This is a genomic window from Mitsuokella jalaludinii DSM 13811, assembly GCF_000702905.1.
In the GTDB taxonomy this organism is placed as follows: domain Bacteria; phylum Bacillota; class Negativicutes; order Selenomonadales; family Selenomonadaceae; genus Mitsuokella; species Mitsuokella jalaludinii.
Map to the genome: position 1 here is coordinate 1 of NZ_JNKR01000004.1, position 57,671 is coordinate 57,671.

Sequence of the window (57,671 nt, forward strand, 5' to 3'; positions counted from 1 at the left end):
CGCTGCTTGTAGAGCGCTTGCGCGGTCAACGGGCAGTACGACATAGGCTGGTCCGCAGGGGCCGCATTGCGGAGAAGCTCACGCGAGATGGTCGACTTGCTCCGGTTCAGCAGATGGGCAATCTCCGTGATGGATTTGCCCTCAGCAAGAAAAAAGAGTATCTTTTCTCGCTCAAATGGTGTAAGATGTGTGTAGTGGCACATAGGCTCTCCTTTTGTTATAGGTAGTTCTCTTCAAACACCATTATAGCAAAGAAGTCTATGTGTCATTTTAATTTGGTTGTCTAGGAGCTGTTGCACTTAGATTGTAAATCCATCCATAAAAATGTTAACCATTTTATGGTATACTAAAACAGATATTTGAAGTTGGAGGGGAATATTAATATGAATATCGCAGTTGCGGGTACAGGATATGTGGGCTTGTCAAATGGCATGCTCCTGGCACAGCATAATCAAGTTATAGCTTTGGATATTGTTCCGGAGAAGGTGGAGATGCTCAATAAGGGGGTATCTCCTATTGTTGATGCGGATATCTCTTCTTTCCTGCAGCGTGATGACATCCACTTCAAGGCGACGCTGGATGCCAAGGAAGCCTTCTCGGATGCTGATTTTGTCATCATCTCGACGCCGACGAACTATGATCCGAAGAAGAATTTCTTTGATACTTCGTCGGTGGAGACGGTCATTGAGGAGGTGCTGGCCATCAATCCGCAGGCGGTGATGGTCATCAAGTCGACGGTGCCGGTCGGGTATACGGAGCATGTGAAGGAGAAGTACCATACGGAGCAGATCATGTTCTCACCGGAATTTCTGCGTGAGGGCAAGGCTCTCTACGACAACCTGCATCCGTCGCGCATCGTGGTCGGCGAGAAGTCGGAGCGGGCACATGTCTTTGCCAATCTGTTGGCAGAGGGCGCGGTCAAGAAGGATATCCCGATGATTTTCACGGGCTCGACGGAAGCGGAGGCCATCAAGCTCTTTGCGAATACGTATCTGGCGCTGCGCGTGGCGTACTTCAATGAGCTCGACTCGTATGCTGAGATTCGCGGGCTCAATACAGGCGACATCATCAAGGGTGTCTGCCTTGACCCGCGTATCGGCGATTTCTACAACAATCCTTCCTTTGGCTATGGTGGCTATTGCCTGCCGAAGGATACGAAGCAGCTGCTGGCGAACTACCATGATGTGCCGCAGAATCTGATTTCGGCGATTGTTGAGGCGAACCGCACGCGCAAGGACCACATCTCGGACATGATCATTGAGAAGAACCCGAAGGTCGTCGGTGTCTACCGCCTGACGATGAAGAGCAACTCGGATAACTTCCGCGCCTCTGCCATCCAGGGCATCATGAAGCGCATCAAGGCGAAGGGCATACCCGTTGTGGTCTATGAGCCGACGCTGGATCAGCCGGACTTCTATCGTTCGCGCGTCATCCGCGATTTGGCTGAGTTCAAGCGTGTCAGCGATGTCATCATCACGAATCGTTGGGATGACGTTTTGGCGGATGTCAAGGAAAAGGTCTACACACGCGATCTCTTTGACCGCGACTGAATCTGAAATGCAGAAAGGATGGACGGATATGTCTTATTTACCATTTGATGCGACGAAAAAGGTCTTAATCACCGGTGCTGCGGGATTTATCGGCTTTCATTTGTCGAAGCGGCTGCTGGGGCTTGGGGCGACGGTGATCGGCTTTGATAATGTCAATGACTACTACGATGTCCGCTTGAAGGAGAGCCGGTTGGAGATCCTGCGTCAGTATCCGGCATTCACGTTTATCAAGGGTGACTTGGCGGATGAGGCGGCGGTCACGGCGCTGTTCGAGAAGTATCAGCCGGACATTGTCGTCAATCTCGCGGCGCAGGCTGGCGTGCGGTACAGCATCGACCATCCGCGCTCGTATATCGACTCGAACATCATCGGCTTCTTCAACATTCTCGAGGCGTGCCGCCATCATGAGGTGGAGCATCTGCTCTTTGCTTCGAGCTCGTCGGTCTACGGCAACCAGCAGAAGACGCCGTTCTCGACGACGGACAATGTCGACCATCCGATCAGCCTCTATGCGGCGACGAAGAAGTCGGATGAGCTCATGGCGTACACCTACAGCCATCTCTACGGGATTCCGGCGACGGGATTGCGCTTCTTCACGGTTTACGGGCCCTTCGGCCGCCCGGATATGGCGTATTTCAAGTTCACCAACAAGATCCGCAGGGGCGAGGCCATCCAGATCTACAATAACGGCGATATGTACCGCGACTTCACCTATGTCGACGACATCGTCACGGGCATCGAGCACATGCTCTGCAATCCGCCGAAGGCGAATGAGTTCGGCGACCGCTACAAGGTCTACAACATCGGCAACAACAAGCCGGAGAAGCTCATGCACTTCATTGAGGTGCTGGAACAGGCCATCGGTAAGACGGCGAAGAAGGAGTTCCTGCCCATGCAGCCGGGCGATGTCTACCAGACGTATGCCGATGTGAGCGAATTGGAGCGCGACTTTGACTTCAAGCCGGCGACGACGATTGAAGAGGGGTTGGGCAAGTTCGCGGCATGGTATAAGGACTACTATAAGGACTGAGATGCATGACTTGCGCCAATACGGTCTGTCACAGCCATGGATGAAGCTGTTCTCGCGGTAAGAAGAGAGGTGATAGGGATGCCGGATAAAAAGCGCATAGCACTCGTCACGGGTGCTTCGAGCGGGTTGGGACGGGAGTTTGCACGGCTCCTGGCGCATGAGGCGGTCGATGAGCTCTGGCTCGTGGCGCGGCGTGAGGAGCGGCTGCAGGAGCTGGCGGCGGAGGTGGTTTTGCCGTGCCGCGTCTTTGCGCTGGACTTGACGCAGGAATCGTCGCTGGAGGCGCTCTCGGCGGCGCTTTCGGCGGAGCCGCCTGTCGTGCGGTATCTCGTCAATGCGGCTGGCTTTGGCCGCATCGGGATGGCGGCGGACATCGGGGCGGCGACGACGGGGCGCATGATTGCGCTGAACTGCCGCGCGGCGGCGGAGCTCACGGAGCGGGTGCTGCCGTACATGGAGCGGGGCAGCCAGGTGCTCGAGATCGCCTCGTGCGCGGCATTCCAGCCCATCCCGTATCTCGCGGCGTATGCGGCGACGAAAGCCTTCCTCTTGCGCTACAGCCGCGCTCTGGCGGCGGAGGTCGCAGCGCGCGGCATCACGGTCACGGCCATCTGCCCGTACTGGATCCGCGACACGGAGTTCATCCACGAGGCCAAGAAGACGGACCGGCGCGGTCTCTTCCGGGGCTTCCCGCTCGCGACGGATCAGAAGACCGTCGCCCGCCGCTCTCTCTGGGCCGCGGCGCATGGCTTCACCGTCTTTACGTCGGACCTCGTCTCGACCCTGCACCGCATCGTCACGTCCATCCTGCCGCACCGCCTGATGATCGCCCTGAGCAACCTCTGGCGCCATCTGGCGGGCTGAGAAACATGCAAAATAAAAAACGGCTGCCGGAATCTGGGATTCTGGCAGCCGTTGTGTTTCTTATGGAGCGGGCAAGCGGAATCGAACCGCCCTCTAAAGCTTGGGAAGCTTCCATTCTACCGATGAACTATGCCCGCGTCACCGCTGACTCAATTATTTTACCATTATTCGCGGTTTTTTGCAAGTTCGTCTTTGAGCGCGGCGATGGCGGGCAGGATGGCGATGTGGGGATAGCGGGCGAAGGTCTCGGCGCTGGTGGTGCCGGTGGTGATGGCGAGGAAGTCGACTCCGGCATTGCGGGCGGTCTCGGCGTCGATGTAGCTGTCGCCGGTGTAGAGGACGTCGTCTTTGGCCATGTGGAAGTGGTCGATGGCGCGCAGCAGGCCTGTGGGCTCTGGCTTGTGGCTCTTGACGTCGTTGCTGCCGATGATGAGGTCGATGAGCTCGGGCACGTGGTCGACGTCGAATTTCTCCTGGATGCGGCGGTGCGTCTTGTTGGAGATGATGCCGACTTTGGCGCCTGTGGCCTTGATGGCGCGCAGGGTCTCGACGGCACCGGGGAAGAAGGTCGTGCCGGGCGTCATGTAGCGGTCGGCCTCGGGGCGGTAGGCGTCGACGAAGCGCTCGGCCTCGGCGTCGTCCGCGGTGCCGACGATGCGCTTGACGGCCTCGACCATGGGCAGGCCGATGGTCTTCTTGATGCGCTCGTCGGGCACATCGGGATAGCCGAGCTTCTGCAAGGTGATGTGGAAGCACTTGACGATGGCGGGCTCGGAATTGACGAGCGTGTAGTCGAAATCGAAGAGGTAGAGGCGGTAATCCAAGGGTGGCGCTCCTTTCATGAATGGCTTGTAACGGCTTGTGCGGATGCGCATGATGCCCGGATGGACATTTGGCGCGAATCTGCAGTACTATGTTTATGATAGCATATATTTTTGTTGAAGAAAATGTGCAGATACCGTAGAATAGAAAGGTAAGGCTATCTTCGAATGAAGGGAAGTTGAAAATAGATGAAACATGTCGTCGTAGACCTGGAGATGAATCCGGTCAGCCGGGAGTTCCGCGAGGTGCGCCGCAAGCTCAATGAGGAAGTCATCGAGATCGGTGCCGTGCGCCTCGACGAGAATTTCCAGCAGGAAGCGGAGTTTCAGTGTTACGTGAAGCCGGAGTACGGCCCCATCAAGAAGCACATCACGAGTCTGACGGGCATCACGCAGGCGATGGTCGCCGACAAGAAGACGTATGCCGCGTGCTTCCAGGATTTTGTGGACTGGGTTGGCGAGGAAGAGACGAAGATTTACTCGTGGAGCATGTCGGACATCAAGCAGCTGCGCAGCGAGTGCCGCTACAAGCTGCCGGATTTTGACATCGAATGGCTCAACGCGCGCTGGGTCGACCTGCAGCAGGAATTCGATGATCGCCTGGGCCTGCACAACAGCCTCGCGCTCAAGCATGCGCTCGGGGCGATGGACCACAAGTTTGAGGGCACGCAGCACACGGCGCTGGCGGATGCGATCAACACGAGCGCCATCCTGACGCTCATGCAGGACGATGCAAAGTTCAAGGAGACGATGAAGCCGGTGCTCGAGATCCTGCAGCCGAAGGACGATCTCGCAAGCTCTATCGGGGATCTCTGCCCGGAGCTCGCGAAACTCCAGAAGGACCTCTGAGGGAAAGGATGTCGAATATGAAGAAAATGGGCGTTCTTGGCCCTTTGGGAACACACAGCGAAGCTGCCGCACAGTATCTTTCGAGGCTCCTGCCGGAAAGGCCGGAGCTTCTCGTTTATCCGGATATCTTTGCGGTGATCCAGGCCGTGGAGGACGGTGAGGTGGACAGCTGCCTCGTGCCGGTGGAGAACTCGCTCGAGGGCGCGATCAACATCACGCTCGACACGCTCGCGCGCAGCGATGACCTCTTCGTCGCGAGCGAGCTGATCTGGCCGGTACACAACCAGCTCATGGCAAGGCCGGGCACGCAGAAGATCTGCCGCATCTACTCGCACCCGCAGCCGATCTCGCAGTGCCGCGGCTATCTGCAGCAGCACTATCCGGAGGCGGAGCTCATCAAGGTGGCGAGCACGGCGCGGGCAGCAGAGATTGTCGCCAAGGAGCCGCGCGGTATGGGCGCGGCAGCCATCTGCACGGAGCGCGGTGGCGAGCTCAACGGCCTCGTCACGGTTGCGAAGGAGATCCAGGACAACATGGCGAATGCGACGCGCTTCTTCGAGCTCTGCCGTGTGACGGCGGCGCCGCACAAGCCCGTCGGCCCTGCTGAGAAGATGCTCGTCATCTGCGAGATCGACGGCCAGAAGGCCGGCGCGCTCTACGATGTGCTCAAGGAGTTCGCAGACCGCGGCGTCAACATGACGCGCATCGAGTCGCGCCCCGCGCGCACGGAGCTCGGCGCCTACATCTTCTTCTTCGACCTCGAGGTCGCGGACAATGAAGCGGCCCTGCGTGAGGCGGTGGCGGCGGTCGCGAGGAAGAGCAAGTGGCTCAAGGACCTCGGCAGCTTCCCTGTCGTGCGGGCCAACCCCTGAATAGGCTTCACAAGCATGCAAAAAAGGCATCTGTCGATGACAGATGCCTTTTTTATGGTCTTACTTGTCGAGTGCGATGACTTCTGGCTTCTTGCCTTCGTCGATGCAGGCCTTCGTGATGATGACCTTGCGTGGCTCGTCTGACTTCGGGATGTCGTACATGACGTCGAGCATGACGTCCTCGATGATGCCCTTGAGGGAACGGGCGCCGGTCTTGCGCTCGATGGCCTTCTTGGCGACGGCGCGCAGCGCGTCCTCAGCGAACTCGAGCTTGACGTTGTCCATGGCGAGCAGCTTCTCGTACTGCTTGACCGGGGCGTTCTTCGGCTCGGTCAGGATGCGTAGCAGGGCGTCCTCGTCGAGCGTCTCGAGCGTGCAGATGATGGGCAGGCGGCCGATGATCTCGGGGATGATGCCGTACTGCATGAGGTCTTCCGGGCGGACCTGGTGGATGAGCTCGTCGAAAGTCGGCTTCTCGCTTTTGCTCGTGACCTCGGCGCCGAAGCCGATCGACGAGTCGGCTTTCTGGAGGCGCTTGGCGATGACATCGTCGATGCCGACGAAGGCGCCGCCGACGATGAAGAGGATGTTCTTCGTGTCGACCTTGATGGTCGGGGCCTCCGGGTGCTTGCGCTGGCCGCGCGCCGTGAACTCGACGACGTTGCCCTCGAGCATCTTGAGGAGAGCCTGCTGGACGCCCTCGTGGCCCGGGTCGGCCGTGATGGAGTTGTTGGCACCGGACTTGCGGGCGATTTTGTCGAACTCATCGAGGTAGATGATGCCGTGCTCGGCCTTCTGGATGTCCTTGTCGGCCGCGTAGTAGAGGTTGCGGACGGCGACTTCGACATCGGCGCCGACGAAGCCGGCCTCCGTGAGGCTCGAGGCATCCGTGACGGCGAATGGCACGTCGAGGAGCTTCGAGAGGTGGGAGAGCAGCGCCGTCTTGCCGCAGCCGGACGGGCCGAGCATGATGACGTTCGACTTCTCGATTTCCGTGCCGTCGTCGTTCGTGTAGCCGTACTTCATGCGCTTGTAGTGGTTGTAGACGGCGACGGAGAGGATCTTCTTCGCGCGGTCCTGGTTGATGATGTACTCATCGAGGTACTGCTTGATGATGTGCGGCTTGTTTTTCTTGAGGATCTCGTCGAGCTGGGCGGCGAAGTCCGGCGCCTGCTGTTTAGCCGTGTCCTCTTCGTGGAGCTCGATGTAGTGGGCGAGCTCCTTGATGCAGTTCTTGCAGATGCCGAAGCCCGTGGCCGGGTCGTAGATCGGCATGTCAAGTGAGTCGTGAATCTCGACTTCGCGCTTGCAGAAGCTGCAGCGCTGTTTTATGACGTGTTCGTCTTTTTTATCGTTTGCCATGTAGAAACATCCTTTCTGTGTGATGTATGTGCGGCAGATGATTCGTTCTGGATTATCCCTGTAAACAACATTATCCTCTATCGTGCCGTTTTTTTCAAGCAGATTTTGCATAGCTTCCTTGCAAGCGCGGGGGCTCTGTGCTATAATAGACCGGTAATGGACGTATTGACGTCTGTTTCCAAGCCAAAAATTGACTGGCTTTCCCCCGAAGAAGGGGAGCTAGGTCTAAACCAAGTTCGCGCATAGTGAGCTTGTATCCATTCCCAGTTCCTGGGGGGAAAGTGAGGTGTATCGATAATGAAGCAGGGTATTCATCCGAAGTACTACGAAGCTACGGTAACTTGCGGCTGCGGCAACACGTTCAAGACGGGTTCCACGAAGCCGGAACTCCGCGTCGATGTCTGCTCCAAGTGCCATCCGTTCTTCACGGGTCGTCAGCGTGACGTACAGGCAGGCGGCCGCATCGAGAAGTTCAACAAGCGCTACGGCAAGAAATAAGATGCAGCATGATGAAGCAGAGCAGAGCAATCTCGCTCTGCTTTATTTTGTATAGGAAAGGTTCCAGACAAAATACAGCAGACTGCCGTAGGCTATAGTTGCAGAAGGAAATTTTGTCTTACATATAATAGGAGGTCCCATTATGGGCAATCATTTACATTTGATGGTGGGCGGCCAGGCCGTCATCGAGGGTGTCATGATGCGCGGGCCGAAACTCACGGCGACGGCGGTGCGCGATCCGAACGGCCAGATCCAGGTCGAGACGAAGGACGTGCATTCCATCTCAGACCGCTATCCCATCCTCAAGAAGCCGCTGCTGCGCGGCTCGGTATCGCTCGTGGAGTCACTCGTCATCGGCATCCGCTCGCTCTCGTATTCGGCCAAGATGGCCGGTGAAGAAGACGAGCAGCTCACCGACAGGGAGATGGCCGGCACGATTGTCTTCGCGCTCGTACTCGCGAGCATCCTCTTCATCGCCATCCCGACGGGCGCGGCACGTCTCTTCCACTTCATCACGGAAGACCCGTTCTTCCTCAATCTCATGGAAGGCTTCCTGCGCCTCGCGATCTTCCTCGGCTACATCTGGGGCATTTCGCGCATGAAGGATATCCGCCGCGTCTTCCAGTACCACGGGGCGGAGCACAAGACGATCCACTGCTATGAGGCGGGGCTGCCGCTGACGGTCGAGAACGTGCAGAAATTCTCGCGCCTTCACCCGCGCTGCGGCACGAATTTCCTCTTGATCGTCATGCTCGTCTCGATCTTCGTCTTTGCCTTCCTCGGTTGGCCGAGCCTCGGCGAGCGCATCGCCTCGCGCATCGTGCTGCTGCCGGTCGTCGCCGGCATCTCGTATGAGATCATCCGCCTCGCGGGCCGCAGCGAGAACAAGATCATCCAGACGGCCATCAAGCCGGGCCTCTGGCTGCAGTACCTGACGACGCGCCCGCCGGAGGACGATATGGTGGCCGTGGCCATCGAGTCGCTCAAGGCTGTGCTGCCGGAGGAGGAGATTGCCCCGGGGACAGCGGACTACCGCCATGCGGCAGCGCCGCAGCCAAAGCCTGTCGAACTCGTCCCCTGACGCATGCCGCAGGCATGGGATACATTACTGTTGAGAGGTGAAATCTGTGCTGGAGAAGCTCCAAGCCGTCGAAGATAAATACCGGGAGCTCGAGTCGCTGATCAGCGACCCCGAGACCATGGCGGACATGGCGAAGTGGCAGGCGTACACGAAGGAACACGCCGCGCTGACGCCGATCGTCACGAAATTCCGGCGCTATAAAGAGGTCGTCAAGGGCATCGAGGAGGCCAAGTCGATGCTCGGCGAATCGCTTGACCATGAGATGCATGCCTTTGTCGAAGGAGAGCTCGCGGACCTCATGGAGAAGAAGGGGCAGCTCGACAAGGAGCTGCCGATCCTCCTCCTGCCGAAGGACCCGAATGACGAGAAGAATGTCATCGTCGAGATTCGCGGCGGTGTCGGCGGCGAAGAGGCGGCGCTCTTTGCGGGCGATCTCTTCCGCATGTACTCGCGCTATGCGGAGAAGAAGGGCTGGAAGGTCGAGCTCATGGACGCAAATCCGACGGAGATCGGCGGCTTCAAGGAAGTCACCTTCATGGTCACGGGCTCTGGCGCGTATTCGTATCTCAAGTACGAGAGCGGCACGCACCGCGTCCAGCGCGTGCCGGTGACGGAGTCGGGCGGCCGCATCCACACGTCGGCGGCGACTGTCGCCGTGCTGCCGGAGGCTGAGGACGTCGATGTCGCCATCAATCCTGCGGACCTGCGCATCGACACGTACTGCGCGTCTGGTGCGGGCGGCCAGTACGTCAACCGCACGGAGACGGCCATCCGCATCACGCACCTGCCGACGGGCATTGTCGTGCAGTGCCAGGACGAGAAGTCGCAGCTCAAGAACAAGGAAAAGGCCATGAAGGTCCTGCGCGCGCGCATTCTCGACAAGGCTCGCCAGGAGCAGGAGGCGGCTGTCGCAGCCGACCGCCGGAGCCAGGTCGGCTCGGGCGACCGCAGCGAGCGCATCCGCACCTACAATTTCCCACAGGGCCGTGTGACGGACCACCGCATCGGCCTGACGCTGCACAAGATCGACGCCATCCTCGACGGCGATCTCGATGAACTGCTCGCCGCGCTCATAACGGCGGACCAGGCAGAACGACTGAAGAAGGTGGACGCGAAATGAACGACAAGATCTGGACTATCGGCCGCATCCTGAAGTGGACGGAGCAGTACTTCAAGGACAAGGGCATCGAATCGCCGCGCCTCGACGCGGAAGTGCTGCTCGCGCACGTGCTCGAGAAGCAGCGCATCTACCTCTACGTGCACTTTGACGAGCCGCTGCAGCCTGCTGAGCTCGCCGCTTACCGCGAGATGATCAAGCAGCGCGTCCTGCGCGTGCCTGTCGCGCAGATTCTCGGCGAGAAGGAGTTCATGGGGCTGACCTTCAAGGTCACGGCCGACACGCTCGTGCCGCGCCCCGACACCGAGATCCTCGTGCAGGCCGCTGTCGAGCGGCTGAAGGCGATGAAGGGCGAGGCAAAGGCGCCTGAGGATGAAGCTCTTGCAGATGGAGAAGAAGCTTCATCGGCTGCCAATCGAGATGAGGCGGCGGTCGATGTGAGTCAGGAGCCGCTGCGCATTGCCGATATCGGCACGGGCTCGGGCGCCATCTGCCTTTCGGTGCTGCACTATCTGGCGGACACCGTGGCCGACACGGTCGACATCTCGCCTGAGGCGCGCGCCGTCGCAGAGGAGAATGCCGCAAGCCTCGGCCTCGCGGACCGCGTCACATTCCACACGGGGGACCTTTTACAGCCGCTGCGCGGCATGACGTTTGCCGCTATCTTGTCGAATCCGCCCTACATCCCGGAGGCCGACATCGCAGGGCTCGCGCCGGAAGTGCGCCTCAAGGAGCCGCACACAGCACTCTCCGGCGGCAGAGACGGGCTCGACTTCTACCGCCGCTTGGCGAAAGAAGCCCCTGCCATGCTCGTACCCGGCGGCTTCATGGCTTTTGAAGTCGGCATCCATCAGGCCGAGCCCGTCGCCGCGCTCGCCAAAGCCAATCCCCTGATTGCCCGCACCGAGATCCTGCCCGACTACGTCGGCATCGACCGCGTCGTCGTGGCATGGAGAACAAAGGAGTGTCAATGATGCAGACAGAGATTATCACGATAACCGATGTGAAGGCGCAACAGGCAGATCTCGCGCGCGCGGGGAAGGTGCTGCGCAGCGGGGGGCTGGTGGCTTTTCCGACGGAGACGGTCTACGGGCTCGGGGCAAACGGGCTCGATGCGGATGCCTGTGCGCGCATCTACGAGGCGAAGGGGCGTCCGTCGGACAATCCACTGATCCTGCATGTCTCGGACCGCGCGATGGTCGAGATGATTGCGGCGGAGGTCACGCCGATGGCGGAAAAGCTGCTCGCGGCCTTTATGCCGGGGCCCATCACGCTGATCTTGCGCCGCAAGGCCATCGTGCCGGACCGCATCACGGGCGGCCTCGATACCGTCGGCATCCGCATGCCGGAGCACCCCGTGGCCCGCGCGATGATCCGCGCGGCCGGCGTGCCGGTCGCGGCGCCGTCTGCCAACATCTCGGGCCGTCCGAGCCCGACGACGGCGGCCTCTGTCCTGCGCGACATGAAAGGGCGCATCCCCTTGATCCTCGACGGCGGCCCCTGCCGCTTCGGCGTCGAGTCGACCATCGTCGACTGCACGGGCCCTGTGGCCGTCATCCTGCGCCCGGGGGCCATCACGCGCGAGATGCTCACCGAAGTGCTCGGCGGCTGCAAGCTCGACCCCGCGCTCGTCGGCGCGGACACTGTGCCGCGCGCGCCGGGCATGAAATACAAGCACTACGCGCCGAAGGCCCCCTTGACACTGCTCGAGGGCGAGCCTTCGAAGATGGCCGCTGCCTTCCACCGCCAGGTCCGCCGCCTGCAGGGCGAGGGCCGTACGGTCGGCGTGCTCGCCAGCCATGAGGTCTGCGAGGCCCTGCAGGGCCTCGTGCCTGCAGAGCTCCTGAAGGACTACGGCCCGCAGGGCGACCTCTTGGCAATCGCCGCCCATATCTACGAGGAACTCATCGCCTTCAACGACACAGAGGCCGACGCGCTGCTCGGCGAAGGAACGACGGAGAAGGGGCTTGGCCTCGCCATTATGAACCGCCTGCACAAAGCCAGCGCCTTCCACAGCCTCAGGATTTCCTGAGCGGCTGAGCGATGCGGGATTGACCGTAAAAAAATCCCTGTCCGAAACAGATGTTTCAGACAGGGATTCTTCATTTTGTATACGCGAAGAGGGACTGCAGACCTAACGCAGCAATCCCTCTTCAAAGCAGGGGTCCAGGGTGCCGTTCGCTTTAAATGCCTAAAACCTGCGGCTAGCAGGTGGGTGCCTTAAGTCCGGTTTCTGCAGTCGCCGAGGCGGGCATCTGCCGGAATCAAATCAAGCTCCCTAGGAAAAATGTAGGTTAGACACTTCTAAAGCTCACGTACATCCCAGGCTTGTCCTTCTTTACGTGTATCATAGCATAAAAAAAACACGCGTGCAAGTCTTGACAAATCAATAAAGAAGGCAGGTTGTGGAAAAGATAGAAATCCCTTATAATGAAAAGATAGGGGGTACCCTGTAAGTTGAGGAAAAACGATAGATGACCCGCACCGCGCGGGCGCGCAGATTGCGCCGATATCATTCAAAGGGGATAAAAGAATGGCAATTACCTACAGCGTAGCAATCAGTTACAAGAACGACCTCGGCTGGATTGATTATGACGAAGCGGCCAAGACGGCTGTCGTCAACCTGGCCAACGAAGAGGGCAAGAAGAAAGTCGAGGATTACCTCAATACGACGCACGAGATCAACATCCCGCACGAGACGCTCATGGACTTCACGCATGAGACGATCGACCCGCTGGCCGACCTCAAGAGCCTGCAGACTGCTCTGACCCGCCTCTGGGGCGCGACGAACGTCAGCGTTGACTGGAGCCGCCCGGTCGAGTATGTTCGCTTACATCCACACTATTGAGCCGAGCCGTATGGCAAAAGCCGCCAGCTCTGAGCTGGCGGCTTTCTTGTACTGTTTTTTAGGCGCTGTTTACCGCGTGTTTATCTTTGGTGCGTACACTCAGAGGAAGATGCGGACTGCTGTTTCCGTCGGAATGGCGTGGACATTACATAGAGAAAGAGGATTTTTGCATTGAATATCTTAGTGACTGGGGGAGCCGGTTTCATCGGCTCCCACCTTGTGAGGAAACTGCTGGCCGAGGGTGAGCAGGTGACGGTGCTTGACAACTTCAGCACGGGCAGCCGTGAGAACCTGCCGCAGGATGCGGCGGTCAAGTGCGTCGAGATGGATGTCAATGATGCATCGCTCGCAGAGGTCTTTGCTGAAGGCCGTTTCGATGCGGTCGTGCATCTCGCGGGCCAGACGACGGTGCACATCTCGATGGAGTCGCCGGCGCTTGATGGCCGCGAGAACATCATCGGCTCCATCCACGTGCTCGAGCAGGCGCGGCGCACGGGCGTGCAGCGCGTCGTCTTCGCTTCGACGGCGGCGAGCTACGGCGACGTCGCGGAGGAGAGCCTGCCGATCGTCGAGTCGGAGCCTCTCCACCCGATGTCGTTCTACGGCCTGTCAAAGGTCACGGTCGAGCACTACCTGCGCCTCTACCAGCAGTCGTTCGGGCTCGACTTCGTCATCCTGCGCTTCGCCAATGTCTACGGTGAGCGCCAGGGCAATGGCGGTGAGGGCGGCGTCATCAGCATCTTCGCCAAGCGCCTGGCAGAGGGCCGGGCGCTCACGATATACGGCGACGGCGAGCAGACTCGCGACTTCATCTACGCGGGCGACATCGCGGCAGGCATCTGCGCGGCGCTCCACACGGAGCATGTCAATCACGCCTACAACCTCTCGACGCAGACGGAGACGAGCCTCAGGGAACTCGTCGCCATTCTCGCCGATGTCTCCGGCAGGGATATCGAGCCGCGCTGCCTCGAGGCGCGCCCCGGCGATATCTACAAATCCATGCTCGCCAACGGCCGCGCGCGCCGCGCGCTCGGCTGGGCACCTGTCGTCTCCCTGCGCGAGGGCCTCAGGCGCACTTACGCGTACTTCTGCGCGTCAAGCGAGACAAGTGCGAAATGAATACGACAAAAGGGCCCCGGCAGATGCCGGGGCCTTTATGATGGCGTGATTCTCGTGCGGTGATGATTGCGGATGATAGGGATCGATCAATGGAGCTTGTGGCTCGGACGCAGCGAAAAAGCAACTTCTTTGACATGCATGGTGCTCTCTTGCTCGAGCGGTGTGTCGATGATCTCGACTTGTTCCAGCATGTTGCGGACCTGCTCGCGGATGCCGGCGAGGTATTCACGGCGCAGTGCCTGCTGCTCGATGCGCTCATCTTCACTGAGGCCGCTGCTGCGTTTCTTGCGGGAAAGCTCATTGATGCGGGCGATGAGTTCTTTCGTGATCATATCGTGTTGTCCTTCCTTTTCGATATATGAATCCTCTTATCTTTATTATAGTGGAAAGTAATGGAAAAGCAAGTTTTTTTGAATGGGACGTGATTCGTTGACAGCCCTTCTTTCCATTTGCTATACTGGTTCAGTAATCAATATGTAGTGGTTAGAGATAACTTTTCTTGAAATAATCTACTGTATCTAGGAGTAAAAAGATGGATCGTACTGTCAAATCGCCGGTCCTGCAGCATTTGCTGCGGGCTTGTCCTGTGCCGGGCCTCGCTGCCTGCCTGGCCGGTGTGGAACGTGACTTTGGCGAGCATGTGGGGGACTTCCCAGCGCTTGCCGAGAAATATGAGGTGTTCGGCAAGCCCTCGCTTGACCTGGATGAGAAGTTGCAGGCGCTCATCCGCGCGGCGGTGGAACTCGCCTCGGCGGAGGCACCGCACTGGGACAAGATCGCGGCGCGCCTGCGCTATCTTGACTTTGCGCGCCATCTGGCGGAGTCGGAGGCGAAGCGCGGCATCACGAACTTCGTGGCCAAGCTGCGCTACCTGACGGCCAAGGAGCTCTACGGCAGTTACATCCTCGAGAACTACACGGAGCAGGAGCTCCGCACGGCTTCACGCTTCATCGTGGCGGAGCGCAATCACCTCTACTCGTACGCGGGCCTCGACCTCCTGCTCTCGCGCTACGTCATCCACACGCATCACGGCGTGGCGCTCGAGTCCCCGCAGGAGATGTATCTCGGCATCGCACTGCACCTCGCGATGCTCGAGGAGCCTTCGGTGCGCATGGACTGGGTGCGCCGCTTCTACGACATGCTGAGCCTGCAGCAGGTCACGATGGCGACGCCGACACTCGCCAACGCGAGAAAGCCGTATCACCAGCTCTCGAGCTGCTTCATCGACACGGTGCCGGACTCTCTCGACGGCATCTACCGCAGCCTCGACTCGTTTGCCAAGGTCAGCAAGTGGGGCGGTGGCATGGGCCTCTACTTCGGCAAGGTGCGCGCGACAGGCGCGGCCATCCGCGGCTTCGAGGGCGCGGCGGGCGGTGTCATCCGCTGGATCCGCCTCGTCAATGACACGGCTGTGGCCGTCGACCAGCTCGGCGTGCGCCAGGGGGCTTGCGCCGTCTACCTCGACGCCTGGCACAAGGACCTGCCGGAGTTCCTGCAGCTGCGCACCAACAACGGCGACGACCGCATGAAGGCGCACGACATCTTCCCGGCCGTCTGCTACCCGGACCTGTTCTGGAAGCTCGCGAAGGAGGACCTCGACGCGCCGTGGTTCCTCATGGACCCGCACGAGATCGAGATGGTCATGGGCTACGCGCTCGAGGACTTCTGGGGTGAGGAGTGGGAGAAGCGCTACCGCGCCTGTGTCGCCGATCCGCGCATCGACAAGCGTGTGATCTCGGTCAAGGAGATCGTCCGCCTGATCCTGAAGTCCGTCGTCGAGACGGGCACGCCGTTTGCCTTCTACCGCGACACGGTCAACCGCCTCAACCCCAATCCGCAGGCCGGCATGATCTACTGCTCGAACCTCTGCACGGAGATTGCGCAGAACATGTCGGCTGTCGAGTCGGTCCGCACGGAGATCAAGACGGAGGCGGGCGACACGGTCGTGCAGGTCACGACGCGGCCGGGCGACTTTGTCGTCTGCAATCTCGCGAGCCTCAACCTCGGCCGCATCGACGTGACGTCGCAGGAGGAGCTGCGCTCTGTCGTGCGCACGGCGGTGCGCGCGCTCGACAATGTCATCGATCTCAATGAGGCGCCGCTCGCCTACGCGCGCCTGACGAACGGGAAGTACAGGAGCATCGGCCTCGGCGTCTCGGGCTACCACCACATGCTCGCCAAGAACGCCGTCCGCTGGGAGAGCGAGGAACACCTCGCCTTCGTCGATGACGTATTCTCCCGCATCAACTACGCGGCCATCGAGGCGAGCAGCGACCTTGCGGCGGAGAAGGGCTCGTACGGCTGCTTTGCGGGCAGCGACTGGCAGACGGGTGACTACTTCAGGAAGCGCGGCTACGGGTCGGAAGCGTGGCAGGAACTCGCCGCGAAGGTCCGCGCGCAGGGCATGCGCAATGCGTATCTCCTCGCCGTGGCGCCGACGAGTTCGACGTCCATCCTCGTCGGCACGACGGCCGGCGTTGACCCCATCATGAAGCGCTTCTTCCTCGAGGAGAAGAAGGGCGCCATCCTGCCGCGCATCGCGCCGGACCTTTCCATGAAGACGTTCTGGTACTACAAGAGCGCGCATACGGTCGACCAGAACTGGTCGGTGCGCGCGGCCGGCGTGCGCCAGCGCCATATCGACCAGGCGCAGAGCGTCAACCTCTACATCACGAACGACTTCACCTTCCGCCAGGTGCTGGCCCTCTACATCAAGGCCTACGAGGAGGGCGTCAAGACCATCTACTACGTGCGCAGCAAGTCGCTCGAGGTCGAGGAGTGCGAGAGCTGCTCCTCGTGATGGCAACTGCCACAGACTTCTGTCAGACCGCTAGAGCTAGAAAGGATATGCAATATGGCATCACTCAGAAAGCGCCCTCTCTTCAACCCCGAGGGCGACATCGACGTCACGCAGCGCCGCCTCATCGGCGGCAACACGACGAACATGAATGACTTCAACAACCTCAAGTACACGTGGACTTCGGACTGGTACCGCCAGGCGATGAACAACTTCTGGATCCCTGAGGAGATCAACCTCGGCCAGGACGTCAAGGACTACCGGCAGCTGCCGGAGGCGGAGCGCCGCGCCTACGACAAGATCCTCTCGTTCCTCGTCTTCCTCGACTCGGTGCAGAGCGCGAACCTGCCGAACGTCTCGGCCTACATCACGGCCAACGAGGTCGACCTCTGCCTGACGATCCAGTCGTTCCAGGAGTGCGTGCACTCGCAGAGCTACAGCTACATGCTCGACACGATCGCGAGCCCCGACGAGCGCCAGGAGATCATCTTCCAGTGGAAGGATGACGAGCACCTGCTCGCGCGCAACACCTTCATCGGCGACCTCTACAACGAATTCCAGCAGGAGCAGTCGCGCGAGAACTTCCTGCGCGTTCTCGTCGCCAACTACATCCTCGAGGGCATCTACTTCTACTCGGGATTCATGTTCTTCTACAACCTCGGCCGCATCGGCCGCATGCCGGGCTCCGTGCAGGAGATCCGCTACATCAACCGCGACGAGAACACGCACCTCTGGCTGTTCCGCAACATCCTGCGCGACCTGCGCGAGGAGGAGCCCGACCTCTTCACGGCGGAGAGCGAGGAGATGATGCGCGAGATGATCCGCGAGGGCGTGCGCCAGGAGATCGCCTGGGGCAAGTACGCCATCGGCAACGAGGTCGAGGGCCTCAACGAGAAGATGATCGAGGACTACGTGCGCTACCTCGGCAATGCGCGCGCGGAGAGCATCGGCCTCGGCGCGCTCTACGAGGGCTATGAGGAAGAGCCGTCCTCGATGCGCTGGGTCAGTCAGTACGCCAACCCGAACTTCATCAAGACGGACTTCATCGAGGGCCGCAGCACGGCGTACGCCAAGAGTACGGCACTTGTCGACGACCTCTGAGCCCTGTTGGCGAATCCGTTGTCGGACTCTGTTCTGTTTGCGGCGCGATTGCTCGCGTAGTATACTAGGATGTGGAAGGTTTTAAGGATTTCATCTAGTTTGAACAGGAAGGTGTTTCTATGAGCATTCGCATTGGTATCCTTGGTTACGGCAATCTGGGCCGCGGCGTTGAGTGTGCAGTCGAAGAGAATCCGGATATGGAGCTCGTCGCAGTCTTCACGCGCCGCGATCCCTCTTCCGTCAAGATCTGGTCGCAGGGCGTGCCGGTCGTCAATGTCAAGGATGTGGCAGCGTGGCAGGATAAGATCGATGTCATGATCCTCTGCGGCGGCAGCGCGACGGACCTGCCGAAGCAGACGCCGGAGTACGCGAAGTACTTCAACGTCATCGACAGCTTTGACACGCATGCGCGCATCCCGGAGCACTTCGCCGACGTCGACAAGGCGGCGAAGGAGAGCGGCCACCTCGGCATCATCTCGGTCGGCTGGGACCCGGGCCTGTTCTCGCTCGCGCGCGTCTACAGCAATGCGATCCTGCCGGACGGTAAGGACTACACGTTCTGGGGCAAGGGCGTCAGCCAGGGCCACAGCGACGCCATCCGCCGCATCAAGGGCGTCAAGGACGCAAAGCAGTACACTGTGCCGGTTGAGAGTGCTCTCGAGGCCGTCCGTTCGGGCGCAAACCCAGAGCTCACGACGCGGGAGAAGCACACGCGTGAGTGCTTCGTCGTGCTCGAGGACGGCGCTGATGCCGCCTATGTCGAGAACGCCATCAAGACGATGCCGAACTACTTCGATGAGTACGACACGACGGTACACTTCATCAGCGAAGAGGAGCTCCAGCGCAATCACAGCGGCCTCGCACACGGCGGCTTCGTCATCCGCTCGGGCGCTACGGGCCACGAGAAGGAGCATAACCATATCATTGAGTTCTCGCTGAAGCTCGATTCCAATCCGGAATTCACGACGAGTGTCCTCGTTGCTTACGCACGGGCTGCCTATCGTCTGGCAAAGGAAGGCCAGACGGGCTGCCGTACGGTTCTTGATATCGCTCCGGCTTATCTTTGTGAGCAGAGTGGAGAAGAGCTGCGCGCTCATCTGCTCTGAGCCCGATTCACATCGCATCCATCATATAGCAAGAACGCTGCTGCGCCAGATTTTTGTCTGGTACGGCAGCGTTCTTGCTTTGAGCTGGCGGCAGCTTGTCAGGCGGGTGCATCCTGGTAGAGATTGAGGCTGCTCTTGATGAAGCCCTGCATGGCATTGGTGCGGTAGCCCCTGCGCTGCAGGGCGAGAAAGATCTGGCGCTGGGCGTTCGGGTCGTCGAGCTTGTAGTAGACGAGCGCCTCGTTGGGCGCAGACAGGCGCACGAGCGTATCCGTCAGGAAGGTCGCGCCGAGGCCCTGGCGTGCCATGTGGTAGGCTGTCATGAGCTGATTGAGGTAGAGGCGGACGTGCGGCGTCATGCCGTTGTTCTGGAAGAGCTTGCGCGAGCGCCGGAACATGTCGTTCCCCTTGCCGAGGATCAGGAAGTCCGTGTCCTGGAAGGCTGAGAGGGGTACGGTCGGCACGTCGGGGCGCAGGTGGCGGCCGAGCATGATGTCCTGCTGCGTCAGCAGATACGAGGCGAATTCCCTGTTGATGGGCAGGAAGGCCGGCACGGACAGCAGCAGGTGATCCTGGTAGAAAGGGATGGCCTCGTAGAGCGCCGCGTCGTAGATGCCGCTGTCGACGATGATGTCGAGTTCTTCGGTTGCGAGCTTGTTGAAGAGGTCGGCGGAATCGGATTCGGTGACGGAGAGCGCGATGTGCGGATGGCGGCTGCTGAAGGCCTCGATCATCGGCGGCAGGAAGCAGGACGCGAAGAAGTTCGTCCCGCCGAGCCGCAGGGTGCCGCTCTCGAGTCCGGCGAGGTCATCGCAGTAGCTCTTGAGGTCCCGTTTGATGCGGAAGATGCGCTCGGCCGCGTCGATGTAGGCGCGGCCGGCATCTGTCAGCTGCAGCGGCGTGGTGCTGCGGTTGAAGATCGGCAGGCCGAGCTCGCGCTCGACCTTGCGCACGGAGGCCGAGAGGGCGGGCTGCGACACGAAGAGCTTGCGGGCGGCTGCGGAGAAGCTCTTTTCCTGCCAGACTGCGTAGACGTAATCCATTCCTTGCATGTGAATCAAACTCCCTATATACCATAAAATATTTGGATAGATAATATACACTTATATGTATTTGTTTATAGGCTATCACAATGCTATGCTATTCACAAGAAGAAACGTTTAAGACGAGCGGGCGCGAGGGCGCTGCAGCATAGAGGAGTGGTCACGATGAAGAAGACAATCGGTATTATCGGCGGCATGGGCCCGATGGCGACGGTGGATCTCATGAAGAAGGTCATCCTGGCGACGGATGCGCGCGAGGACCAGGAGCACATCCCCATCCTTGTCGACAACAATACGAATATCCCCGATCGCACGGCGGCCATCCTCGGCGAGGGAGAAGATCCTCTGCCGGAGCTTTTGAAGTCGGCAGACCGCCTGACGGCGGGCGGCGCGGACTTCCTGATCATGGGCTGCAATACGGCGCATTACTTCCTGCCGCGCATGATGCCGCACCTCAAGGTTCCGTTCGTCAACATGATCGAGGAGACGGCGGCCTTCTGTGCGCGCGAGGGCTTCAAGAAGGTCGGCCTGCTCGCATCGGCCGGCACCTGCAAGTCGGGCATCTACCAGCGTGCGCTCGCCGAGGCCGGCGTCGAGGCGGTACAGCCCCAGGGCGCGGCCGAAGAGGCCGTCCATGCGATGATCTACGACGGCGTCAAGGCGAGCAATACGGACTTCGACACGACGGCGGTGCGTGAGGCGCTCGCCCAGATGGCGAAGGATGGCTGCGAGGCCTTCGTGCTCGGCTGCACGGAAGTGCCGGTGGCCGTGGAGATGTATCACCTTGAGGGCAATTTCATCGATGCGACGGAAGTGCTCGCCGAGGCTGCTGTGCAGAAGGCCGGCGCCAAGGTCATCTCGCATCTGCCGCACAAGGCGTGACATGAGGGCATGACAAACGGAAAGAGGTTCCTTCGGGAACCTTTTTTTGGTGGCGGAGATTTGTCACGCTTTCCGAAAGCTGATATAATGATACTTTAGAAGAAATCATGAATCACGAAAACCTGCGCCGGGCCGGTCGGTGCCGTCGTTGGAATCATAATGGAGTGTGAGAACATTGTTGGATATCAAATTTGTGCGCGAACATCTCGACGAAGTCCGTCAGATGCTCAAGAACCGCTGCAACCCGCTGAACCTCGATGATTTTGAAGGCCTCGACAAGAAGCGCCGCGATCTCCTGCAGGAGTCTGAGGCGCTCAAGAGCCAGCGCAACACGGTCTCGAAGGAGATCAGTGTCATGAAGAAGAACAAGGAAGATGCCGAGGCGAAGATCCTCGAGATGCGCGCCGTCGGCGCCAAGATCTCGGAGCTCGACAAGGAGCTCAAGGACGTCGAGGCCCAGCTCCGCGACATCATGCTCCACATCCCGAACATGCCGCGCGAAGACGTGCCAATCGGCAAGGACGACACGGAGAACCCGGAGGTCCGCAAGTGGGGGGAGCCGACGAAGTTCGACTTCGAGCCGAAGGCGCACTGGGACCTCGGCACGGAGCTCGACATCCTCGATGCCGACCGCGCTGCCAAGGTCACGGGCGCGCGCTTCACGTTCTACAAGGGACTCGGCGCCCGCCTCGAGCGCGCCTGCATCAACTTCATGATGGACCTGCACGCCAACAAGCACGGCTACACGGAGATGCTCGCACCGTACATCGCCAACAAGGCGAGCATGACGGGTACGGGCCAGCTGCCGAAGTTTGCCGATGACATGTTCAAGCTCGAGGGCCTCGACTACTACCTCGTGCCGACGGCTGAGGTGCCGACGACGAACTACCACCGCGATGAGATCCTCGACGGCAGCAAGCTGCCGGAGTACTACAGCTGCTACACGGCGTGCTTCCGCGCCGAGGCTGGCAGCGCCGGCCGCGACACGCGCGGCCTGATCCGCCAGCACCAGTTCAACAAGGTCGAGCTCATCAAGTTCGTCAAGCCGGAGACGAGCTGGCATGAACTCGACACGATGGTCGACGCTGCTGAGGACGTCCTGCGCCTCCTGGAGCTGCCGTACCACGTCGTCAAGCTCTGCACGGGCGACATGAGCTTCACGTCGGCGACGACGTACGACCTTGAAGTCTGGTTCCCGGCGCAGAACAAGTACCGCGAGATTTCCTCGTGCTCGAACTGCACGGACTACCAGGCGCGCCGCGCGAACATCAAGTTCCGCCGCGATGCCAAGAGCAAGCCGGAATTCGTCCACACGCTCAACGGCTCGGGTCTCGCTGTCGGCCGCACGGTCGCCGCGATCCTCGAGAACTACCAGCAGGAAGACGGCTCCGTCCGCATCCCGAAGGTCCTCGTACCGTACATGGGCGGCGTCGAAGTCATCAAGAAGCCGGAATGAGATAGCAAAATGCTGCACGCGATGCGTGCAGCATTTTTTGGTTCAGCGGTAATGCATGGCCTCGCGCTTGGCGAGCCGGTCGCAGCGCTCGTTGAGCTCGACGCCGACGTGGCCCTTGACCCAGTGGAAGGTCACGTCGTGGCGGCTGTAGAGCGCGTCGAGCTCCTGCCAGAGGTCCTGGTTGAGCACGGGCTGGCCGTCGGCCTTCTTCCAGCCGCGGCGCTTCCAGCCCGCCATCCACTTCGTGATGCCGTTCTTTAGGTACTGGCTGTCGGTGTAGAGCGCGACCTTCGCGGGGGTCTTGGGGAAGGCAAGAGCCGCAATGGCAGCTGAGAGCTCCATGCGGTTGTTCGTCGTCGCGGGGCTGCCCTCGTGGAGCTCCGTGACCTTGCCGGTCGCGACCTCGCGGATGACGGCGGCCCAGCCGCCGGGGCCGTCGGGGTTGCGCAGGCAGGAGCCGTCGGTGTAGATGACGAAGTCCTGTTCGCTGTCGGGGCGGAGCGGCATCTGGACGGCCGCAGGGCGCGGGCAGGTCGGCTTGACGAGAGGCCGTGCCGGATGCGCCGGCTCTTTATGCGGGACATCGCTGCCTGCAAGCCAGGCGAGCGCTTCCTGTGCACTCGTGAAGCTCTTGTAGCGGGCCCCGGGGAATCCTGCCACCTGTTTCTGACATTCCGGCCAGTTCGTGAAGAGCCCGCAGGTGCGGCCGACACGTACGGCATATACTTTTTTCTGCATGATGTCCTCCCAATCGGTGATTTCTTTTATTATAAGAGATTTTTGCATAGAAAAGAATCAAAATTTTGCCGTTCAAATAGTAAACTTTTCTTTACTATTTCTGGATTGCTTGCTACAATCGTAATTATGGAGCTTTATGCACAAGTACTCCACAGGGAAAGAAGAAATGAGAAAGGAAGGGGGAGCTTCATGCTGCTTCGCATACTCAGCGCCATCGGCGCTTTTGTGCTGCGGCGCTTTGAGGAGCTCGGCACGATCATCATGCTCTACGGCGAGACGATCCGCGCGCTGCGCCACAAGCCGCGCCTGCGCCACATCCTCGCACAGATGTCGCATCTCGGCGTCGATTCGCTGATGATCGTCAGCCTGACACTGCTCTTCACGGGCGTCGTCATCTCACTGCAGACGGCCGACGTCCTCATACGCTTCGGCGCGCAGGGCACGCTCGGCGGCATCGTCACGATCGCGATTGGCCGCGAGCTCGGCCCGGTGCTCGTCGCCGTCGTCTGCGCCGGCCGCGTCGGCTCTGCCATCACGGCGGAGATCGCGACGATGAAGGTCACGGAACAGATCGACGCGCTGCGCGTCATGGCCGTGAGCCCTGTCGACTACCTCTTGGTGCCGCGCATGCTCGCCTGCATGATCGTCGTGCCGATCCTCACGGTCTTCGGCGACGTCATCGGCGTCTTCGGCGGCTGGCTCATCGCCGTGTTCTACAAGGGGCTGACGACGTACAGTTACATGAATTCCATCCACATCTTTGCGGAACTCTTTGACATGACGGGCGGCGTCATCAAGGCCATCTTCTTCGGCAATGTCATCGCGGTGCTCGGCTGCTACTACGGCCTGCACTGCCCCGACGGCGCGGAGGGTGTCGGCCGGGCGACGACGAAGACGGTCGTCGCCTCGATCATCGTCATCTTCCTCTTGAACGCCGTGCTGACGTTCCTGCTGTACTGATGGGGAGGATGGAGTATGATTGAATTCAAAGACGTGTGCATGCGCTTCGACGATAAGGAAGCGCTCAAGCACATCAGCCTGACGATACAGGACGGCGAGACGCTCGCCGTCATCGGCGGCTCCGGCTCTGGCAAGAGCACATTCCTGCGCCTGCTCATCGGCCTCATCAAGCCGACAAGTGGCCAGATCCTCATCGACGGGCAGAACATCGTGCCGATGAGCGAGGCGGAACTCAACAAGGTACGTCTCAAGATGGGCATGGTCTTCCAGTATTCGGCGCTCTTCGACTCGATGACCGTCGGTGAGAACGTCGCCTTCGGCCTGCGCGAGCACACGAAGCTCAGCGACGCGGACATCAAAGAGATCGTCCGCGAGAAGCTGCACCTCGTCGGGCTCGACGGCGTCGAGAACATGATGCCGAACGAACTCTCGGGCGGCATGAAGAAGCGCGTGAGCCTCGCGCGGGCCATCGCGGTCGAGCCCTCGATCATCTGCTACGATGAGCCGAGCTCAGGCCTCGACCCGCTGATGACCGAGAAGATCGACGAGCTCATCATCAACACACAGAAGGCTCTTTCGGTGACGAGCATTGTCGTCACGCACGACATGGCCAGCGCCTGCCGCATCTCGGACCGCATTGCGATGATCTACGAGGGCGAGCTCATCGCCATCGACACAGTCGAGCGTTTCAAGAAGATACAGGATGCGCGCGTGCAGGCATTCTTCCGCACGCTGCGCACCGTCAAGACCGAAAAGGAGGATAAAATATGACGACAGAGGCAAAAGTAGGCGCGTTCACCGTTGTGGGTGTCGTGCTCTTCGTGGCGGTGGCCATGCTGCTCTCCGGCGTTTCCCTGTCGGGACATAAGGGCTATACGCTCTACGCGGGCTTCAAGCAGGTCATCGGCGTCGAGCCGCAGTCGGTCGTGCGCCTCTCTGGCGTGCCGGTCGGCAAGGTCAAGAGCATCCGCAACGACGGCGGCGGCGTGACTGTCTCCCTCGACATCGACGGGAATGCCAAGATTCCGAAGGGCTCTGCCGTCACAGTCGCCTCGGCGGGTGTCATGGGTGAGAAGTTCATCAACATCCTGCCGAGCAAGGACCAGGGCATCTACCTCGGCGACGGCGACTACCTGATTGGCCAGGAGGAAGAGGGGCTCGATTCCCTGATGGATAAGGCGGGCGGCGTGCTGGACCAGGTCCAAGCACTGCTCGACTCGATGAACCAGGTCATGGGCAATCCGGACTTCCAGAAGAACTTCCTGCAGATGGCCGTCAACATACGCGACATGACGGCGCACATGGACGGCCTCGTCGCGGCGATGGAGCAGACGATGCGCGAGAATCAGGGCAACATCACGGGCATGCTCTCGAATCTCAATGCGGCATCTGCCGGCCTCAACCGCACGATGAACCAGGTCGAGGCGATGATGACGAATCTCGCCACGGTCGGCGCTGACCCGCAGACGGCGGAGAATTTGCGCCTGACGCTCGCGAACATCAAGGACACGAGCGACCGCATCGCGCACATCGCCGAGAATATGGACGGCGCCGTCGGCGACCCGCAGACGGCTGAGGACATCAAGACGACGATCCGCAATGCGCGGCAGATGTCCGAGAAAGCAGGAAATATGATGGGCAAGCTCGAAGATATCAAAGTCAAGCCATCGGCCGACCTGCTCTACAGCGGGGCGAAGGATGACTGGCAGGCGAACTTCAACGTGGATCTGGGGCCAGAGACGGGAAATTTTCTGCGGGCCGGACTCGATGACATCGGGGACGGCAACCGCGGGAACTTCGAAGTAGGCCGCCGCTCGGAGCGCTATGCCGTGCGCGGCGGCGTCATCAACGGCGATGTCGGAGTCGGCCTCGACGCCTATGCCGGCAAGCGCTTCGTCTTCTCGGTCGACGCCATGGACCCGAATGACCCGTCGCTGCGCCTCGGTGCGCAGTACGAGCTCAATGACGCCGGCACCTGGCTCATGGGCCAGTGGAATGATGTCAACGACAGCGACAAGCGCGCCGCCTACGTCGGCCTGCGCCAGTCGTTCTGACATACGGGTACACATTCTTTGTAATGATGCTCGAATGAAGATTTAAGAAAGACATGCTACATTTTCTCTGAGGAGGAACTGACTGTGAATAAGAAAAACCGCTTCTACAAGAAACTGACTGCCCTCATCGCCACGGGGCTGATGACGGCCGCTGTCTCAGGCACGGCTCTCGCCGCTGACACCGTTCAGCTCGACCTGCACGACAGCGTGCAGATGGCGCTCGAGAACAACCGCACGATCCGCCAGGTCCTGACGGACGTCGACACGGCCAAGTGGACGCTTTCGAAAGCGCGCCGCACGATGGGTCCGACCGTGACCTGGACTTCTGGTGCAAACCGCATCGGCGGTGATTCGCTGGATACGGCTCATACTGCACATGCGCTTGGCAAGGGGTCGGCCTATGATTATTCTTGGACGAATACGGCACAGGGCGTGATGCCGCTCTACAATGGCTCGGTCAAGGGCCAGATCAAGCAGGCGCGCTATGGCCTCAATGCGCAGGACCTCGCGCTCGAGGAGACGAAGCAGGCCATCCGCCTGCAGGCGACGTCGGACTACTACAACATCCTGCAGTGCCGCAACCTCATCGATGTCGAGCAGGAGTCGGTCAACACGCTGCAGGAGCACCTCGACAACGTCAATGCGCAGTACCGCGTCGGCACGGTCGCCAAGTCGGACGTGCTCGCCTCGCAGGTCCAGCTCGCCAATGCGCAGCAGGCCCTCGTGACGGCACAGAACAACTACGACATCGCCGTCTCGACGCTCAACAACGTCATCGGCCTGCCGACGGACACGGTGCTCGACATCCGCGACCAGCTCAAGTACACGAAGTACGACTTGACGCAGGATGACTGCACGAATTACGCGCTCGACAACCGCGCGGACGGCGCAGCGGCGCGCTATGCCGTCAAGGCCGCAGAAGCCAGCGTCGAGACGGCCAAGGCCGGCTATCAGCCGACAGTCAATGCTGTCGTCAACAAGTCCATCGGCGGCGAGAAACCGTTCCGTCATGACCATACGAGTAGTGACAGCTGGTCGGCTGGCGTCAATGCCTCCTGGAATGTCTTTGACAACGGCCTGACGCAGGCTTCCGTCAAGTCGGCCAACATGGCGCTCGCCAAGGCACAGGAAGAGGCGGCTCAGACGGATGACCAGATCCGCCTCGACGTGCGCAAGGCCTATCTCGGCCTGCAGGCAGCCGAGAAGAACATCCAGACGACGTCCGTCGCCGTGACGCGCGCCGAGGAAGACTACAAGATCGCCCAGGTCCGCTACAGCGCCGGTGTCGGCACGAACCTCGACGTCATGGACGCCAACGAGAAGCTGACGACGGCCCGCACGAACTACTACACGGCCCTCTACAACTACAATACGAGCAAGGCATCGCTCGACAAGGCGATGGGCATCCCTGTTGACCTCGATGTCGTCAAGTACACGGAAGCAGAGCAGGCGGGCGCGACGGCTCCGAAGGCCCGCGAGGCGGCCAAGCTCAAGGATGATGCCATCTTTGAGATGGAGCAGCTGCAGAAGCTCGAGCAGGCCAACGCAGCCGCTGAGGCCGCTACGGTGCAGGATACGGATCAGGCGGCTCAGACCGTTCAGAAGTCGGCCGATGCGGCAGAGCATCCTTCGGCCGCGACGGTCACGAGTGAGGCCGTCGCCTCGGATATGGCGCACTGAGCCTCGGACCAAAGTCCATACATCAATTCCATAGCAAGAAGTCGCAAGAGTTTCGGAAGTGAATTTTGGGGAGATTGTCATGAAACGGAAAACCATCGGGATAGGTGTCGGCGTGCTCATGGGCGTGCTGATGCTGGTACTGGGCGGCATCTGGTATTACATACAGACCAGTGCGTTCATGGACAAGGTAGAGAGCACGGCTGCCACTGCTGCCAGTGAGGCGCTCGGCGTGCCCGTCTCCGTCGGCTCCATCAAGGTGAATTCGCTTCATGATCTCGAGATCCATGACCTTGCCATCTATGATAAGCAGGCGGAATGCATCGCCCAGGCCGACACGGCCCGGGTGGAGCTGCGCCTGCTTTCTGCATATCGCGACCCCGCGCACGCCGTCCAGTCGGTCACGCTCTCACATGTCAAGGCCAGCCTCGTCCAGCGTGAGGACGGCACTTGGAATGTCGAGGACATCGAGACGAAGAGTTCGGGCGAGGGCTCGTTCTTCGGCACGGTCAAGGTGGAGGACGGCGAGGCAACGGTCACAGCGCAGGGCCGCGAGGTCACAGCCAGCGCCATCGAGGGCTCGCTTGACTTCTCGGATTACCCCGTGCTGAAGCTCTCAGCCAAGGCGAACTGCCTCGGTTCTTCTGTAGAAGTCTCGGGCACCTACCGCAAGGAGCGCCAGATCTTCAACGCGGAGCTCTCGGGGCTCGACGTCATGAACGTCCTGCCGCTGCTGCCGGACGGCACGCTGCCGGACGGCATCGAGGTCCTCGGCGGCACGGTGACGAAGGCCAAGGTCGCGGGCCAGTACATGGGCAGCCAGCTCTCCTTCTCGGGGCAGGCTGAGTACGAGGGCGGCTCCGTCAAGGTCAAGGAGACGCAGGTCGACGACATCCACGGCTTTATTTCCTTCACGGATGCGGAGGCGCTGTTCTCTGCCGATGCAGAGGCGGCCGGCCAGCAGGCCCATGTCAACGGCAAGGTCCGCTACGACACGGGGGCGCCGTATCTCGACCTTCACGTCGCTTCGGATTCCTTTGATCCTTCAAAGGTCCTCAAGGACATCCCCTACGAGGGCGCGGCAGCGGTCAAGGCGCATGTCACGGGCACGGCGGCTGACCCTGTCGTCGACGGCACGGTCCGTGTCGCTTCCGGCACGGCGGCGGGCATCCCGTTCGCGAATGCGCGCGCGCACGTCCGCTACGAGGACGACCGCGTCTCGCTTCAGGATGTTGCGCTCAATGCCTTTGGCGGCACGGCGCGCGGCGAGGGCGTCTTCTCGCCGGCAGACCTCACGTACACGGCACACCTCGCGGCCAGTGACATCGATGTGCAGCAGGCAGCTGCCTACGTCCCGGAGCTCGCGGACCTCACGGGCCGCATCTCCTGCAACATGGGCATCTCCGGCAAGGGCTCGGACACGAGCGATTTGCAGGCGTACGGCAGTGCGGAGCTGAAGAATGGCTCCTACAAGGACCTGCCCATTGAGAGCCTCGCGGCCTCGTTCTTCGCGCAGGGCAAGGACATCACGATAGACTACGCGAGCCTCAATCTGCCGCACCGCTCGACTCTCGGCATCGAGGGCAAGGTGAAGGATGGCAGCAGTCTCGACCTCGCGTTCTACGGCGGCCATGTCGACCTCTCGCTCGTGCGGACATTGATCCCTGAGGCCGATGTCACGGGCTTCGGCGATTTCGAGGGCACGGTACAGGGCGACATCACAGATCCGGCCGTGAACTTCAAGTTCACGGCGATGAACGGCAGCCTCTTCAAGCAGCCGTACGACAGCCTGAAGTTCAACGCCGGCGGCAGCCTCGACGGCGTGACGATTGAGGAGTTCTCGCTCGTCAAGGATGGCAAGCAGACCTGGTACGTCGACGGCTCCGTCGGCCTGACGGGCGAGCGGCGCATCGACATGCGCATCGACACGGTCGGCGCGCGCATGGAGGACATCGCGGCCTTTGCTTTCCCCGACCAGCCGATCACAGGCAACGTCGACAATACGATCAAGATCACGGGCACGCTCGACCACCCGAATGCCGTCGGCTACATCCACTTCTACCGCGGCAGCTACAACGGTATCCTGCTCTCGGGCATGGACGGCGACTACTTCATGGAGGACGGCTTCACGCGCCTGCAGGACTTCCACGTCTTCTCACCGATGGTCGACATGGACCTCAACGGCACGGTCGACCGCAACTGGAACCTCGACATGGTCGCGAGCGTCCACGAGATCAACATGGAGCGCTTTGCAAACAAGTTCCCGTACCCGGTCAGCGGCAAGGGCACCTTCGCCGGCGAGATCGGCGGCACACTGATGGCCCCGACGTTCCACGGCATCCTGACGTCTCCCTCCATCACGCTCAACGACCAGACGATCACGGACATCCGCGGCATGGTCGATTACGAAGACAGCGTCGTCAGCGTCAGTCAGTTCGGCTTCCGCCAGGGCGGCGGCAGCTATCAGGCGGCGCTCTCCATCAACGTCGACACGCACGACGCGGATGGCACCATCAAGGTCCAGGACGGCGACATCAATGCCATCACGGCAATCGGCAACTTCAAGAACGACATCGTCACCGGCAAGCTCAGCAGCGACATCCAGGTCGGCGGCACATACGACAACCCGGAGCTCACCGTCATCGGCCGGCTGGACGCCGGCAAGATCTCTGGCTATGATGTCCACGATGTCGATATCAACCTCCACCTCCTGGACCACGTCATCTACATCGACAAGCTCATGGGCCAGCAGGGCACGGACGGCAGCTTCGAAGCGGGCGGCACGGTGACGATCGGCGGCCCGATTGCCGCACACTTCTCGGCGCAGAAACTCGCGCTCGGCATGTTCACGAAGTCGGCCGGCCTCGAGCGCAAGGTGCACGGCACGGCCAACATCGAGGCCGCGTTTGGCGGCACGACGGGCAATCCGTCTGCCGATGTCACGATCGCGGCCAACAACGGCGGCTTCCAGGGCTCGACCTTTGATGCGCTGGATGGTGAGTTCCACCTCAAGAATGGCCTCGTCGATGTCAAGGACTTTTCGGTGGAAAAGTCCATCAACGGCAAGGATTACATGGCTTCGGCCAAGGGCATCGTGCCTTTAAAGGCGCTTTTTGCCAATCGGGAAGAAGAGCTCAATGACTACGAGCGCATCAAGCTCACAGTCAGCCTCGACCAGGCCGACCTCTCCATCCTGCCGTTTGTCTCCGACCAGATTGACTGGGCGCTCGGCCCGACGAAGGGCAAGCTCGAGATCACGGGTACGCCGGCGCACCCGCTCGTCAAGGGCAGCGTCTCGCTGTCGGATGGTGCGGTCAAGTTCAAGCCGCTCACTGTGCCCGTCACGGCCATGGCGGCCCAGGTCGATTTTAATGGCGACACCATGACAGTCCGCGATTTTTCTGGTAAAATGGGCGAAGGTACGTATGCGGGGCAGGGCACGCTCAAGATGAACGGACTGACACCTGCTTCGTACGATTTCTCGCTGACGGCGGACAAGCTCGACATCGAGAGTGACTTCTTCAAGGGGCCTCTGAGCGGTCAGCTGCGCGTCAACAACGACAAGTTCTTTGGCTTGGAACTGCCGAAGATCTCGGGTCAGATCGACCTTGCGGACTGCACAATCTCTGTGCCGGCCATCCCCGACAGCGATGGCGAGCTGCCGGACATCATCCTCGACGCTGACGTCAATGTCGGCGACAGGGTCCATGCCTACAGCTCGTACCTCTACGACATGTACCTGACAGGGAATGTCCACTTCGGCGGCACGACGCGCCATCCGAAGACGTCGGGCTCGGTGTCGGTCAAGCGCGGCGGCACGATCAACTACCTCAAGACGGAGTTCAATGTCCGTGAGGGCACGGCCTACTTCAACCAGGTCGATTCGTTCCTGCCGAGCATCACGTTCCTGGCGGACACGCGCCTGACGCAGGCCAAGGTATTCCTCTCCATCACGGGCCCGCTCGACAACATGACGTTTACGCTGAAGTCGACGCCGGAGATGAGCCAGTCGGAGATCATCCGACTGCTGACACTGCGCGACGCCTACAAGGCCGGACAGGCCAACCTCGATGCCGGCGACCTCCTGATTGTCGGCCTGCAGATGAGCTTCCTGTCGGAGGTCGAGGACGTCATGCGCAACATGCTCTGGCTTGACCGCTTCACGATTGCGCGCGGCAGCGGCTCTGCCTTTGACACGCACGACGAGGAGTCGAACAAGGCCATCGATGTCTATCACGTCGAGATGGGCAAGTACATCTCAGACAAGGTCATGTTCAAGTACACGCAGCAGATCGGCGGCGACGACACGCACCGCTTCGGCCTGCAGTACGACATGAACGACCGCTTCGGACTGTCGCTGGAGAAGGAAGCTCAGAGGTTCATTGTGGGCCTCGAAGCCCGCATCCATTTCTGATAGCAGTCCTCTGAGCAATGATCGCAGCAATGAGAGGAGGTGAGCCGCATGCAGCTCAGTGAGTACATGAAGGAACTGCGCAAGGTCAAGACACTCGATCGCGCGCAGGAAGCAAAGCTCTGGGCCGCGTTCAAGGAACGCGGCGACGAAGAGGCGCGCCAGCGGCTCATCGAATCGTATCAGCCGCTCGTCTTCAAGCAGGCGGCGCCATTTGCGCAGCTCGACTGCGTGCTCGACCTCATCCAGGAGGGCACGGTTGGCCTCATCGAGGCCGCAGAACGCTACGACCACACGCGCGGAGTAGCCTTCAGCCTGTTTGCCGTGCACCGCATCCGCGGCCGCATGATGGATTTCCTGCGGCGCGAGGGACAGGTCGACGTCGCCTGCCTAGAGGAGAATCTCGAGGGCGGCAGCCTCAAGGAGAACCTCGTCGACACGGCGGCGTCGGTGCCGGAGCAGGCGGAGAGCCACGAGCTCGCGCGCCATCTCCACCAGGCGATGGCGCGGCTGCCGGACAAGGAGCGGGCTGTGCTCGAGGGCATGTACCTCTGCCGCGAGGACGCAGCGGGCATGGCCGATGCCCTGCACGTCAGCTCCTCGCACATCTACCGCCTGCAGAAGACGGGCATCCGCCGCATCCGCGGCATGCTCTCGCGTTTCATGCATTACTGGTGAAAGGCGAGCAATTGAGTGAAAATGGCCAGAAAACACTGGAAAACAGCAGATGGTCGCATGGCATCTGCGCATATCGCGCGATACGGCATGCCGATACGGAGTGACCGCCTCGGATTATAGGAATAAGTCTTTGAAATCGGGCAGGGGGTGTGTCATGAAGGAACGGAATCAGAAACAGCGCCGTCACATCCGGGCGGCAAGGCAGTGGCTCGGGGAGGCGGAGCACTCACTCGCGGAGAACCACAGAGTCCGCGGTGAGCTCAAGGTCATGTTGGCCAAGGCAGAACTGGCCCGGGTGGAAGGCACGCCGGGCCATCGCTTTGTCAAGAAGTGGTCCATGCGCATCCTGCCGGCACTTGCGGCGATCTTCCTCGCGGGCGGCGGCTATGCGCTCTGGCAGGCGCAGCTGCCGCACAATGCAGCGGTGCCTGCCCCGGTGGAGACGGAGGCGCCTGAGCCTTCGCCCGCCCTGCCCGCAGAGACTGCCGACGAGCCGCCGCTGGCCCCAATCGAGATCCCCGAGCAGGCACAGCCGGCGGCAGCGCCCGCTCAGGCTGCTCCGGCGCCTTCGCCTGAGCCGGTACCTGCGCAGGCGGCAGCGCCCTCGGAGGCGCAGCCGGCTGCGCCTCCGCGAGAGTCCGCACCGCGCGTCCCCGATGACGGGATGCAGAAATTGATGCAGACCGCAGGCAAGGCGCTGCGGAAATGATAGATATCCCCTCCGCATCAGGAAGGTATTGCATAGGAGGTTTGACCTTTGAAGAAACAGAACTACAGATCCCTCGCTTACGCTGTGGCAATTGCCGTCAGCTGTGCGGCTGTGCCGGGCACGTCCTGGGCAGCTGAGGCGCCTGCTGCAAGTGCGCAGCCCACGTCTTCTTCCGCGGCTCCGGCAGTTCCGGAAGCTGCCAATGTCAAGGCGGATGCCGCAGCTGCTCCGGCAGAGGAAAAGGCCGCTGAGACGAAAGATACTGCCGCTGACCATTCGGCTGCCGCACAGGCGGATGCCGTTGCGACGAGCACGGTGGACGAGCGCACGCAGAACTGGGCCAAGGTGCGCCCGCAGGAGACGGCCATCGCGGACAGCATGAAGAAGTACGAGGGGCAGACTGTCGTCGAGACGGTGTTTGACGGCACTTCTTCCCTGACGGAGGGCACGGCGAAGGCCGCCATCTCGATGAAGGCCGGTGACATGTTCACCGTCAAGGGCCTCGATGCCGACCGCGACAAGATCTACAACACGGGCTACTTCTACGACATCTACCCGAGCTTCGAGAAGGTGCCGGAGGGCGTCGTCGTCACGTACCACGTGCTGGAGAACCCGATCTTGAAAGGCGTCAACCTCAGCGGCAACACGGTCGAGAGCACAGAGACGCTCCAGGGGCTCATCACCATGAAGACGGGCGAGATCCTCAACAGCCGCGAGCTCAACAAGGATGTCATGGCCATCCAGGAGCAGTACCGCCGCGACGGCTACATCCTCGCGAAGATCACGGACATGAACATCGACAAGAACGGCATCTTGAACCTCAAGGTCAACGAGGGCATCCTCGAGGGCTACAAGGTCAAGGGCAACACGAAGACGAAGGAGCGCGTCATCCTGCGCGAGATGCGCCAGAAGCCGGGCGAGCCGTTCAACTCGAAGCTCGCGCGCCGCAGCATGCAGCGCGTCTACAACCTCGGCTTCTTCGAGGATGTCAACATCAAGATGAATCCGGGCGTCGACCCGAATGCTGTCGTCATGGAGCTCGATGTCACGGAGAAGCGCACGGGCTCGTTCGGCATCGGTGCCGGCTACTCGAGCGAGGACGGCGTCCTCGGCATGGTCTCGATCGGCGACACGAACTTCCGCGGCACGGGCGATGCGATCAGCCTGACGTATGAGAAGAGCGGCGACGACACGGATGCGCACGGCTACACCTTCTCCTACCGCCGCCCGTGGCTCGACAGCAAGGAGACGGTCGGCACGTTCCGCATCTACAACCGCACGTACGAGTACGACGATTACGACACGGACGGCGACCTCAAGGAGACGTACATGCGCAAGTATACCGGCGGAGAGCTGACGTTTGGCCGCCCTGTCACGGAGTACACGACGAACTACGTGACGCTGCGCAACCGCAAGGACTCGTATGTGCGCCATGTCGATGACGGCAATATGGGCGACCGCAGCCATGATACGAAGTGGCTCGACGACAACTTCGGCACGACGCGCAGCATCACGCTCGAGCACGTCACGGATACGCGCGACAATGTCTACAACCCGATGAGCGGCAGCCGCGTGAGCTTCTCGAGCGAGTTCGCCGGCTTTGGCGGCGACTTCGACTTCCAGAAGTACACGTTCGACGGCCAGCACTACATCCGCGCCGGCCGCTCGCAGGTCTTCGCGCTGCGCGGCCGCTACGGCGTTGGCACGGGCGACATCTCGGAGTTCAACCAGTACCGTATCGGCGGCCAGGGCTCGCTGCGCGGCTACCGTGAGGACCAGTTCCGCGGCGACCGCGAGTTCCTCGGCACGATCGAGTACCGCTTCCCCGTCGTGAAGAAGGTGCAGGGCGCCATCTTCACGGATTGGGGCGGTGCCTGGGACAGCGGCCTGACGCCCGATGACCTGCACGGCAGCATCGGTGTCGGCATCTCGCTGACGACGCCGATCGGTCCGCTGCGCTTCGACTACGGCTGGGGCGATGACGGCGGCCGCGTCCACTTCAGCGTCGGCAGCTCGTTCTGATGGGCGCGTGGCGAGAAGAGTTGCCTGAGAAAAGAAGGGATGCTTATTGACGATACAGCTTGGGCGGGGAGCCGTCGGGCAGGTATTCCTGGCCTGCCTCCTATCACTCGCCGCTATCGGCGTCTTTGCCTGCTCTGCGGCGCAGGCCGCCGGGCGGGTCGAGGCAGTGACGGCTCATGTCACTGCACCTGACGGCCTGCCGCCGCTCGTGCAGCAGCGCATGGAGACGAGCGTGCAGGTCATCTCTGAGCAGCTGTTGCTCGGCGATGACCTGCACGCCGCAGATGCTGCAGCGAAGAGCGAGATTATCCGCCAGGTCTTCGACAAGGTCCTTGTCGGCTATACTGTGCGCGATGTCAGTCTCCAGCTCGGCGATACGGCCGAGGTCACGGTCGAGCTCTCGCCGTGGGCCGACCAGATCCGCACGATCTCGGTCGAGACGCATGTCGAGGGCATGCCGCCTGAGGTGGAGCGCCTCGTGCGCGAGGACCTCGCGGATGTCAGCGCCGTCTTCTCGGATGCGCTCTACGGCCTGCCGGTCGCGGCGACCGACTGGACGAACGGCGTCCTCAAGCACCATCTCGAAGCTTATCTCGCGGAGCACCTGCCGGAGTTCCGCGGCGACTTCGAGGTCGAGACGGATGGCAGCGCGGCGGAAGTCAGCCTGACGGTCTACCCGCGCCTGCCCGTCGTCCGCACGGCGGACCTCTCGATGCGCTCGAGCACCATTCCGAACCTCACGCTGCTCAACCACCGCGAGCTCATGCAGGAGCAGGCCGATATGCTCGTCGGGGTTCCCGTCGCCTTTGTCGCGCGCCATCAGCACGACTTCGAGCACCTCTTCTCGGAGCGCCTCGACGCGCAGCGCGACTTCCGGGCGCTTCGCATGAAGACGACCGTGACGATCGCGCCGCAAGAGCGCATGACGGTCATGAGCCGCTCGGACTCCTCGCGCTACCGCGCGCGGCTGACGGGCTGGGTCGACATGGGGCGCAAGGAGCGCAAGTATGAGCGCGAGGTGGACAGCCTGCGCATGAGGCTCCACACCGGGTGCATGATGACGGCGCGCGACGAGCTCTTCGCGCAGGTCGACTTCATGCCGCAGAAGGTCGACTGGGGCTGGGCGATGGGCTATAACCACCGCATCGGCATGGGCACGCGGCCAGAGATCCGCTACGACATGCGCGAGAAGCGCTTCGTGTTCGGCGCCAGGCAGGCGCTCGCGCCGCGCTGGCAGCTCCGCTACGAATACCGCTTCACCGACCATCTCGGCGAGGCAGGGCTCCTCTATCAGGTCCACGATTTCCTCGGGGTCGAGTACGTCCTCGACAAGACGCAGGGCTGGCTCCGCCTCATCGGGAATTTCTGAATGCTCCGCAGGGGAAATCCTTGTAGACCCCTGCGAAGTCTGCTATAATAAACGTGTTTCTTTGGAATCCAAGAAGGAGAAGATAAAATGGTTACATTACAGAAAAAACAGGTCAAGATCATCAGTGTCCTCATCGCACTCGTCTTTGTCGGTTCTGTTGTCGCCCTCGCCTTGACGCAGTCTGGCTCGGGTATCGCAAGCGCAGCAAGCTCGAATGTCGGCGTCGTCGACTACCGCCAGATCGCACAGCAGAGCTCGCAGCTCCAGGATATCCAGTCCCAGATGCAGAAAGAAGTCCAGGACGCCCAGAAGGAGTTTGAGGAGAAGTCCGCAAACATGAGCGACCAGGAGAAGAACGACTACTATCAGCAGACGCAGCAGCGCCTTGCCCAGAAGAATCAGGAACTCATGGAGCCGTTCCAGAAGAGCATCGAGGATTCCGTCAAGAGCGTAGCAGAGGCTAAGGGCCTGTCTGTCGTCCTCGAGAAGAGCTCGGTTGTCTACGGCGGCCAGGATATCACGCAGGATGTCATCAAAAAGCTCAGCAAGTAATCCTCTGAGGGTCATATGGAGCGTCGAGTACCGAGCGGATTTTACGCTCGGTACTACTTGTAAGGAGGGCAGGGCCGTTGGACAATCCCGATAGAACGCCAGAGAAGCCGGGCGCTGCTCCTGGAGGGAAGAGCCTCTGGCAGAAGAAGCGCAAGGAGATACTCATGGGCAGCGCCATCGCGCTCGGCCTCGTCTTCCTCGGGGCCTGGGGCATCCGCGCGCTGATGCCGGGGCATGAACCCGTCAAACAGACGGCGGCCGCGAGCATCGGCCTCGTCGACATGCAGAAGGTCATGGAGGCACACCCCGACTACGAGAAGCTTGAGACGCTCCAGAAGGAGTACAAGAGCCTGGAGCTCTCGCTCAAGGACACAGAGAAGTTGCCCGAGATGAAGGTGGAGCCGCCGACTGTCGATGCAAAGCCGTTCGACGATTCCGTCTGGCAGAAGAATGCCCAGACCGTCATCGGCGGCCGCTCGGAACTCGAGCGCGAGGCCAAGAAGGTCGAGAAGGCGTACCGCGAGGCCCACGAGGCCGAGTATGAGAGCCGCCGCAAGGCTGTCGACGAGGATTACCAGAACGCGATCCTCAACCTCAACATCAAGATCGACAACCAGAAGGCCATGCATCACCCTTGGACGAAGCAGCAGGAGCTCGATGAGGAGAAGGCGGGCTGGGAGAACCAGCGCGAGCTTCTCAAGGAAGAGCGCGGCATGCGCCAGCAGGAGCTCGCCAAGGCCTGGGAGCGCGAGGTGAACGCATACGTGCAGTCCGTCATGGGGCCGAAGCTCGCCAAGTGGCACGAGCAGGCCAAGACGGCGCTCGACCAGCAGAAGTCGGAATCTGTGCGCAAGCAGTCGGAAGTGCAGCAGCGCGACACCGCGGCGATGCAGCAGGAGATGCAGATGACGGCGGCCGAGCGGCTCCAGCAGCGCGCTCAGATCAAGGAGATGATGGCGCAGAAGGCCGAGGAGATCCAGGCACTCGACACGCACATCCGCAACGACATTGCGGGCAAGGCGGCCAAGATTGCCATCCTGCATCACTTCACGATGGTCCTCGCGAATCCCGCCGAGGACCTCGCGTTCAAGCTGCCCATGGACCTGCCCGCGAGTATGAAGCCGGAGCGCTTCATGCCTGTTGTCGGCAGTGACACCGAGGATGTCACGGACGAGCTCGTCAGCGAAGTCAGCACGTTAGAGAGCAAAGACGATGCGGACGGTTCGTCTGAGGATTCATAGATATCATCTTATCCATCACCCAACCAATCACAGAAAGAAGCGAATCACGATATGAAATTACGTAAGAAAACCGTAGGTCTTCTGGCAGCCGCCTTTGCTGCGACGATGCTCATGAGTGGCTGCGGCCAGGTCAAGATCGGCTACATCGAAGGTTCCCGCGTCATGCAGGAAGCGCCGCAGGTCAAGTCTCTCGTCGAAGAAGGCAACCAGAAGATCAACGAGGCCCGCGAGGAAGCACAGAAGTCGCTGCAGGACAACCCGGACATGAGCCAGGAGGACGCGCAGAAGGCACAGGCCGATGCACAGCGCAAGATGGCCAGCCTGAACCAGTCGTACCAGATGCAGCTGCAGCAGAAGGTCAGCGCGGCCCTGCAGGACATCGCGAAGGAGAAAAAGCTCGATGTCGTCGTGGACAGCGAGAAGGAGCAGCCGACGGCTCTGATGGGCTGTGTCGATGTGACGGATGACGTCATTGCCAAGCTGCAGTAAGGATGTGATTTGACATGAAAAAGACCTTGCAGGAAATTGCAGAATACGTGGGCGGCCGCATCGTTGGCGATGCATCGATCGTCATCAGCGGCCTCGACAACATCGAGGGTGCCGGTGAGCACGATTTGACGTTTGCCGTCGATCCGCATATCGAGGAGGCCAAGACGTGCCGTGCGGCAGCCGTCATGCTGCCGGAGGGCGTCGCGGACTTCCCGAAGACGGCACTCTACGTCGAGGAGCCGCGCGCAGCCTTTGCGCGCCTCCTCGAGCTCTTCACGCCGAAGCTCCAGTTCCCCGCGGGCGTCAGCGAGCAGGCGCACATCGGCAAGGATGTCAAGCTCGGCAAGGATGTCGTCATCATGCCGTTCGCCGTCGTCGATGACCACGCTGTCATCGGGGACCGCGTGACGCTCTACCCGCACACCTACATCGGCCAGTACGCGGAGATCGAGGAGAACACGGTCATCTACTCGAGCGCGACGGTCCGCGAGCACTGCCACGTCGGCAAGCGCTGCGTCATCCACTGCTCCGCTGTCATCGGCTCGGACGGCTTCGGCTTCACGACGCACGAGGGCGTGCACACGAAGGTGCCGCAGGTCGGCAACGTCGTCCTCGAGGATGATGTCGAGATCGGCGCACACGACGGAATCGACCGCGCGGCCATGGGCTCGACGGTCATCGGCCACGGCACGAAGATCGATAACCTCGTGCACATCGGCCACAACTGCAAGATCGGGCCGAACTGCCTGATTGTCGCGCAGACGGGCATCTCGGGCTCGACGACGGTCGGCCACAACGTCACGTTCGGCGGCCAGGTCGGCACGGTCGGCCACATCAATATCGGGGCCAACTCGATCTACGCCGCGCGCTCGGGCATCATCGGCGATATGCCGGAGGGTGTCTTCTGCGCCGGCTTCCCGGTCCAGAGCCATGCGGAGTGGCTGCGCATGCAGGCTTCGATGAAGCACCTGCCGGAGATGTACAAGAAGTTCCGCCAGCTCGAGAAGAAGCTGGCCAAGTATGAGTCGAAATAACGCATCGTGCGCGAAGAAAGCCTTTCCGGGACAGGGAAGGCTTTCTTGCTGAAAGAGGGGAAAAGGATGTTGTCATATTATCTGTTGAAGGCGGCGAGCAAGATCTGCTGCCTGCTGCCGCGCGGAGCCTGTGAGACCATCGGCCGGGCCCTGGGCGCCTTTGCCTGGATTTTCGTGCCGAAGCGTCGCAAGAAGCTCGCGAAGGACCAGATCATGATGTGCCTCGGCGTCGGCGAGCAGGAGGCGGAGCGCCTCGCAAAGGCGAGCAGCGTCCGCTTCGGCCCGATGCTCATGGAGGTCCTGCGCTTCCCTGTCATCCGCAAGCACATCGCGGACTACGTGCGCATCGAGGGCCTCGACAAGCTCGAGCGCGGCCTCGCTCTCGGCAAGGGCTGCATTATCGCAGCGGCGCACAGCGGCAACTGGGAACTCATGGGCGGCGCCTTCGCGCAGGCCGGCATCCCGCTCGTCGGCGTCGCGATGAAACAGAAGTCGACGGGTGCCGACCGCTTCATCAACGAGTATCGCACGCTCATCGGCATGCACATCACCTACAAGACGGGCGTGCGCGAGATGTTCGCGATGCTGCAGAAGGGCTGGGCCATCGGCCTCATCATGGACCAGGACACGAACCGCCGCAGCGGCATCGTGCTTGACTTCTTCGGCAAGCCGACGAACTGTGTGCCGGGGGCTGCCTCGATGGCGCGCTTCCAGGGCGTGCCAATCTTCCCGGCCTTCATGCACCGCGACGAGCACGGCTTCCACACACTGATCGTGCAGGACCCCGTCTTTGTCGAGAAGACGAAGGACAAGCGCGAGGACATCCGCAGGACGACGCAGGTCCTGACGAAGTGCATCGAGGACCATGTGCGCCGCTACCCGGAGGAATGGTTCTGGCTGCACGACCGCTGGAAGTCCATGCGGGAAGAATACTGACCTGCATCGTGACTTGCATCGCAGACAATTGTTTTGTACAATATAAAGAGGCACATTACGGCAGGAGGTATGATTTTGCAGAAACAGAGAACATTGAAGACGGAAATCTCTTATACGGGCATCGGGCTGCATTCCGGCCGTGAGGTCCATGCGACGCTGAAGCCGGCACCGGAGGACACGGGCATTGTCTTCGTGCGCACGGACCTTCCGGGGGCACCGCAGATCCACGCGAAGGCGGAGAATGTCACGTCGACGCTGCGCGCGACGACGGTGGAGGAGGACGGCCACAAGGTATTCACGATCGAGCACCTCATGAGCGCCTTCCACGCGCACCGCATCGACAATGCCTATGTCGAGCTCGACTCGGAAGAGCCCCCGGTGGCTGACGGTGCCTCGCTTGTCTTCTTCGAGCTCATGGCAAAGGCCGGCATCGCAGAGCAGGCGAAGGACCGCAAGGAGATCGTCATCGACAAGGTCTACCGCATCGACGACGAGAAGACGGGCCGCTTCGTCATGGTCCTGCCGTACGACGGCTTCCGTGTGAGCTTCACATCCCTGAACCCGCACAAGCTGATCGGTGTCCAGTACGAGGATTTCCACATCGATGAGGCGGTCTACCACAAGGAGATCGCCCCGGCCCGCACGATCGCCTACGAGAAGGAGATCCAGGCGCTGCGCGAGATGGGCCTCGGCCTCGGCGGCTCGCTCGAGAACGTCATCGTCTACAACGATGAGGGCTGGCTCAATCCGCTCCACTTCGAGGATGAGCTCGTGCGCCACAAGATCCTCGACGTCATCGGTGATCTGCGCCTCGCCGGCATCATCCGCGGCCATGTGATCGCCGCGGCATCGGGCCACGCGCTCAACACACAGCTGGCGAAGAAGATCGCTGCTGCTTATGCAAATCGGTAAGAAACACATCCTGACAACGTTTTAAAGGAAGAGGGAGAAATCATGGAATTAGATATCAACGAGATCCAGAAGATCCTGCCGCATCGCCCGCCGATGCTGCTCGTCGACCGCATCATCGAGCTCGAGCCGTTCAAGTCGGCGACGGGCATCAAGAATGTCACGATGAATGAGCCGCACTTCCTGGGCCACTTCCCGGGCCACCCGATCATGCCGGGCGTCCTGATCCTCGAGGCGATGGCACAGGTCGGCGGCGTCGCCATGCTCTATCCAGAAGAGCACCGCGGTAAGATCGCACTGTTCGGCGGTATGGAGCACGTCAAGTTCAAGCGCCAGGTCGTGCCGGGCGACCAGCTCGTCACGAAGGCACAGCTCGTGCGCACGCGCGGTGACTTCGGCCTGCTCCACTGCGATGGCTATGTCGACGGCGAACTCGCTGCTTCGGCAGATTTCAAGTTTGCATTGAAAAAGGGCGAAGATCTTTGATTTCTGCCTCTATCAATTGCCTAAACGCATGTAGTCTTTGTTCAACTCGAAAAACGCCCAGATTTGCAGTCAAATGAGATACAGGAATGATGAGGGTATTCAGGAGTATATAGAAAAGGACAGAGCAAACTGGCCGGCCAGGACCGGCATTGGAGGAAGGTTAAGGAGTTGGAGCAGATGAATACGGACAACAAGGTCACTGCAAATATACATGAAACAGCTGTGGTCGCGCCAGGTGCAAAGATCGCAGAGAATGTCGAGATCGGGCCTTACTCGGTCATCGGCGAGAATGTCGAGATTGGCGAAGGCACGAAGATCGGCCCGCACGTCGTCATCCACGGCTGGACCCAGATCGGCAGGGACTGCCGCATCTTCCAGGGAGCGTCCATCGGCGAGGAGCCGCAGGACCTCAAGTTCCGCGGAGAGAAGAGCTACACGGTCATCGGTGACCGCACGACGATCCGCGAGGGTGCGACAATCCACCGTGCGACAGGTGAGGGTGAGGAGACGCGCGTCGGCAACGACTGCCTGCTCATGGCGCTCACGCATGTCGCGCACAACTGCGTCGTCGGCAACCACGTCATCATGTCGAACCTCGCGAGCCTCGCGGGCCACGCTGTCGTCGAGGACCGCGCTGTCATCGGCGGCATGGCTGGTGTCCACCAGTTCGTCAAGATCGGCCGCAATGCGATGGTCGGCGGCATGTCGAAGCTCACGCAGGATGTCGTGCCGTACACGATCGTCGATGGCCAGCCGGCCAAGGTCGTCGGCCTCAACGCCGTCGGCATCTCGCGCGCCGGCATCCAGTTAGAGGCGCGCCGCAACATCAAGAAGGCATACAAGCTGCTCTATCGCTCGGGCCTGAGCTTGCAGCAGGCAATCGCCGTCATCGAGCAGGAAGTCGATTCCTGCGAAGAGGTCGAGCATTTCCTGCGCTTCCTGCGCAATGCAGAGCGCGGCATCTGCCGCGAGCGCAGAGAGCGCGACTGAAAGCGCTCAGGACTGAGATGAGGGAGTAGGAATTTCGGGGGAATCGTTATGGAAAGAATCGGATTGCTGGCCGGCGCCGGCAAACTGCCAGTTGAGTGTGCGAAGGCGGCAAAGCTCCTCGGTTATGAGGTCTATGCCGTCGCTCTGCTGCCGGAGACGGACGCAGAGCTCAAGGAATGCACGGCGGACTGCCAGTCCATCAGCATCGCGCATCTCGATGCCGTGCTGAACTATCTCAAGGAACACCAGGTCAGCAAGGTCACGATGATCGGCAAGGTCACGAAGGAGCTGCTGTTCTCGGGCAAGGTGCAGCCGGACGCTCGCATGCTGAAGCTCATCATGGAGCTGCCGGACCGCAAGGACGACACGATCATGATGATGTTCGTGCGGGAACTCGCCAAGGCTGGCATCCAGGCCTTTGACCAGACGGCGCTCATACGCCGCCTGATGCCGCACCGCGGCGTCATCACGAAGCGCGAGCCGACGGCTGAGGAACGCAAGGACATGGAGTTCGGCTTCCGCATGGCCAAGGAGATCGGCCGCCTCGATGTCGGCCAGACAGCCGTCGTCAAGAACATGGCCGTCATGGCGCTCGAGGCCATCGAGGGCACGGATGCCTGCATCCACCGCGGCGGTCAGCTCGCGCGCGGCGGCGCAGTCGTTGCCAAGGTCGCCAAGCCGCAGCAGGATGACCGCTTCGATGTGCCGACTGTCGGACTCGCGACCATCCAGAGCATGGTGGATGTCGGGGCGACGGCTCTGGCAATCGAGGCCGACAAGACGCTCCTCGTCGAGCGTGAGGAGATGCTCGCACTGGCAGAGGCCAATAACATAACGATTGCAGCCATCTAAGTGTGTGATTGTGAGACGCGGCGGAACCAGGAATGCTGGTATCCTCGCGTCTTTTCGGCTTTTCTTATGGGTGTGGGACTGAGGAGGTTTGTGGATGAAGATCATGATGTCAGCCGGCGAGGTGTCGGGCGACCTGCACGGGGAGCGCCTCGCGCGCGCCGTGCTCGAGCAGGCACCCGATACCGAGCTCATCGGCTTTGGCGGAGCGCGCATGGAGCGCGCGGGTGTGAAGCTCTTCCGCAATTTCGCGGACTACAATGTCATGGGCGTCTGGGAGGTCATCAAGAACCTCAGGCGCATCCTCAGGCTCCTCGACGACCTGACGGCGTACATGGAGGAGGAGCGCCCGGACCTCCTCGTCCTCATCGATTACCCGGACTTCAACTGGCGCCTCGCGAAGCGCGCCAAGAAGCTCGGCATCCCCGTCTTCTCGTACATCCCGCCGTCGGCCTGGGCCTGGCGCAAGGGCCGCGCGAAGAAGTGCGCGGCGCTCGCCGACACCTTCGTCGCGATCTTCCCGCACGAGCTGCCCGTCTACGAGGTAGCCGGCGCCAACATCTCGTTCCTCGGGAACCCGCTCGTCGATACGGTCAAGGCAGAGATCCCCGAGGCGGAGGCGCGCGCATTCTTTGGCATCGCGCCGGGTGACCACGCCGTGCTCCTGATGCCGGGCAGCCGCCGCCAGGAGATTACGATGCTGCTGCCCGCCATGCTCGAGGCGGCGAAACTGCTCGCGGCCAAGCGCCCCGGGACGAAATTCTTCCTGCCTGTCGCGGCCGCCTCGTATGAGCCGCTCATCGAGCAGCTCGTGGCAGAGCACGGCGCAGAAGTCCAGCTCACGCACGAGAACCGCTATGCGCTCATGGGGCTTGCGGATGTGGCGGCAGCGGCCTCGGGCACGGTCGTCATGGAGGCAGCCCTCATGGGCCTGCCGTGCGTCTCGCTCTACCGGCTCGCGCCGCTCAACTACATGATCGGGCGCGCTCTCGTACACGTCGAGCACTTCACGCTGCCGAACATCCTGCTCGGCGAGACCATCCAGCCGGAGCTCCTGCAGGACGAGGTGGAGCCGCACCGCATCGCCCGCGAGCTCTCGCGCCTCTACCGCGGCGAGAGCGCCAGGGAGAAGACATGCGCAAAGCTGATCGAGGCCTGCAAGCGTCTCGGCCCTCCGGGCGCTGCGGGCCGCGTGGCGGCGAAGATACTCGAGGCGGCACACGACAAACGACATTCAGGAGAATAACATGAAGAATTACAAGCGGCTGCTCCAATACATGCGGCCATATGTCAAGCAGCTCATACTGGCCATCTTCTGCATCATCATGGCGGCGGCGGCCAACCTCTACCTGCCCTGGATCATCAAGGACATGATCGATAAGGTGCTGGCCGAGAAGGACATGGTGATGCTCAACCTCATCTGCGTCGGCATCATCGTCGTCTTCCTCCTGCGCGGCATCTTCTTCTACGGGCAGTCGTACCTCGTCTCGTTCATCGGCCAGAAGGTCATCATCGATGTGCGCGAGGTCATGTTCCGCAAGTTCCAGCGCATGCCGATGGCCTACTTCGACCGCCATCAGACGGGCGAGGTCATGAGCTACATCACGAACGATGTAGCGGCCATCCAGTCGGCACTCGTCGACCAGCTCATCGAGATGGTCACGGAGGGATCCATCCTCATCGGCTCGCTCGTCATGATGATCGTGCTCGACTGGAAGCTCTCCATCCTGACGCTCGTCATCATCCCGCTCGTCGGCCAGGCCATGAAGATCTTCGGGCGCAAGATCAAGCGCAACGGCACGGTCATCCAGGAGCGCATGGCCGACATCACCTCGCTCCTGCAGGAGAGCGTCTCGTCTATCCGCGTCGTCAAGTCGTTCGTGCGCGAGAACTACGAGATCAAGCGCTTCTGCCGCCAGAATGAGCTCAACTTCCAGGCGGCGATGAAGAACGTCCAGCTCACGAGCCTCTTGACGCCGTCCGTTGAGTTCCTCGCGGCCATCTCGGTCACGGTCATCATCTGGTTCGGCGGCTACGAGGTCGTCAACGGCGAGATGACGGCCGGTGCACTCGTCGCCTTCCTGACGTACGCTGTCAACCTCGCAAACCCGGTCAAGCGCCTCTCGCGCGTCTACGGCAACCTGCAGCGCGCGATGGCCGCCGTCGACCGCGTCTTCGCCGTCATCGACCTCAAGGAGACGATCACGGACAAGCCGGACGCCAAGGAACTGCCGAAGGTCAAGGGGCACGTCGTCTTCGACCACGTCTCTTTCGAGTACAAGAAGGGCGTGCCGGCACTCTCCGACGTCAGCCTCGAAGTGAAGCCCGGCCAGATGATCGCCTTTGTCGGCCCGAGCGGCGCCGGCAAGTCGACAATCGCCAACCTGATCCCGCGCTTCTACGAAGTGACGTCAGGCAGTATCTCCATCGACGGCTTTGACATCCGCGATGTCACCGTCTCGTCGCTGCGCGAGCAGATCGGCATCGTGCCGCAGGAGACAATGCTCTTCTCGACGACGGTGCGCGAGAACATCCGCTACGGCCGCCTCGATGCGACGGACGAGGAAGTCGAGCAAGCGGCGAAGGCCGCCAATGCCGACGGCTTCATCCGCGAACTGCCGAACGGCTACGACACGAAGATCGGCGAGCGCGGGCTCAACCTCTCGGGCGGCCAGCGCCAGCGCATGGCCATCGCGCGCGCCATCCTCAAGAACCCGCAGATCCTGATCCTCGACGAGGCGACGTCGGCGCTCGACACGGAGAGCGAGAAGATCGTGCAGGCGGCCCTCGACAAGCTCATGGTCGGCCGCACTTCCTTCGTCATCGCACACCGCCTCTCGACGATCTTCAACGCCGACCAGATTTACGTCATCGACAACGGTCACATCAAGGAGCACGGCACTCACGAGGAACTGCTCAAGATGGGTGGCCTCTACAGTTATCTCTACAATATCCAGTTCAACAAGAAAAACGCGTAAGAAGGGGAAGAGGATATGCAACTACTCTATAATATAGCGGCCATCATCATCGTGATCCTGATCATCCCGATGTTCATGGTCCGCTCGGTGCGTGAGAAAGGCTTTGTCGAACGCATCCGGCAGAGCCTGGGCTTCTTCCCCGAACACGCTCTCGACAAGGTGGAGAAGAAGGACTGCATCTGGGTTCATGCGGCCTCTGTCGGCGAGATCGTCGCGACGAGTCCGCTCATCAAGGAGTTCCGCAAGGAGTTCCCGAAGAGCCCCATCCTCGTCTCTGTCGTCACGACGAGCGGTTACGAGATGGCCAACCGCATCATCAAGGATGCTGATGCGATCATCTACTTCCCGCTCGACCTGCCGTGGCTGGCCGGCCACGTGCTGCGGCGCATCCGCCCGCGCGTCTTCCTGCCGGTCGAGACGGAGCTCTGGCCGAACTTCCTGCGCACGGCGCGCAAGATCCACGTGCCGGTCATGATGGTCAACGGCCGCATCAGTGACAAGAGCGTCAAGCAGTACAAGCACCTGCACAGCCTGCTGCGCAACATGATCGGGACGGTCAAGCTCTTCGCGATGCAGTCGCCTATCGATGCGGAGTACATCATGCGCCTCGGCGCACCGCAGGAGCTCGTGACTGTCACGGGCAACACGAAGTTCGACCAGACGTACACCGATGTCAGTCCCGAGGAGAAGCAGAAGATCATCGAGGAAATGGGCCTTTCCAAGAACGATGGCATCTTCCTCGCCGGCTCGACGCACCGCGGCGAGGAGGAGGCCGTGCTGCAGGCATTCAAGGCCGTGCGCGAGACGCATCCGCACGCACGCCTCGTCATCGCGCCGCGCGAGCTCCTGCGCACGATGGAGGTCGTCCACCTCTGCCGCAAGGCAGGCTTTTCGGTCACGACGCGCACGAAGCTCCAGAACGAAGCGCCGCAGGATGAGGACATCGTCATCCTCGACACGATCGGTGAGCTCGGCAAGGTCTACAGCATCGGCGATGTCGTCTTCGTCGGCGGCAGCCTCGTGCCGCACGGCGGCCACAACATCCTCGAGCCGGCCGCGCACGGCAAAGCCATCATCGTCGGCTCGCACATGTTCAACTTCAAGGACACCTACGCGCTCTTCAAGAACCGCGACGCCTGCCTGACCGTGAAGAACGGCGAGGAACTCGCGAAGCAGGTCACGCGCCTCTTCGACGAGCCGGAGCACCGCCACCGCATGGAGGAAGAGACGCGCGCCATCGTGCGCGAGAACAAGGGCGCTTCGCGCAAGTCGGCCATCCTGCTCCACCAGATGCTCGAGAGCTATGAGAGCAGTCCCGAGAACCGCCATCACGTGCGCTCTACCCAGAAGATCACGAACTTCCAGACCTATTTCATCGACCTTGTCCATAGTAAAGAGGTGGACGGGCTCTTCCCGCACCTCATCATGGGCATCCTCTACATCTTCTCGCTGATCTACGGCCTGCTCGTCAACATCAAGCTGGCCGGCTACAAGTACGGCATCTTCCAGAAACAGAAGCTCGACTGCTTCGTCATCAGCCTCGGCAACGTGACGGTCGGCGGCACGGGCAAGACGCCAACGGCGCAGCGCCTCGCGCGTGACATCCGCGACATGGGCTACCGCGTCGTCATCCTCAACCGCGGCTACCGCGCCAAATGGCACGGGGAGGTCGGCATCGTCTCCGACGGCAAGCGCCTGCACATGGATGCGGCGGAGGCCGGCGATGAGGCGTACATGCTCGCCAAGCACCTGCCGGAGGTCCCCGTGCTCATCGGCGCGGAGCGCGCCAAGACGGGCCGCTACGCGATGGAGCACTTCGGGGCGGAGGTAGCCATCCTCGACGACGGCTACCAGCATTGGCAACTCGAGCGCGATCTCGACATCCTGCTCGTCGATGCCGTCAACGTCTTCGGCAACGGCTACATCCTGCCGCGCGGCACCCTGCGCGAGCCGATCTCGCACATCAGCCGTGCCGACATCTGCCTGATGACGAAGGTCGACCAGGCGGCGGCCGGCTCCTGCGACTACATCCGCGAGACGGTGCACCGCTACAATCCGGAGGCGCGCATCGTCGAGAGCATCCATCAGCCGCGCTGCTTCATCCCGCTGACGGAGTGGTACGTCAACATCGCGAGCCAAGGCATCGACATCGCGCAGATGCGCGGCAAGCGCATCATGGCCGTCTCGGCCATCGGCAACCCCGCCTCCTTCGAGCAGACGCTTTCCGACCTCGGTGCGGTGATCATCGAGAGCCTGCGCTATCCGGACCATCACGACTACGCGATGTCCGAGATGACGGACATCTTCCAGCAGGCCGAAAATGCCGGCGCGGAGGCCATCGTCATCACGGAGAAGGATGCCGTCAAGATCCCGGCGGATGTGGCCCGCGAGAAGTGGTCCATCCCGATCTACGTCATCTGCGTGGAAGTCAACTTCCAGAAGGGCAGCGAAGGCCTCGCGGATCTCTTGAAGAAGCGCCTGGCCGAGCGCCTTGGCCACTGATCTCTGCTTGTGCACTAGAAGAAAGGACAGGAAACCCATGAATGTTCTCTGTGTCATCCCGGCGCGCTACGCATCGACGCGCCTGCCCGGCAAGCCGCTCAAGGACATTGCCGGCAAACCCATGATCTGCCGCGTCTATGAGCGCGCCGCCAAGGCTTCGCGCGTCGCGGCAGCTATCGTCGCTACGGACGACAGCCGTATCTACGACGCTGTCCTGCAGCATGGCGGCAAGGCCGTCATGACGCGCAAGGATCATCCGACGGGCACGGACCGCCTCGCCGAAGTCGCCGAGAAGTACCAGGACGTCGACCTCATCATCAACGTTCAGGGCGACGAGCCGCTCATCGAGCCTAAGCTCATTGACGAGCTGGCCGCTGCCTTTGACGGGGACGCGGACCTGCAGATGGCGACGGTCTGCACCGAGATCACGGATGAGTCCGAGCAGCAGAATCCCAACAACGTCAAGGTCGTCATGGACAAGCAGGGCTATGCGCTCTACTTCTCGCGCTCGCTGCTGCCGTACCCGCGTCACGAGGGCACGCCCGTCTACAAGCACATCGGCATCTACGCTTACAAGCGTGACTTCTTGCTCGCGTATGCCAAGATGGCGGAGACGCCCTTGGAGCACGCGGAGAGCCTCGAGCAGCTGCGCGCCCTCGAGAACGGCTATCGCATCAAGGTCATCAAGACGCCGTACCGCTTTGTCGGCGTGGACACGGCGGAGGACCTCGAGAAGGTCAATGCAATCTATCGCCAGATGATGCAGGGATAATGCCTGCCGGTATGGAACTTTTACACATGGCAATCAGAACAGAAAGTGGAAGGTGAAACGCATGAATAAGGTCAAGGTTGGAAATTTCATGATCGGCGAGGGAGAGCCCCTCGCACTGCTCGCAGGTCCCTGTGTCCTTGAGGGCATGGACCGCTGCCTGCTGATCGGGCGCACGATCAAGGAAATCTGCGGCCGTCTCGGCATCAACTACGTGTTCAAGGCTTCGTTCGATAAGGCAAACCGCTCCTCGTACCACAGCTTCCGCGGCCCCGGACTCAAGAAGGGACTCGAGATGCTGCAGGAGATCAAGGAGACGCTCGATGTGCCCATCGTGACGGACATCCACGAGACGACGCAGGCAGAGCCTGTCTCTAAGGTGGCCGACATCCTGCAGATCCCGGCCTTCCTCTGCCGCCAGACGGACCTCCTGCACGCCGCTGCCCAGACGGGCCGCGTCGTCAACGTCAAGAAGGGCCAGTTCCTCGCGCCGGAGGACATGCGCAATGTCGTCGACAAGCTGCACGAGTGCGGCTGTGAGCAGATGCTCTTGACGGAGCGCGGCGCTTCGTTTGGCTACCACAACCTCGTCGTCGACATGCGCAGCCTGCCGATCATGCGCAGCCTCGGCTACCCTGTCGTCTTTGACGGCACGCACAGTGTCCAGCTGCCGGGCGGCAATGGCACGACGTCCTCTGGCAACCGCGAGTACGTCGAGTACCTCGTGCGCGCGGCCGCAGGTGCCGGCATCGACGCACTCTTCCTCGAGGTCCACGACAACCCGGAGGAAGCGCTGTCGGACGGCGCCAACATGGTCTACCTCGACAAGCTTGAGGGCCTGCTGACGGATGCCCTGGCCATCCACAAGATTGTCCATCGCCAGGCATGAGGAGGAAATAGCGTGAGCAAGATCAAAGAGACAGCAATCGAGACATTGGATATCGAGGGCAAGGCGGTCCTCGCACTCAAGGACCGTATCGGCGATGAGTTCGTCGCCGTTGTTAACTGCATCCTCAACTGCCCGGCGCGCGTCGTCGTCACGGGCATGGGCAAATCGGGCCATGTCGGCCGCAAGATCGCGGCGACGCTCGCGAGCACCGGCACGCCCGCCTTCTTCCTGCACCCGGCCGAGGCGTTCCACGGTGATCTCGGCATGGTGACGGAGAACGACGTCGTCATCGCCATCTCCAACAGCGGCGAGTCGACGGAGATCGTCAACATCCTGCCGATCATCCGCCGCATCGGCGCGACGATCGTCGCGATGTGCGGCCGCCGCGAGTCGCAGCTCGGTAAGTTCAGCGACCACTTCATCGACATCAGTGTCGAGCGCGAGGCGTGCCCTCTGGGGCTCGCGCCGACGGCCAGCACGACGGCGACGCTCGCCATGGGCGATGCCATCGCCATGGCCCTGATGGCGGAGCGCAACTTCACGAGCCAGGATTTTGCGATGTTCCATCCGGGCGGAGCGCTCGGACGCCGCCTGCTGCTGAAGGTCGAGAACGTCATGCACACAGGCAAGGACAACCCGCTGATCCACTGCGGCAAGACGGTCAAGGACGCGCTGTTCGTCATGACGGACAAGGGACTCGGCGCCGTCTCGGTTGTCGACGATTCGGGCAAATTCGTCGGGCTCATCACCGACGGCATCATCCGCCGCGCCCTCGCGAAGGACTACAAGTTCCTCGATGAGGCTGTGGAGAAGATCATGTTCACGGAGCCGCTGACGATCGCACCGCAGCAGATGGCGGCCGCCGCGCTCTCTGTCATGGAGAAGCACAAGCCACGCCCTGTCACGGTCCTGCCGGTCATCGACGAGAAGGGCGCACCAGTCGGCATCGTCCACCTGACCGACCTCCTGCGCCAGGGAGTAGTCTGATATGGAATTTCAAGAAGATGCGCTGGAGCGCGCAAAACGAGTCAAGCTCATCATCTTCGATGTCGACGGTGTCCTGACGGACGGCGGCATCTACATCGGAGCTGATGGCGAGCTCTTCAAGCCCTTCTTCTGCCGCGATGGCCTGGGCATCACGCTCGCGCACCGCGCGGCCCTGAAGACGGCCATCATCACGGGGCGCCAGTCGGAGCACCTCCGCTACCGCGCCAAGGAGCTGCACATCACCGAGGTCTACCAGGGCAATCTCGACAAGCGCGAGGCCTACAGAGACCTCAAGGCGAAGCTGGGTCTCGCGGACGAGGAGATCGCGTATTTCGGCGACGACCTCGTCGACCTGCCCATCATGGGGCAGGTCGGTTTCCCCGCAGCTGTCGGCGACGCCGTGCAGGAAGTGCGCGAGGCCGCCGTCCTGCAGTCGGACTATCCGGGTGGGCACGGTGCCGTGCGCCAGCTCATCGAGTTCATCCTCAAGGCGCAGGGCAAGTGGCAGGGCCTAGTTGCAGGCTTCCAGGCGAAGACGAGCATGGACGGCCTTGCCCAGTGAGTATGCGAAGACGAAGACATAAGACAGAAGGCATTGGAGGCATTTTTTCATGCAGTATAAACTCGTGATGTTCTTGAGCAAAGTGGCCTGCCACACGCCATACCGGCTGCTGATGGCCGTCGGCTGGGTGCTCGGCAATCTCTACTATCTCCTGATCAAGAAGGAGCGCGAACGCGCCGTATCGCAGATGATGCCGGCGCTCGGCATCGAGGAGCCGGAAGCCCGCCATCTCGTGCGGCTGTCCTTCATCAACCTTGCCCGCAATGTCTTGGAAATCCTCTACATGCCGCATCTGAGCGAGAAGAATTTCGGCGAGTACATCGAGATCGACCATCTTGAGCGGCTGACGGACGCGCTGGCAGAGGGGCACGGCGTTGCCATCGTCACGGGCCACATCGGCACGTGGGAGTGGCTGTCGGCCGCCTTCACATTGAACGGCCTGCCGGTCACGGCCATCGCCAAGCCGCAGCCGAACATGCAGTACACGTACGCGCTCAACGACCTGCGCAAGACAATCCACGTCGAGATTTTCTCGCGCGGCACGAGCGAGCTCATCGCGGCGGCACGCGCTTTGAAGAGCGGCAAGATCCTCGGCTTCCTCGTCGACCAGGATGCCGGCCCGGGCGGCGCATTCCTGCCGTTCCTCGGCCGCATCGCGGCGACGCCGATGGGCCCGGCTGTATTCGCGCGCAAGTTCAATTCCCCCGTCGTGCCGGCCTTCATCCTGCGCCAGCCGAACGGCAAGCATAAGGTCGTCGTCGGCGAGGTCATGCGCTATGAGGACACGGGCGACACGGACAAGGATCTCTTCGACTTCACCGCCCGCATGACGAAGGTCGTCGAGCAGATCATCCGCGACAATCCGACACAGTGGCTCTGGTTCCAGAAGCGCTGGAACACGAAGCCTGAGCAGCAGAAGACGGGCAAGCATCACACGGTAAGGGGGCAGGACGAGCAGAAATGAATGGCAAGCAGAAGACATTGGTCGCACTCGGCATCCTGTTCTTTGCCTGCGTGGTCATCTGGGCCGTGCGGACGGTGCCGGAGACGCCGAAGATCGACCATTCCGATGACGATCAGCCGCGCATCATGTCGTACGACAACAATACGATCAGCGAAGAGAAGGACGGCGTCAAGATCTGGGATCTCACGGCGGACCACATCGATGTCGACATTGACTCGCGCAATGCAGAGCTGACAGGCCTGACGGGCCACTTCTACCAGAAAGATGGCCGCTCGGCTGAGGTCAAGGCTGACCACGGCTCGTACGACAATGAGACGAAGGACATCAAGATCGACGGCAACGTCCAGATCACGACGAGCGACGGCGCGGAGCTGACGAGCGATGAGCTCTTATGGACAGCAGAGCAGGGCATGCTCTCGGCCATCGGCAAGGCGAAGGTGTCGAATGACACGATCCGTGCCTGGGGCGAGCGCATCGACAGCACGGACGGCTTCAACAAGATCAAGATCTCCGGCAAGGCACACATCGAGAAACTCATGGAGGGGGCAGAACAGAAATGAAGAACAAGAAAATGAAGGGCATGCTCGCAGCAGTTGCAGCCATCCTGTCCCTGCACATGGGCACGCTCTACGCAGCAGAGGGAGTGCCTGCATCGCTCGATGCCGACACGCTCGAATACGACATGCGCACGGGCGAGGCCACGGCGACGGGCTACGTGCTCCTGACGCGCGGCGACTCGCACGTCACGGGCAATCGCGCGACCTACAACTCGAAGACGCAGGCCGCGACGGTCGAGGGTAATGTCATCGCCGTCTATCAGGGCACGCGTCTGACCTGCGACTATTTGATGACGGACGGCCAGGAGCACATGATGGCCCAGGGCAATGTCCGCGGCTCGCGCGACGACAAGACGTTCTCAGGTGAGCAGGTCGACTATTTCCCGCAGCAGAATGACTACATCGTCATCGACCGCGGCGGCCAGCTCACGAGCGGTGACGACACGTTCACGGCGGACCGCATCTACGGCTGGCTCAAGGACGAGCACTACATCGGCGAGGGCAATGCGCATGTCGTGAGCCCGTCGCGCGCGATGGAGGCCGGCGGCGACCAGATGGACTACTACGGCAAGGAGCAGGGCAAGGCCGTCATCACGGGCAATGCCTGGGCCGTACAGGAAAATAACACGATGCGCAGCAACCGCATGACGATTTATCTTGCCGACGACGGGTCAGCTAAGGTAAAATAAGGCAATAAAGGTAAATAAAGGTACAAGAGAAGATAGAGCGATGAGCGAGGATGCTGCGGCGCCTGGCTGCAGTATGTTGGAGGGCACGATTTTGCATATCGAGGCAAGGAATCTGGTAAAGACATTCAAGAAGCGCACGGTCGTCGACCGCGTTTCCCTGCGCGTGGACAAGGGGGAGATCGTCGGCCTGCTCGGGCCGAACGGCGCGGGCAAGACGACGACGTTCTACATGATCGTCGGACTCGAGCGCCCGACGTCCGGCGAGGTGTTCCTCTCGGACATCAACATCACGGATGAGCCGATGTACCACCGGGCCGCGCTCGGCATCAGCTACCTCACGCAGGAGGCCTCGATCTTCCGCAAGCTCACGGTCGAGGAGAACATCATGGCCATCCTCGAGACGACGAAGCTCTCGAAGGCCGAGCAGAAGGACAAGTTCGAGGAACTGCTCGAGGAGTTCCACATCGGCCACGTGCGCGAGCGCAAGGGCACGGAGCTTTCAGGCGGCGAGCGCCGCCGCGTGGAGATTGCGCGCTGCCTGGCGCTCGAGCCGCAGTTCATCCTGCTCGACGAGCCGTTCGCCGGCGTCGACCCGCTGGCCGTCGCCGACATCCAGGAGATCGTCCAGTACCTCAAGGAACGCGGCATGGGCATCCTGATCACCGACCACAACGTCCGCGAGACGCTGCAGATCGTCGACCGTGCCTACATCCTCAATAGCGGCAAGATCCTCTTGGAGGGCGACAGCCAGACGATCGCGAACAGCCCGGTTGCCAAGAAGTTCTACCTCGGCGATAATTTCACACTGTAACGGGGAGTCAGCAAATGCACATCAGAATCTTAGACAAATACATATTCCGGGAGGTCTTCAAGGCCTTCATCTTCGGCATCTGCGCATTCTCTGCTGTCTTCATCGGTTCGGGTACGCTCTTCAAGATCGCCAAGTACATCACAGACTACGGCGCATCTCTTTCGGCCGTCATCAAGATTTTCATCTTCGGCCTGCCGTCGGTCATCATGTGGACCTTCCCAATGTCCATGCTGCTAGCGACGCTCTTGACGTTCGGGCGCCTCTCGAGCTCGAGCGAGATCACGGCGATGAAGTCGTGCGGCATCGGCTTTTACCGCATCGCGGCACCGGCCGTGCTCATGGGCCTCATCGTCAGCATCTGCGCGATCGCCTTCAACGAGTACGTCGTGCCGTGGGCCAACACGGCCTACCGCAACGTGCTCTACTACGAGATCCAGGGCAACAACGGCATGAAGTCGCAGGAGCACATCATCCTCAAGGATATCCAGGACGGCAAGATCCAGCGCCTCGTCTACGCGCGCCGCTATGACGGCGACACGCAGACCTTGCAGGGCGTGACCATGCAGGACTTCAATGAAGATGGCAAGGTCAGCCACGTCGAGAACGCGGAGTACGCTGAGTACAGCATGAACAAGTGGATCATGCACAACGGCATGCTCTACGACATCTCGGAGGGCCAGAGCGAGCACAGCATGCGCTTTGACACGCAGGTCCTGCCCATCAAGGCCAACCCAAAGCAGATCGTGCGCGAGCAGAAGGATCCAGAGGAGCTCACGATGAAGGAGCTGCGCGCGCAGATCAACATCATGAAGACGCAGTACGTCGACACCAACAAGCTCGAGGCTGAGCTCTACCAGCGCATCACCGTGCCGATGGCCAGCCTGATCTTCGCCCTCATCGGCGTGCCGCTCGGGCTGCAGCCGACGCGCAACAGCTCGTCGGCGGGCTTCGCGATGAGCGTCATCATCATCTTCTTCTACTACGCGCTGATGACGATGGGCAATGCCCTCGCGCGCAGCGGCGCCGTCGCGCCGATGCTCGCCGTCTGGATCCCGAACATCGTCGGGCTCATCGCGGGCTTCATCCTCATACGCAGGGCTTCGCGCTGACCCAAAGCGCATCATCAAGCTCCAAGATCAAGGAAAGGTGGTAAATACAGGATGTATGGTGTCCTACTCATCGTCGTACTCATCATCACGGGCGGAGCCATCGCCTTCATCGGCGACCGCCTGGGCTCGAAGGTTGGCAAGAAGAAGCTGTCGATCTTTGGCCTGCGCCCGCGGCATACATCCATCATCGTGACAATCTTCACGGGGGTATGCATCACGACCCTGACCTTCGGCGTCATGGCGGCTGCTTCGCAGAATGTGCGCACGGCGCTCTTCGGCATGGAGAAGCTCAACCAGAAGATGAAGACGACGCAGGCAAGCCTCAACCAGGCTACAGAGGACCTGCAGGCGGCA

General features: G+C 61.1%; 54 protein-coding genes, 1 tRNA gene and 1 other RNA gene (1 of these 56 running past the window's edge). 48 read left to right on the plus strand and 8 right to left on the minus strand.

The features are described 5' to 3' along the window. Positions 1-203: helix-turn-helix domain-containing protein (locus T518_RS03905; RefSeq protein ID WP_036375515.1), on the minus strand; the 203-nt coding region annotated here is incomplete at its 3' end. Positions 204-383: 180 nt separating this feature from the next. Here T518_RS03905 and T518_RS03910 point away from each other — a divergent pair. The 3 genes from T518_RS03910 to T518_RS03920 all read left to right on the plus strand — a co-directional run bounded on the left by T518_RS03910 (position 384) and on the right by T518_RS03920 (position 3,444). After that, positions 384-1,550, plus strand: coding sequence for a nucleotide sugar dehydrogenase (locus T518_RS03910; RefSeq protein ID WP_036375518.1), 1,167 nt, complete (start codon positions 384-386; stop codon positions 1,548-1,550). A gap of 28 nt (positions 1,551-1,578) precedes the next feature. Then, positions 1,579-2,580, plus strand: a complete 1,002-nt coding sequence (locus T518_RS03915; RefSeq protein ID WP_172674677.1) for an NAD-dependent epimerase — start codon at positions 1,579-1,581, stop codon at positions 2,578-2,580. A gap of 78 nt (positions 2,581-2,658) precedes the next feature. Continuing rightward, positions 2,659-3,444 (plus strand): SDR family NAD(P)-dependent oxidoreductase, encoded by a 786-nt coding sequence (locus T518_RS03920; RefSeq protein ID WP_036375521.1) that lies wholly within the window; start codon positions 2,659-2,661, stop codon positions 3,442-3,444. Between the two features lie 63 nt (positions 3,445-3,507). On the opposite strand, the gene T518_RS03925 is transcribed toward T518_RS03920, so the two are convergent. Both T518_RS03925 and T518_RS03930 read right to left on the minus strand, forming a co-directional pair. After that, positions 3,508-3,581: transfer RNA gene (locus tag T518_RS03925), tRNA-Gly, on the minus strand. Positions 3,582-3,608: 27 nt separating this feature from the next. Next, on the minus strand, positions 3,609-4,268 hold the full coding sequence (locus T518_RS03930) for an HAD family hydrolase (protein ID WP_051652187.1): 660 nt from the start codon (positions 4,266-4,268) through the stop codon (positions 3,609-3,611). A gap of 186 nt (positions 4,269-4,454) precedes the next feature. Here T518_RS03930 and T518_RS03935 point away from each other — a divergent pair, with 186 nt between their 5' ends. After that, positions 4,455-5,114, plus strand: coding sequence for a 3'-5' exonuclease (locus T518_RS03935; protein ID WP_036375524.1), 660 nt, complete (start codon positions 4,455-4,457; stop codon positions 5,112-5,114). An 8-nt stretch (positions 5,115-5,122) separates the two neighbouring features. Then, entirely contained in the window at positions 5,123-5,986 is an 864-nt protein-coding gene (pheA, locus tag T518_RS03940) for a prephenate dehydratase (protein WP_036375527.1), read from the plus strand. A gap of 60 nt (positions 5,987-6,046) precedes the next feature. Here the strand turns inward: pheA and clpX are convergent, their stop codons facing one another. Next, entirely contained in the window at positions 6,047-7,348 is a 1,302-nt protein-coding gene (clpX, locus tag T518_RS03945) for an ATP-dependent Clp protease ATP-binding subunit ClpX (protein WP_036375531.1), read from the minus strand. Between the two features lie 297 nt (positions 7,349-7,645). On the opposite strand from clpX, the gene rpmE reads away from it, so the two are divergent. The 5 genes from rpmE (at position 7,646) to T518_RS03970 (ending at position 12,076) form a co-directional block, all read left to right on the plus strand. Further along, positions 7,646-7,846, plus strand: a complete 201-nt coding sequence (rpmE, locus tag T518_RS03950; RefSeq protein WP_036375534.1) for a 50S ribosomal protein L31 — start codon at positions 7,646-7,648, stop codon at positions 7,844-7,846. 142 nt (positions 7,847-7,988) lie between these two features. Further along, the gene (locus tag T518_RS03955) at positions 7,989-8,927 is read left to right on the plus strand and encodes a DUF1385 domain-containing protein (protein WP_051652188.1); all 939 of its coding nucleotides are present in this window, start codon (positions 7,989-7,991) and stop codon (positions 8,925-8,927) included. 46 nt (positions 8,928-8,973) lie between these two features. Further along, positions 8,974-10,047: a peptide chain release factor 1 gene (gene prfA / locus T518_RS03960; protein WP_036375539.1), complete on the plus strand. Its 1,074-nt coding sequence runs from the start codon at positions 8,974-8,976 to the stop codon at positions 10,045-10,047. Next, positions 10,044-11,018: a peptide chain release factor N(5)-glutamine methyltransferase gene (gene prmC / locus T518_RS03965; protein ID WP_036375541.1), complete on the plus strand. Its 975-nt coding sequence runs from the start codon at positions 10,044-10,046 to the stop codon at positions 11,016-11,018. The genes prfA and prmC overlap by 4 nt, the downstream gene beginning before the upstream one ends. Then, positions 11,018-12,076, plus strand: a complete 1,059-nt coding sequence (locus T518_RS03970; protein WP_036375544.1) for an L-threonylcarbamoyladenylate synthase — start codon at positions 11,018-11,020, stop codon at positions 12,074-12,076. Before prmC ends, T518_RS03970 begins: the two co-directional genes overlap by 1 nt. A gap of 127 nt (positions 12,077-12,203) precedes the next feature. On the opposite strand, the gene ssrS is transcribed toward T518_RS03970, so the two are convergent. Then, positions 12,204-12,376, minus strand: a non-coding RNA gene (gene ssrS, locus T518_RS11560) — 6S RNA. 201 nt (positions 12,377-12,577) lie between these two features. Here ssrS and T518_RS03975 point away from each other — a divergent pair. Then, a complete protein-coding gene (locus tag T518_RS03975) occupies positions 12,578-12,892 on the plus strand; it encodes a hypothetical protein (RefSeq protein ID WP_036375547.1) in 315 nt (104 codons plus the stop codon). 171 nt (positions 12,893-13,063) lie between these two features. After that, complete coding sequence (locus T518_RS03980; RefSeq protein WP_036375550.1) at positions 13,064-14,011, plus strand: NAD-dependent epimerase/dehydratase family protein; 948 nt, start codon at positions 13,064-13,066, stop codon at positions 14,009-14,011. A gap of 86 nt (positions 14,012-14,097) precedes the next feature. On the opposite strand, the gene T518_RS03985 is transcribed toward T518_RS03980, so the two are convergent. Further along, entirely contained in the window at positions 14,098-14,343 is a 246-nt protein-coding gene (locus T518_RS03985) for a DUF896 domain-containing protein (protein ID WP_036375553.1), read from the minus strand. A 200-nt stretch (positions 14,344-14,543) separates the two neighbouring features. On the opposite strand from T518_RS03985, the gene T518_RS03990 reads away from it, so the two are divergent. From T518_RS03990 to T518_RS04000, 3 genes are all read left to right on the plus strand, one after another. Beyond that, positions 14,544-16,811 carry a ribonucleoside-diphosphate reductase subunit alpha gene (locus tag T518_RS03990; protein ID WP_036375556.1) on the plus strand — a complete coding sequence of 756 codons (2,268 nt, stop codon included), beginning with the start codon at positions 14,544-14,546 and terminating at the stop codon, positions 16,809-16,811. Between the two features lie 54 nt (positions 16,812-16,865). Continuing rightward, entirely contained in the window at positions 16,866-17,909 is a 1,044-nt protein-coding gene (locus T518_RS03995) for a ribonucleotide-diphosphate reductase subunit beta (RefSeq protein WP_036375559.1), read from the plus strand. Between the two features lie 119 nt (positions 17,910-18,028). Continuing rightward, positions 18,029-19,015, plus strand: a complete 987-nt coding sequence (locus tag T518_RS04000; protein ID WP_036375562.1) for a diaminopimelate dehydrogenase — start codon at positions 18,029-18,031, stop codon at positions 19,013-19,015. A gap of 98 nt (positions 19,016-19,113) precedes the next feature. On the opposite strand, the gene T518_RS04005 is transcribed toward T518_RS04000, so the two are convergent. Further along, a complete protein-coding gene (locus tag T518_RS04005; RefSeq protein WP_036375565.1) occupies positions 19,114-20,067 on the minus strand; it encodes a LysR family transcriptional regulator in 954 nt (317 codons plus the stop codon). Positions 20,068-20,223: 156 nt separating this feature from the next. On the opposite strand from T518_RS04005, the gene cuyB reads away from it, so the two are divergent. Both cuyB and serS read left to right on the plus strand, forming a co-directional pair. Continuing rightward, positions 20,224-20,940 (plus strand): cysteate racemase, encoded by a 717-nt coding sequence (cuyB, locus tag T518_RS04010; RefSeq protein WP_036375567.1) that lies wholly within the window; start codon positions 20,224-20,226, stop codon positions 20,938-20,940. A 175-nt stretch (positions 20,941-21,115) separates the two neighbouring features. Then, positions 21,116-22,396 (plus strand): serine--tRNA ligase, encoded by a 1,281-nt coding sequence (gene serS, locus T518_RS04015; protein ID WP_036375570.1) that lies wholly within the window; start codon positions 21,116-21,118, stop codon positions 22,394-22,396. A gap of 42 nt (positions 22,397-22,438) precedes the next feature. On the opposite strand, the gene rnhA is transcribed toward serS, so the two are convergent. After that, on the minus strand, positions 22,439-23,134 hold the full coding sequence (rnhA, locus tag T518_RS04020; protein ID WP_036375573.1) for a ribonuclease HI: 696 nt from the start codon (positions 23,132-23,134) through the stop codon (positions 22,439-22,441). Positions 23,135-23,326: 192 nt separating this feature from the next. Between rnhA and T518_RS04025 the strand changes: the two genes are divergently transcribed. The 31 genes from T518_RS04025 to T518_RS04175 all read left to right on the plus strand — a co-directional run. After that, complete coding sequence (locus T518_RS04025) at positions 23,327-24,094, plus strand: MlaE family ABC transporter permease (protein WP_148485457.1); 768 nt, start codon at positions 23,327-23,329, stop codon at positions 24,092-24,094. Positions 24,095-24,109: 15 nt separating this feature from the next. Further along, entirely contained in the window at positions 24,110-24,865 is a 756-nt protein-coding gene (locus T518_RS04030; RefSeq protein ID WP_036375579.1) for an ABC transporter ATP-binding protein, read from the plus strand. Next, entirely contained in the window at positions 24,862-26,148 is a 1,287-nt protein-coding gene (locus T518_RS04035) for an MlaD family protein (protein ID WP_036375582.1), read from the plus strand. Before T518_RS04030 ends, T518_RS04035 begins: the two co-directional genes overlap by 4 nt. Before the next feature lie 84 nt (positions 26,149-26,232). Beyond that, on the plus strand, positions 26,233-27,828 hold the full coding sequence (locus T518_RS04040; protein ID WP_036375584.1) for a TolC family protein: 1,596 nt from the start codon (positions 26,233-26,235) through the stop codon (positions 27,826-27,828). A gap of 79 nt (positions 27,829-27,907) precedes the next feature. Then, positions 27,908-32,239 (plus strand): translocation/assembly module TamB domain-containing protein, encoded by a 4,332-nt coding sequence (locus T518_RS04045; RefSeq protein ID WP_036375586.1) that lies wholly within the window; start codon positions 27,908-27,910, stop codon positions 32,237-32,239. A 48-nt stretch (positions 32,240-32,287) separates the two neighbouring features. Then, positions 32,288-32,914, plus strand: a complete 627-nt coding sequence (locus tag T518_RS04050; RefSeq protein ID WP_036375589.1) for a sigma-70 family RNA polymerase sigma factor — start codon at positions 32,288-32,290, stop codon at positions 32,912-32,914. 154 nt (positions 32,915-33,068) lie between these two features. Next, complete coding sequence (locus tag T518_RS04055; RefSeq protein ID WP_036375608.1) at positions 33,069-33,623, plus strand: hypothetical protein; 555 nt, start codon at positions 33,069-33,071, stop codon at positions 33,621-33,623. Positions 33,624-33,671: 48 nt separating this feature from the next. Beyond that, positions 33,672-35,645, plus strand: coding sequence for a BamA/OMP85 family outer membrane protein (locus tag T518_RS04060; RefSeq protein WP_036375620.1), 1,974 nt, complete (start codon positions 33,672-33,674; stop codon positions 35,643-35,645). A 46-nt stretch (positions 35,646-35,691) separates the two neighbouring features. After that, positions 35,692-37,014: an acylphosphatase gene (locus T518_RS04065; RefSeq protein ID WP_051652190.1), complete on the plus strand. Its 1,323-nt coding sequence runs from the start codon at positions 35,692-35,694 to the stop codon at positions 37,012-37,014. 87 nt (positions 37,015-37,101) lie between these two features. Further along, on the plus strand, positions 37,102-37,566 hold the full coding sequence (locus T518_RS04070; RefSeq protein WP_036375640.1) for an OmpH/Skp family outer membrane protein: 465 nt from the start codon (positions 37,102-37,104) through the stop codon (positions 37,564-37,566). A gap of 77 nt (positions 37,567-37,643) precedes the next feature. Beyond that, complete coding sequence (locus T518_RS04075) at positions 37,644-38,807, plus strand: hypothetical protein (protein WP_051652191.1); 1,164 nt, start codon at positions 37,644-37,646, stop codon at positions 38,805-38,807. 51 nt (positions 38,808-38,858) lie between these two features. Further along, on the plus strand, positions 38,859-39,296 hold the full coding sequence (locus T518_RS04080) for an OmpH/Skp family outer membrane protein (RefSeq protein ID WP_036375661.1): 438 nt from the start codon (positions 38,859-38,861) through the stop codon (positions 39,294-39,296). Between the two features lie 14 nt (positions 39,297-39,310). Continuing rightward, positions 39,311-40,330: a UDP-3-O-(3-hydroxymyristoyl)glucosamine N-acyltransferase gene (gene lpxD, locus T518_RS04085; RefSeq protein ID WP_036375663.1), complete on the plus strand. Its 1,020-nt coding sequence runs from the start codon at positions 39,311-39,313 to the stop codon at positions 40,328-40,330. Between the two features lie 66 nt (positions 40,331-40,396). Further along, positions 40,397-41,266 carry a lysophospholipid acyltransferase family protein gene (locus T518_RS04090; protein ID WP_036375666.1) on the plus strand — a complete coding sequence of 290 codons (870 nt, stop codon included), beginning with the start codon at positions 40,397-40,399 and terminating at the stop codon, positions 41,264-41,266. A 75-nt stretch (positions 41,267-41,341) separates the two neighbouring features. Then, positions 41,342-42,178 carry a UDP-3-O-acyl-N-acetylglucosamine deacetylase gene (gene lpxC, locus T518_RS04095; RefSeq protein ID WP_036375669.1) on the plus strand — a complete coding sequence of 279 codons (837 nt, stop codon included), beginning with the start codon at positions 41,342-41,344 and terminating at the stop codon, positions 42,176-42,178. 42 nt (positions 42,179-42,220) lie between these two features. Further along, positions 42,221-42,661, plus strand: a complete 441-nt coding sequence (gene fabZ, locus T518_RS04100; protein ID WP_036375671.1) for a 3-hydroxyacyl-ACP dehydratase FabZ — start codon at positions 42,221-42,223, stop codon at positions 42,659-42,661. A gap of 177 nt (positions 42,662-42,838) precedes the next feature. Further along, positions 42,839-43,651, plus strand: a complete 813-nt coding sequence (lpxA, locus tag T518_RS04105; RefSeq protein WP_036375877.1) for an acyl-ACP--UDP-N-acetylglucosamine O-acyltransferase — start codon at positions 42,839-42,841, stop codon at positions 43,649-43,651. Between the two features lie 48 nt (positions 43,652-43,699). Further along, positions 43,700-44,503, plus strand: a complete 804-nt coding sequence (locus tag T518_RS04110) for an LpxI family protein (RefSeq protein ID WP_036375674.1) — start codon at positions 43,700-43,702, stop codon at positions 44,501-44,503. A gap of 94 nt (positions 44,504-44,597) precedes the next feature. Then, positions 44,598-45,746, plus strand: coding sequence for a lipid-A-disaccharide synthase (lpxB, locus tag T518_RS04115; protein WP_036375688.1), 1,149 nt, complete (start codon positions 44,598-44,600; stop codon positions 45,744-45,746). A gap of 1 nt (position 45,747) precedes the next feature. Then, positions 45,748-47,478 (plus strand): lipid A export permease/ATP-binding protein MsbA, encoded by a 1,731-nt coding sequence (msbA, locus tag T518_RS04120; protein ID WP_036375692.1) that lies wholly within the window; start codon positions 45,748-45,750, stop codon positions 47,476-47,478. A 15-nt stretch (positions 47,479-47,493) separates the two neighbouring features. Further along, on the plus strand, positions 47,494-49,980 hold the full coding sequence (gene lpxK, locus T518_RS04125) for a tetraacyldisaccharide 4'-kinase (protein WP_036375695.1): 2,487 nt from the start codon (positions 47,494-47,496) through the stop codon (positions 49,978-49,980). Positions 49,981-50,017: 37 nt separating this feature from the next. Then, positions 50,018-50,752: a 3-deoxy-manno-octulosonate cytidylyltransferase gene (kdsB, locus tag T518_RS04130; protein WP_036375698.1), complete on the plus strand. Its 735-nt coding sequence runs from the start codon at positions 50,018-50,020 to the stop codon at positions 50,750-50,752. A 61-nt stretch (positions 50,753-50,813) separates the two neighbouring features. Next, complete coding sequence (gene kdsA, locus T518_RS04135) at positions 50,814-51,638, plus strand: 3-deoxy-8-phosphooctulonate synthase (protein ID WP_036375701.1); 825 nt, start codon at positions 50,814-50,816, stop codon at positions 51,636-51,638. Between the two features lie 12 nt (positions 51,639-51,650). Continuing rightward, entirely contained in the window at positions 51,651-52,625 is a 975-nt protein-coding gene (locus T518_RS04140) for a KpsF/GutQ family sugar-phosphate isomerase (protein WP_036375703.1), read from the plus strand. A gap of 1 nt (position 52,626) precedes the next feature. After that, positions 52,627-53,187 (plus strand): KdsC family phosphatase, encoded by a 561-nt coding sequence (locus tag T518_RS04145; protein ID WP_036375706.1) that lies wholly within the window; start codon positions 52,627-52,629, stop codon positions 53,185-53,187. Between the two features lie 49 nt (positions 53,188-53,236). Next, a complete protein-coding gene (locus T518_RS04150; protein WP_036375709.1) occupies positions 53,237-54,151 on the plus strand; it encodes a lysophospholipid acyltransferase family protein in 915 nt (304 codons plus the stop codon). Then, on the plus strand, positions 54,148-54,711 hold the full coding sequence (gene lptC / locus T518_RS04155; protein ID WP_036375711.1) for an LPS export ABC transporter periplasmic protein LptC: 564 nt from the start codon (positions 54,148-54,150) through the stop codon (positions 54,709-54,711). Before T518_RS04150 ends, lptC begins: the two co-directional genes overlap by 4 nt. Next, positions 54,708-55,397, plus strand: a complete 690-nt coding sequence (locus T518_RS04160) for an LptA/OstA family protein (RefSeq protein ID WP_036375714.1) — start codon at positions 54,708-54,710, stop codon at positions 55,395-55,397. The genes lptC and T518_RS04160 overlap by 4 nt, the downstream gene beginning before the upstream one ends. A 91-nt stretch (positions 55,398-55,488) precedes the next feature. Further along, entirely contained in the window at positions 55,489-56,208 is a 720-nt protein-coding gene (gene lptB / locus T518_RS04165; protein ID WP_036375879.1) for an LPS export ABC transporter ATP-binding protein, read from the plus strand. A gap of 14 nt (positions 56,209-56,222) precedes the next feature. Then, positions 56,223-57,317, plus strand: coding sequence for an LPS export ABC transporter permease LptG (gene lptG / locus T518_RS04170; protein WP_036375718.1), 1,095 nt, complete (start codon positions 56,223-56,225; stop codon positions 57,315-57,317). Positions 57,318-57,368: 51 nt separating this feature from the next. Further along, positions 57,369-57,671 carry the start of a DUF3084 domain-containing protein gene (locus tag T518_RS04175; RefSeq protein ID WP_036375719.1) on the plus strand. It continues 978 nt past the right edge of the window, so 303 of the gene's 1,281 nt are visible here — the first part of the coding sequence; its start codon is at positions 57,369-57,371; its stop codon lies off the right edge, out of view.

Bases quoted from the DNA above. Each gene is read 5' to 3' on its own strand.
- T518_RS03910 (WP_036375518.1), top strand. From the start codon at position 384: ATGAATATCGCAGTTGCGGGTACAGGATATGTGGGCTTGTCAAATGGC.
- T518_RS03915 (WP_172674677.1), top strand. From the start codon at position 1,579: ATGTCTTATTTACCATTTGATGCGACGAAAAAGGTCTTAATCACCGGT.
- T518_RS03920 (WP_036375521.1), top strand. From the start codon at position 2,659: ATGCCGGATAAAAAGCGCATAGCACTCGTCACGGGTGCTTCGAGCGGG.
- T518_RS03935 (WP_036375524.1), top strand. From the start codon at position 4,455: ATGAAACATGTCGTCGTAGACCTGGAGATGAATCCGGTCAGCCGGGAG.
- pheA (WP_036375527.1), top strand. From the start codon at position 5,123: ATGTCGAATATGAAGAAAATGGGCGTTCTTGGCCCTTTGGGAACACAC.
- clpX (WP_036375531.1), bottom strand. From the start codon at position 7,348: ATGGCAAACGATAAAAAAGACGAACACGTCATAAAACAGCGCTGCAGC.
- rpmE (WP_036375534.1), top strand. From the start codon at position 7,646: ATGAAGCAGGGTATTCATCCGAAGTACTACGAAGCTACGGTAACTTGC.
- T518_RS03955 (WP_051652188.1), top strand. From the start codon at position 7,989: ATGGGCAATCATTTACATTTGATGGTGGGCGGCCAGGCCGTCATCGAG.
- prmC (WP_036375541.1), top strand. From the start codon at position 10,044: ATGAACGACAAGATCTGGACTATCGGCCGCATCCTGAAGTGGACGGAG.
- T518_RS03970 (WP_036375544.1), top strand. From the start codon at position 11,018: ATGCAGACAGAGATTATCACGATAACCGATGTGAAGGCGCAACAGGCA.
- T518_RS03975 (WP_036375547.1), top strand. From the start codon at position 12,578: ATGGCAATTACCTACAGCGTAGCAATCAGTTACAAGAACGACCTCGGC.
- T518_RS03985 (WP_036375553.1), bottom strand. From the start codon at position 14,343: ATGATCACGAAAGAACTCATCGCCCGCATCAATGAGCTTTCCCGCAAG.
- T518_RS03990 (WP_036375556.1), top strand. From the start codon at position 14,544: ATGGATCGTACTGTCAAATCGCCGGTCCTGCAGCATTTGCTGCGGGCT.
- T518_RS03995 (WP_036375559.1), top strand. From the start codon at position 16,866: ATGGCATCACTCAGAAAGCGCCCTCTCTTCAACCCCGAGGGCGACATC.
- T518_RS04000 (WP_036375562.1), top strand. From the start codon at position 18,029: ATGAGCATTCGCATTGGTATCCTTGGTTACGGCAATCTGGGCCGCGGC.
- T518_RS04005 (WP_036375565.1), bottom strand. From the start codon at position 20,067: ATGCAAGGAATGGATTACGTCTACGCAGTCTGGCAGGAAAAGAGCTTC.
- cuyB (WP_036375567.1), top strand. From the start codon at position 20,224: ATGAAGAAGACAATCGGTATTATCGGCGGCATGGGCCCGATGGCGACG.
- rnhA (WP_036375573.1), bottom strand. From the start codon at position 23,134: ATGCAGAAAAAAGTATATGCCGTACGTGTCGGCCGCACCTGCGGGCTC.
- T518_RS04030 (WP_036375579.1), top strand. From the start codon at position 24,110: ATGATTGAATTCAAAGACGTGTGCATGCGCTTCGACGATAAGGAAGCG.
- T518_RS04035 (WP_036375582.1), top strand. From the start codon at position 24,862: ATGACGACAGAGGCAAAAGTAGGCGCGTTCACCGTTGTGGGTGTCGTG.
- T518_RS04045 (WP_036375586.1), top strand. From the start codon at position 27,908: ATGAAACGGAAAACCATCGGGATAGGTGTCGGCGTGCTCATGGGCGTG.
- T518_RS04050 (WP_036375589.1), top strand. From the start codon at position 32,288: ATGCAGCTCAGTGAGTACATGAAGGAACTGCGCAAGGTCAAGACACTC.
- T518_RS04055 (WP_036375608.1), top strand. From the start codon at position 33,069: ATGAAGGAACGGAATCAGAAACAGCGCCGTCACATCCGGGCGGCAAGG.
- T518_RS04070 (WP_036375640.1), top strand. From the start codon at position 37,102: ATGGTTACATTACAGAAAAAACAGGTCAAGATCATCAGTGTCCTCATC.
- T518_RS04080 (WP_036375661.1), top strand. From the start codon at position 38,859: ATGAAATTACGTAAGAAAACCGTAGGTCTTCTGGCAGCCGCCTTTGCT.
- lpxD (WP_036375663.1), top strand. From the start codon at position 39,311: ATGAAAAAGACCTTGCAGGAAATTGCAGAATACGTGGGCGGCCGCATC.
- T518_RS04090 (WP_036375666.1), top strand. From the start codon at position 40,397: ATGTTGTCATATTATCTGTTGAAGGCGGCGAGCAAGATCTGCTGCCTG.
- fabZ (WP_036375671.1), top strand. From the start codon at position 42,221: ATGGAATTAGATATCAACGAGATCCAGAAGATCCTGCCGCATCGCCCG.
- lpxA (WP_036375877.1), top strand. From the start codon at position 42,839: ATGAATACGGACAACAAGGTCACTGCAAATATACATGAAACAGCTGTG.
- T518_RS04110 (WP_036375674.1), top strand. From the start codon at position 43,700: ATGGAAAGAATCGGATTGCTGGCCGGCGCCGGCAAACTGCCAGTTGAG.
- lpxB (WP_036375688.1), top strand. From the start codon at position 44,598: ATGAAGATCATGATGTCAGCCGGCGAGGTGTCGGGCGACCTGCACGGG.
- msbA (WP_036375692.1), top strand. From the start codon at position 45,748: ATGAAGAATTACAAGCGGCTGCTCCAATACATGCGGCCATATGTCAAG.
- lpxK (WP_036375695.1), top strand. From the start codon at position 47,494: ATGCAACTACTCTATAATATAGCGGCCATCATCATCGTGATCCTGATC.
- kdsB (WP_036375698.1), top strand. From the start codon at position 50,018: ATGAATGTTCTCTGTGTCATCCCGGCGCGCTACGCATCGACGCGCCTG.
- kdsA (WP_036375701.1), top strand. From the start codon at position 50,814: ATGAATAAGGTCAAGGTTGGAAATTTCATGATCGGCGAGGGAGAGCCC.
- T518_RS04145 (WP_036375706.1), top strand. From the start codon at position 52,627: ATGGAATTTCAAGAAGATGCGCTGGAGCGCGCAAAACGAGTCAAGCTC.
- T518_RS04150 (WP_036375709.1), top strand. From the start codon at position 53,237: ATGCAGTATAAACTCGTGATGTTCTTGAGCAAAGTGGCCTGCCACACG.
- lptC (WP_036375711.1), top strand. From the start codon at position 54,148: ATGAATGGCAAGCAGAAGACATTGGTCGCACTCGGCATCCTGTTCTTT.
- T518_RS04160 (WP_036375714.1), top strand. From the start codon at position 54,708: ATGAAGAACAAGAAAATGAAGGGCATGCTCGCAGCAGTTGCAGCCATC.
- lptG (WP_036375718.1), top strand. From the start codon at position 56,223: ATGCACATCAGAATCTTAGACAAATACATATTCCGGGAGGTCTTCAAG.